The organism is Actinoplanes sp. NPDC049802 (genome assembly GCF_040656595.1).
In the GTDB taxonomy this organism is placed as follows: domain Bacteria; phylum Actinomycetota; class Actinomycetes; order Mycobacteriales; family Micromonosporaceae; genus Actinoplanes.
This window is the reverse complement of record NZ_JBFAMR010000013.1, coordinates 57,672-115,342: the sequence shown is the minus strand read 5'-3', so window position 1 is coordinate 115,342 and position 57,671 is coordinate 57,672. Positions and strand designations below refer to the sequence as shown.

The following is a 57,671-nucleotide window of genomic DNA, read 5'->3' as shown; positions in this document are numbered from 1 at the left end:
GATGCGTGCCTCCGGGTCGAGTCCGGCCGTCGGCTCGTCGAGGAACATGACCGGCGGCTTCCCGATGAGACTCATCGCGATGTCCAGGCGGCGGCGCATGCCCCCGGAGTACGTCGCCACCCGCCGAGCGCCGGCCTCGGCCAGCGCGAAACGCTTCAGCAGGTCGTCCGCGATCGCACCCGGATTCTCGAGGTGCCTCAGCCGGGCGACCAGGATCAGGTTCTCGCGCCCGGTGAGGATCTCGTCGACGGCCGCGAACTGGCCGGTCAGGCTGATGGACTCACGAACGTCGGTGGCCTGGGCCACGACATCGAAGCCGTTCACCGTCGCGGTTCCCGCGTCCGCCTTGAGCAGTGTGGAAAGGATCCGCACCACCGTTGTCTTGCCCGCCCCGTTCGAGCCGAGCAGGGCGAAGATGCAGCCCCACGCCACCTCGAAGTCCACGCCGCGCAGCACACGCAGCTCCTTGTACGACTTCTCCAGGCCCCGCACATGGATCGCGGGCTCCGAAGCCTGCCGGATTGCCGCCGGGATTCTCATGCGGACAGTGTCGAAGGTTGACCCTGCGTCAGGGTCAAGCCCGCCGGACAGCTCGTCTCGCCACGAGGCTGTCCGTGCCGCCCCGTGTCTGAGCGGTGAACCAGGTCAGGGCGTCCGCCGGCGTACGGCTGGAAGGGTCCCGATTAGGCCGTGAGCTGCGGGTATACCGCGTCCCCGACGCCCTGTATCGCTGTCGGGGTGGTGACCTGAGGGCGAGGACCGGGCCCGCGGGCTCGCCTGGCTGCAGGAGAATGCTGCGGACTACCTCGACTTCGAAGCCCTGGACGAGTACGAACGCTCGGGTCGGTGACCGACTACCCGGCCGACACCTCGGCAGTCTGGCGGCTTCTGCGCGGGCAGATCGGCGGCCCGTGGCCCCGGCTGGTCGCGCAGGGCGTTGTCGCGATCTGCCCGCCGGTCGAGTCCGAACTCATGGTCGGTGTTCGGGCGGGCCGCGACCTTGAACCCTTCACTGCGGTGCTGCGCCGCACGTTCGCCTGGGTCCCGGCGCTCGACGATCCTTGGCGGCAGGTGCTTGCGGTTCAGCGGGATCTGATCAAGACCGGCCATCACCGCGGGCCGTCGCCGATGGACCTCATCATTGCACTGACCGCGGAGGCGCACGGCCTGACCCTCGCGTACGTAGACGCCGACTTCGATGCCATCGCCAAGGTGCGCCCCGGCATCGCGATGGTCCGGATCGACCAGCCGAGTGCCTCTTGAGCGGCACGGACGACCAGCGGTGACGGCGGCCTCCTGAGCGGCATTGTCACGGCCGCCGACCTCACTCAGCGCTTCGGCGTGACGGCGAGCCCGTTCATCCTCATGGAGGAGGCGGAGCTCAGGCTGCGTCGCCGGGTCGACGACACCATCGACATTTGCTCCGATTGGTCAACGCCGCTCAGGAAGCCGGCTGATCAGAGGCATCTAGGCCGGGGTTTCACTTGTCCTGGACAGCGAAGGACTCGCCAAGCTCTCCTCCGGAGACGATCGAGCCCGGCAGGTCTCGGCGATCCGGCGGACCAGGGCCTGCACGGTCCGCTCGATCGTCTGGCCCTCCCGGGCCGCGGCCGCGATCATCTCGGAGAAGTTGTCGACCCCGGACAGCCGCTTGTCGGCCTCCCGAACCAGGCCGCGGATCTGGGCGAACAGTTTGACGGCGTCGGCCCGGTCATCGATGCGGCTGCACTCGACCCGGCCGTTGAACGTCAGGGCGTCCATCTCCCGCAGCAGTCCCTCCAGACGGCTGAGTGGCACCCGTAGGTCCGGCATCAGGTCCCGCAGTTCGGCGAGGCGCCGGCCGGTGGTCTGGACGTCGTCCGAGATCCCCTCGGCGAGGAGCCCCAGATCGTCGATGAGTATCGGGTCGGACGGCTTGTCCCGGATCAGCTCGGTGACGAAGACCCGCAGCGCGTCGACCTCGAGTTTCGACGCGGCGACGGAGTATGCCAGCGCCCCGAGAGTGGCGCGGATCTTGTCGATGACCTCGGTGAGGGGGTCGGCGGCGGCGAGGATGCCGCCGACGCCGTCCTTGACGAGTTCGGCGACCGCGGAGACGCCGGCGGCCCGCTCACCGAGCTGGTGGCCGAGCAGCGCCGTCTGCAACGAGAAGAGATAGATCTTGCGGGCCAGTTCCCGGACGTACGCGGACTGGTCGGCGAGCTGCGTGCTGTATGACTCGAACATGTCGATCCGGTGCACGAGCGCCAGCAACGCGTCCGAGACCTCGGCGTACTCGCGGCCCAGCTCGGCGGACCGGAGCGCGGCGCCGCGGCGGTCGGGCCGGCCGGACGCACGGAACTGCTCCTCGGCGGCCTGCATCACCTCGGTCCGGGCGGCGACCTCGGCCGGGAGGAGCTGGCCCATGAACACCTCGTAATCGGCGAAACCGGCCTCGGCGAGCAGTTCCCCGAGCCGGGCCGTGCCCGCCGCGATGATCTCCGAGGTCGACGCGCCGGCCGCCTCGGCCGCCTGCTCGGTGGCGAGGACGTCGGCGTAGATCGCCTGGACGGTGGCGAACAGTTCGGGATGGCACGGCTTCTGCCGGATGGACAGGTATCCGCCGGTGACCGGCCGCATCGAGGTGAGCACCCAGTAGTGGGAGCCGTCGGCGGCGAGGTTCACCGTGTATGCGCTGATCTGGAGCCCGGCAAGGAGACGGTCCCACACCAGTGCGAACACCGACCGGGGCATCGCCGGGTGCCGGACGATGTTGTGCGGCGCCCCGAGCAGCTCCTCACGGGGGTAGCCGGAGACCCGCGCGAACACGTCGTTGCCGGACAGGATCCGGCCCTTGGTGTCGGTACGGGAGAAGAACAGGTCACTGACCCGGAACGTGCTCTCCTGGCCGGTGGCGGCGGGGCGGGCGCGGCGCACGAGTCCTCCAGCGTGGTGGTGTGCCGACGGGGCTACACCATGTCGGGTCCGGCATGCGGTCGGCGGTGCGGGAACCCCTGGCGGCCGCCGTCCGCGGCGGCCTGTTCCCGTCCTGTTGGTAATCGGCCTGCGGGGCGGCGAGTGGAGGAATCTGGCCGTGGTGGGTGAGCCGTGTCCTCCTCCGGGCCGTGGGGTTTCGGCGGATCGCCTGGAGATCACGCGATGCCGGTGACCGCACCTGACGCGCGTTCCCGTCCCGGAACGCCGGTATGAGATCCGGCAAGCGCCTCTGTCGCCGGCGTCTCCGCGGGTTCGGATGATCGCCATGCCGGCTCGTAATGTCGCAGGCAACCCTTGCCCGCCCGCTTCGCGGCATACAGGGCGATGTCGGCGTGGCGCATGAGTTCGCCGGTGTCCGAGGAGGGCCGATGAAGCTCCGCGATACCGACGCTTCCGCCAACCGTGACGGATCGGTGGACGATCTCGATCGGCACCGTCAGCGCCCGGATGATGCGCGCGGCAGAATCCTCGGCCCGGTTGCGGCCGGCCCCGACCAGGATGATCGCGAATTCGTCACCGCCGAGCCGAGCGGTGATCTCGGTCGCCGTCGGCGGGACCGCGAGCAGCAGTCGCTGCGCCACCTCCCGAAGCAGAAGGTCACCCGCGGCATGGCCGAGGGTGTCGTTCACTTCCTTGAACCCGTCAAGATCAAGCATGAGGAACATCGTGCCGGGCACCGGCGCGGCGTCGAGCCGGGCGAGCCGGTCGGCGACCATGGCCCGGTTGGGCAGAGCCGTCAGGCGGTCATGAAAGGCCTCATGCGCCAGGCGGCTGCGTTCCCGCTCCAGGCTCTCGCTCAAATGCCTGGTCAAGCGCAGCGAGAGCAACTGCCTTGCGAGTACCGCGCCGACCATCAGGGTCGCCGACCACACCGCGATGACGTCGACGGTGATGGTTCGGTGAGCGGTCACCAGGGCGGCGAGCAACAGCGCGAGTATCGGCAGGTAGGGCAATGCCTGCCCGATCGCCGTCGAGGGCTCCCACGCGCGTTTGTCGCCAGCGGGCAACGGCACCGAGGGCGCCAGCGCGATCAATCCGGCGGCCAGCAGCAGCCCCCCGCTCAGCAGCGGCCGGATGTTCCAGCCGGCGGCGGTGCCGAACACCTCGTACAGCAGAGAGACGCACGCCACCGTGACGCCGCCGGCAAGGTAGGTCAAGGCCGAGGATCCCGGTTTCCCCCCGCCGGCCAGCAGCAGCAGCGCGACCGCCAGCACCGCGACCGCGGCCACCGGATAGATCACGTCGAAGACGTAATCCAGGCCGGTCAGGCCCTGAGCGCGGAGCCGGGTCAACGCGAAGGACCAGGTGAACGTGAACAGCCCGGTCGCCGCCACCGCACCGTCGAGCACCATCCGCCAGCGCGCCGCACCGGTGGCCGGCGCCGTCGGCACCGACAGCATCGCGCCGATGGCGAGTGCGAACGCGGCGATGTTCACCACATGCCCGAAGACGGTACGCCCGACGGCATGGCCGCTGCCGAAAAGTTGCGCCGCGCTGGTCGCCTCCCCGATCAGCCAGCAGACCATGGCAGCCGTGGTGTGCATCCAGACCCCACGCCCGGAGGCCCGGCCCGCCGGGAGGCGCCGCGCTGCCCGGGCATGGCTGGCCACGCCCAGAGCCGTCATCATGATCATGACGATGGTGGCGACCGTCGCGCCGTGATCCTCCGACAGCATGCGGATGACGGTGACCGCGACCGCAGCGACCGCTACCGCTGACTGGCAGATCTGTCGCTGGCGCATGCCGACCACTCCCTCATCACCCGTGCCAGGACCTTGTCGGCAGCAACCGCCGCGAGGTGAGCGTGCCGGGCCGACGCGATCAGCCGATGCCGCCGGGCACGGGGCGGCCAGGTGCTGGTCTAAACGTCGGCGCGGGGAGGCGGGGCATTGTTGTCTGTCGTGCGCGGATGCCCCACGCCCACCAGACGTTTTCAGGGCTCCCGGGCACACGAACGGCGGATGAGGACGAATGCCGGAACTGGAGGGCGATCATCCCGGCTCCGGAGTGCCCTGTGAGGCGTTTCCGGCGGCCGGCCGCGGCCCGTTCAGCGCGCCGCCGAGCCCCGTTTCCCGCCGGCCGACGGGACGGTCCCGATGGGGCTGGACGGTGTCCGGCGTACCGGAAGGGGACGTGCGCGAGGCGCGGTGGCTAGGCCGGGGGGACGAGGGAGTCGGTGAAGACGGCCAGGATCCGGCCGCCGTGGTCGTAGGCGACCAGCCGGCCCGCCGCGATGTTGGCCAGGCGGAAGGAGAAGGTGCGCCGGCCGGGGAACATCTCGACGATGGGGATCTCCCGGGGTGGGCCGCCCGGGGCGCTGGTGAACTCGAGGCGGGCGACCCGGTCGTCGACCACGCCGTTGACCCGGACCTTGGTGGGCTCGCGCAGCGTGCCGAAGCTCACCGGGGCGCCGGTGGTCCGGTCGGCGCAGGTCTCGGCGGTTCGGCAGTAGAAGAAGTACCGCGGATTCGCGGTGTCGGCCAGGCTGTACGCCTTGAAGGTGGGATCCGCGCCGGCCGGCAGGGGGAGCACCGCGAAACCGGCGACGGCCGCGGCGACGGTGACCGCCGCCCGCGGCCAGACACGATGCGGCACCGTCCGGCGGGCCTGGTGGACCGCTGCCACGCCGAGACCGGTCAGGCAGACGGCCACGGTCGCCAGCGAGCGGGCGTTCTCGAACAGGAACTGCAGGCCGGGGCGCAGCGACACCGTGCCGAGGAGGCTGCCCAGCGACAGCGTCATGATCACCAGCAGGGCGGCGCCCGCGACCCGGCGCAGGCGGCCGTGCGCCGCGATCATCAGCATCGCGGCGAGGACCGGCCACAGTTGGTGGTGGGTCCACGAGACCGGGGAGGCCGCGACGGTGGCGCAGCCGACGAGGACCGCCGCGCGGCCCGGTTCGCCGGCCAGGGCGATGCGCCGGGCGTGCCACAGGGCGACGGCGCAGACGAGCGCCACCAGGGCCGCCCACAGCAGCGGGAGGGTCTGCGGCGCCATGCCGGCGCGCATCAGCATGCCGTGGAGCGACTGGTTGCCGAGGGACGCCAGGTTGCCGATCCGGGACGTCTGCAGCATGGTCCCGGTCCAGTACGCCCAACTGTCGGACGGCAGGAGCAGCGCGCCGATCAGGGCGCAGGAGGCGAAGGCGCCGATCGCGCGGGCCGCGTCGCGGGGCCGGCGGGCGACCAGGAAGAAGACGACGAACAGCAGTGGGGTCAGTTTGATCGCCGCGGCCACGCCGACCAGCACGCCACGGTAGCGGGCGGGTGTCAGGCCGGTCGCGTCGATCAGTGCCAGCAGCACGATGAACACGCTGACCTGGCCGAAGCGCAGATTGCTCTGTGCCGGGGCGGACAGCAGCAACGCGCACGCGGCCACCGCGACCAGCAGCGGCCGCCGGTCGGCCGATGTGGTGAGGGCCCGGCCGGCGGTCACCGCGATCGCCGCGATCGCCGCGACCACCAGGACCAGCCAGATCAGCCGTGCCACCGGTTCGGGAACCAGCGTCAACGGTTGCAGCAGCAGGGCCGCGAACGGGGGGTACGTGAACGGGCCGCCGTTCTCGGCGACGTAGCCGTACAGTGGCTGGCCGTCCTGCACGGTCCGCACCGCGCCGTAGTAGATGTGCAGATCCGAGAGGCGATCGCCGGGCGGGCGCCGCAGCACCAGGGCGGAGGAGATCAGCGCGAGGGCGCCGAACAGCGCCCAGACGGCCCGGGTGCGGCGATCGATCATCGGGCCAGGCTATCGGGGCGCTGCCGGCCGGGATACGGGCGCCCAGCCGCCGGCGGGAGGGGCGGGGGTTTGCCGTGCCCAACGGGTGAACAGGGAGACCTGTTGCACAGAAGTGGATGTTTTCCCAGGCCAGCGCTTTGCGTGAGGGTACCCTAAGTCCGCTTTGCCGACTTTGTCGAGTGAGGTCGCATTGATCTCAACCTAGGTTGAGGTTTTAAAGTCGCTTCGGCCTGCCGTCGATCTTGGCTGACGGAATCGAAGCGCGAGTTAGGAAGCGACCATGAACCGCCCCCTGCGAGTTGCCGTCATCGGAGCCGGCCCGGCCGGTATCTACGCCGCCGACCATCTGATCAAGGCATCGGAGACGGTCACCGTCGACATCTTCGACAAGCTGCCGACCCCCTACGGTCTCATCCGGTACGGCGTGGCACCGGACCACCCCCGGATCAAGGAGATCGTCAACGCGCTCTTCCGGATCCTCGACAACCCCCGGATCCGGTTCATCGGCAACGTCTCGTACGGCGTCGACGTCAAGCCCGAGGAGCTGAACCGCTTCTACGACGCCACGGTGATCTCCACCGGCGCCGAGAAGGACCGGTCCCTCGACATCCCGGGCATCGATCTGCAGGGCAGCTTCGGCGGCGCCGACTTCGCCTCCTGGTTCAACGGCCACCCGGACGTGCCGCGTGACTGGCCGCTGGACGCCAAGGAGGTCGCCGTCATCGGCGCCGGGAACGTGGCCATCGACGTGGCCCGGATCCTCTCCAAGACCGCCGACGAGCTGCTCGTCACCGAGATCCCGGACAACGTCTACCAGGCGCTGAGGAACAGCCCGGTCACCGACGTGCACATGTTCTCCCGCCGCGGCCCGGGGCAGGTCAAGTTCACCCCGCAGGAGCTGCGCGAGCTGGACCACTCGCCGAACGTCGAGGTGATCGTCCACCCCGAGGGCATCGAGTTCGACGAGGCCAGCCTGGAGGCGATGCGCCAGACCCGGCACGTCAAGATGTGCGTCGACATCCTGCAGAACTGGGCCGTCCGCGACCCACGGGACCGCCCGCGCCGCCTGCACCTGTACTTCCTGCAGGCTCCGGTCGAGGTGCTCGGCTCCGACGGCAAGGTCGTCGGCCTGCGCACCGAGACGCAGGAGCTCACCGGCGACGGCTGGGTACGCGGCACCGGCGAGTTCACCGACTGGCCCGTCCAGGCGGTCTACCGGGCGGTCGGCTACCTCAGCAGCGCGCTGCCGGACCTGCCGTTCGACACCAGGACCGGCACCATCCCGCACGCCGCCGGACGGGTTCTCGACCTGGACGGCGAGCACATCCCCGGCGTGTACGTGGCCGGCTGGATCAAGCGCGGCCCGGTCGGCCTGATCGGCCACACCAAGGGCTGCTCCGGTGAGACCGTCGCCAGCCTGCTGGAGGACCTGGAGCAGGACCGGCTGCCGGCCGCCACCGAGACCGACCCGGCCGCCGTGGTCGCCTACCTGGAGCAGCGCGGCCTGCCGATCACCACCTGGGCCGGCTGGCAGTTGCTGGACGCCCACGAGATCGCGCTCGGCGAGCCGCACGGCCGCAAGCGGATCAAGGTCGTCGACCGCGACGAGATGACCGCCATCTCGCGCGGCTGACACGTCACGAACGAAGGGCCGGGGTGGCGGACACCCCGGCCCTTCGTGTGCCGGTCAGACCTGGAAACCCCGGTGACGGCGGAACAGTTTGCGCGCCATGAACACGGTCTGGGCCACGGTGGCGATGTAGAGGATCGGCCAGCCGAGCGACAGGATCGCCGACTGGATCTCGATGCTCTGCTGGCTCCAGGCGTAGGTCGCGGCGATGACGATGGCCACCAGCACCACGAGCGGCATGACGTACGCCGAGCCCTTGCCCTTCTCCGCGTTGGCCTGGGCCGCCCAGTTGTCCTTGTCGGTCTGGGCGAAGAACTGCGTCCAGGCCGAGACGAAGTGCCCCATCCTGATCCACATGTACATCTCCGCCGGGAAGGCGAGGGCGGCGTACAGGAGGTCGGACGCGCTCTTGTCCTTCATCGCCAGCGCGAGCCGCAGATTCAGCAGCGCCGCGACCGCCGGCGGGATGAGCCAGATCGGGTTGAACACGAACGCGTTGATCGACAACGACGCCACCAGCAGCAGCAGGAAGCCCAGCCGGGAACCGATGTTGAAGATCATCGAGATGTTCTCGTACCAGCGAAGCCGCAGGTTGGGGTGCATCGGCTGGCCCTTGTTGTCGCCCCGCTGGCCCGGCCAGAACAGGTCGATCGCGCCGAAGTTCCACTTCACCTGCTGGCCGTGCAGCGCACGCAGATTCGTCATCGGGCCGACGTAGGCGCGGGCCGTGGCGCTGATCTTCGTACTGAAGCCGGCGTCCTTGATCTGCAGCGAGAGCTTGCTGTCCTCCACCTCGCTGTCGCGCACCCAGGGCGCCTGCTGATGGTGGCGGACCATCACCATCTCCAGCGCCCGCACGTTGAAGAGGCTGCACTGGCCGCCGAGCACCGCCATGTTGCGCCCGCGCAGCAGATTGTCCATGTTGAACGCGCCGAACTGGGCGCGCTGACCGGCCACCAGGAAGCGTGCCGTCAGGCCCCGGTAGCGGCTCTTGTCGATGCTGTAGATGGCGCTCAGCCCGCCGATCCGCGGGTCGTCGGTCATCTCCAGTTCGAGCCGTTCCACGACGTCACGGGCGAGGGTGGTGTCGCCGTCCACGCCCAGGATGTAGTCGTGACCGCGGGACAGGAAGTAGCCGTAGTTCAGGGCCCCGACCTTCTTGTCGGGGTTGACGCCCATGTCATGGACGTGGACCTCGGTGACGAACTTCTGGCCCTTCACCGTACGGGTGTGCTCGCCCGCGAAAGTGCGGGCGATCTCGGGGGTGTCGTCGTCGGTGTTGTTGATGATGACGTGGATGACGTCCGGCAGCCGCGTCTGAGCGAGGAGGCTCCGCAGGACGTCGCCGATCGTCTCCTGCTCGTTGTAACAGGGAATGATGCAGCTGATCGTGGCGTGCCGGGGTCCGCCCGCCATCACCGCCGCGGCGATCTCGTCAGCGGCGTCCTCGACCGCCTCCAGCTCCGCCAGCCTCGGGGCCGGTGGCAGTGCCAGCGGCCCGGCTTTGGCGCTGCGCGGGATCAGGATCTGCCGGTCGGTGGCCCGGCGCAGGCCGGGAACGGTCTCGCTCGTCATCAGGCGGCACCGTTCCTCAGCAGCGGCAGGGTGAGCGTGTCGAGAGCGGTCGAGCGGTAGTAGCTGTTCGACTCCGGGGCGGTCTCCACCAGGAGGTCCATTCGTATGGTCAACGTGAGTCTCGTGGCTCCCGTCGTGGCCGCCGGCAGCGTCACCACGGTGTTGTAGGGATAGGGCGGGGTGACGTCGAACTTCCCCTTGTCGGTGTACGCCTCGGTACGTGCCGAGCCGTCGTCCTGCGTCACCTGGAAGGTGCTGACCGTGACGCGATGCTCGCTGTCGGCGTCCTCGATGTGGGCCGCGACGTTGATGGTCTTGACCGAGGCGGCGGTGTACAGCTTCGCGTCGTCCGAGGTCCAGTAGGTGAGCGTGACAGTGAAGTCGCCCTGTTTCACGCGACGGACGACGGATCCGGTGTCCAGCGGGCCGCTCTCGCGGGCCGGTGTCGTGGCAGGGGCACCGCTCGCGGACGCCGACACGGCCGGTTCGGCGGGGGAGGCGCCGGCCGGGGTCTTGCCGAGCAGGGGTCTGCTGCTGCTGGTCAGCTCCTGGATGCTGCCGCATCCGGCCAGGCTGCAACTCAGCACGGCGGCCGTCATGCCGACGACCGCACTACGGGGGAGGCGCACGGGGAGCCCTTCGCTTCAGAATTCGGGCAGGCTGGTACCGATGGGGACGCCTGCCTGTCAACGGCCGGGGTCGGGGCATCATGTCGGCGGCCGGACAGTGACTCTGAGGGATCCGCCGGGGGAGGTTCCCCCGGCGGCGGGCCGGTGACCGGCTGATCAGTCCGGTGGTGGCGGGATCCGGCGGCGGACGTCCTCGACCGTCGCCGGGCCGGGCTCCCACGCCGCCACCCACGGCTTGTCCGGCGGCGGGCTGATCACACCCTCCTCCAGGAACGCGTACCGCCCGCGCAGCACCCGCTCGGCGGCCTTCGCGTCCAGGGCGTCGGTGTTGTCCCACAGCGCGGACAGATGTGCCTCGGCCCGCAGCCGGGCCTGCCGGCAGAACAGGTCGGCCAGCTCCCGGCCGGCGGGACGGCCGTCGCGTTCGGCGTGCGCCCGCGAGCACACCGCCGCCATCGCGAACAGCTCCGCGCCGATGTCCACGATCCGGCCCAGGAACGCCTGCTTGCGCTCCATCCGGCCCTGCCAGCGGGACATCGCGTAGAAGGTGGACCGGGCCAGCCGCCGCGAGGTGCGTTCCACGTATCGCAGATGGTGCCCCAGGGGGCCGAATTCCCCGTACGCCGAAGGGTTCTGACCCTGACCGACCGTGAGGGTGGGCAGCCAGCGCGCGTAGAACGCCCCGGCTCGCGCCCCGGCGCGGGCCTTGCGGCCGAGATCGGCCTCCGGGTCGATGATGTCGCCCGCCACCGACAGGTGGGCGTCGACCGCCTCGCGCGCGATGAGCAGGTGCATGATCTCGGTCGAGCCCTCGAAGATCCGGTTGATCCGCAGGTCGCGCAGGATCTGCTCGGCCTCGGCGGCGCGCTCGCCGCGGGCGTCCAGCGACTCGGCCGTCTCGTAGCCGCGGCCGCCGCGGATCTGGATCAGCTCGTCGGCCACCAGCCACGCCATCTCGCTGGCGAACAGCTTGACCAGGGCGGCCTCGATCCGGATGTCGTTGCGGTGGTCGTCGGCGATCCGGCAGCAGAGGTCCAGCATGGACTCCATGGCGTAGGTGGTCGCCGCGATGAACGCGATCTTCTTGGCCACCGCCTCGTGGTCGCCGACCGGGCGGCCCCACTGGACGCGGTCGGCCGACCACTCGCGGGCGATCGCCAGTGCCCGCTTGCCCGCGCCCACACACATCGCGGGCAGGGACAGCCGGCCGGTGTTGAGGGTGGTCAGCGCGATCCGCAGGCCCTTGCCGAGACCGCCGATCACGTTCTCCGCCGGGACGAACACGTCGTGGAAGCGGGTCACGCTGTTCTCCAGGCCGCGCAGGCCGAGGAACGCGTTGCGCCGTTCGACGGTGATGCCGGGCGCGTCGCCCTCCACCACGAACGCGGTGATCCCCTTCCCGGGGACCCGGGCCATCACCACGAGCAGGGTGGCGACCGTGCCGTTGGTGGCCCACAGCTTCACCCCGTTGAGCCGGAAGCCGCCCTCGACCGGCTCCGCCACGGTGCCCAGGCGGGCCGGGTCGGAGCCGACGTCCGGTTCGGTGAGCAGGAAGGCGGACACCTCACCGGCCGCCAGCCGGGGCAGGAACGCCCGTTTCTGCGCCTCCGTGCCGAACTGCTTGAGCGGCTGCGGCACCCCGATCGACTGGTGCGCGGAGAGCAGCGCGCCCACCGACGCGCTGACCGAGCCGGTCATCGTCAGCGCCTTGCAGTAGTGCAGATTGGACAGGCCGAGGCCGCCGAACTCCTCGTCGATCTTCATGCCGAAGGCGCCCAGCCGGGCGAGCCCGTGGAAGACCTCGTCCGGGATCCGCGCCTCCCGCTCGATGCGGGCGCCGTCCACCTCGGACCGCAGGAACTCCTCCAGCCGGTCCAGGAACTCGGGCCGCGGCTGCGCCGCGGGTGGCGGATCGATCAGATCCAGCCGGAATCGGCCGAGAAACAGCTCCTTGCCGAAGCTGGGCCGGGTCCACTCGGACTCGCGGGCGGCCTCCGCGGTCTGGCGGGCCTGCTTCTCGGAAACGTCGGTGGTTTTGCGCTGAGTCGTGCTCATGGCATTCCCCCTCGCCGGAACACGCTACCCGCGAGTACCCGGGTAGGGAACTCCCCGCCTAAGTCCGCTTCGTAAGCTTATGGGTGATCTTGCGTTCCGGAAACCGTGAGCAGTCTCTTGGCGAATTCCTAGGAATCGCTTCTAGGGTCGAGAAATGCTGAGTGTGGCGGTCGTGCCGTGATGACGGTGCTCCGCCCGGAGGGCGCCGAGGCGCCGGAGCCCCCTCCGGAGGAGCGGAAGAGCCGATGGAACGCCGCTGACCTGCGCCGTAGGGCGCTCGTGGGCGCGATCGTGGTGTGGGCCGTGGCGATCACGGCGCTGGTGGCCGTCCGCGGTGGGGGCGACGACGGCGTGCCCGCCGGGGCCGCCCCGTCGGCCGCGCCCTCCGCCTCCGACGGGCCCCTCACCGTGGCGCAGATCTACCAGACCCTCACCCCTTCGGTGGTGCTCGTCGAGACCACCGGGCACGACTCCGGCAACCGGGCCGAGGCCGGCACCGGCACCGGCGTGATCGCCAACGCCGACGGCACCGTGCTCACCGCCCTGCACGTGGTCGACGGCGCCGAGTCGATCCGGCTCACCTACGCCGACGGCACCAAGGCCGAGGCCCAGCTGCGCAGCGAGGACCCGGCGCGCGACATCGCCACGCTCACCCCGCGGGCACTGCCGCAGACCCTGGTCCCGGCGGTGCTCGGCGGCGCCGCCCGGGTCGGCGACGACGTGGTGGCGATCGGCAACCCGCTCGGCCTCACCTTCAGCACCACCAGCGGCGTCGTCTCGGGCCTCGCGCGCGAGATGAAGGGCGACGACGGCGAGCCGGACATCGAGGGCCTCATCCAGTTCGACGCGGCGGTCAACCCGGGCAACTCGGGCGGTCCGCTGATCAACGACCGCGGGCAGGTGATCGGCATCGTGATCGCGCTGGCCAACCCGAGCGGCGCGGGCACCTTCATCGGCATCGGGTTCGCCGTGCCGATCGGCGCCGCCCTCGGCGGCTCCGGTGAGGGCGACGGCCAGTCACCACCCCTCTGACTACGAAAGCGATGGACGCATGAGCTGGACCGACGCCCCGCCCGCCACCGCCGGCCCGATCGAGAAGGTGCTGTACGAGGTCAAGAAGACCATCGTCGGCCAGGACAACCTGCTGGAACGGCTGATCGTGGCGCTGCTGGCCCGCGGGCACATCCTGGTCGAGGGCGTGCCCGGACTGGCCAAGACGCTCGCCGTGAAGTCCCTGGCCGAGGCGATCGGCGGTGACTTCCACCGGGTGCAGTTCACCCCCGACCTGGTGCCCGCGGACATCGTCGGCACCCGGATCTACAACCAGCAGACCGGCGAGTTCCAGGTCCAGCTCGGGCCGGTCTTCACCAACCTGCTGCTGGCCGACGAGATCAACCGGGCGCCCGCCAAGGTGCAGAGCGCGCTGCTGGAGACCATGCAGGAACGGCAGGTCACCATCGGCCGGGAGACCCACAGACTGCCCAGCCCGTTCCTCGTCATGGCCACCCAGAACCCGATCGAGAACGAGGGCGTCTATCCGCTGCCCGAGGCCCAGGTCGACCGGTTCATGATGAAGGTGGTCGTCGGCTACCCGAGCGTGACCGAGGAGTTCGTGGTGGTGGAGCGTGCGCTCGGCCGGGCCGCCGCGATCCAGAGGATCATCGACCCGGCGATCCTGACCGGGCTCCAGGACGAGGTCGACAAGGTCTACGTCGATCCGTCCCTGATCGAGTACGCGGTCAACCTGGCCCACGCCACCCGCGACCCGGCCCGGGTGGGGCTCACCGACCTGGCACGGTACGTCACCTTCGGCGCCAGCCCCCGCTCCTCGATCAGCCTGGTGCTCGCCGCCCGGGCCCTCGCCTACATCCGCGGCCGCGAGTACGTGGTGCCCGAGGACCTCGGCGACCTGGCCCTGGACGTGCTCCGGCACCGGCTCGTGCTGTCCTACGAGGCGCTCTCCGACGAGGTCACCGCCGACCTGATCATCTCCAAGATCGTGGCGAACCTGTCGTTCCCGGAGCCGGCGGGCCGGACTCGATGACATCGGCCCCCGAGCGGCTGCTGCGGCGCCTCGAGTGGAAGCTCGGGCGGCGTCTGGACGGGCGCCTGCAGGGTTCCTACCGGACCGTGTGGCACGGCGCCGGGCTGGATTTCACCGACCTGCGCGCCTACACGGCCGAGGACGACGTCCGGCACATCGACTGGAACGTGACGGCGCGCGTGGACGAGCCGTTCGTCCGGTTGTACACCGAGGATCGCGAGATGACCGCCTGGCTGGTGATCGACCGGTCGGCGTCGATGCGCTTCGGTGCCGGCGCGGGTAAGGAGTCGACAGCTTCCGACCTGGCGATCAGTATCGGGCGGTTGATCTCGCAAGGGGGCAACCGGGTCGGGGCGATCCTCTTCGACAACGGGTCACACCGGGTGATTCCGCCGCGTACGGGGCGGGATCAGGTCTTGCGGATAGCGCGCGACCTGACCACAGATCTCCCGAAAAAATCGGATCAGACGACGGATCTGACGGCGATGCTCACGCTGGCGGCGGCGACGACCGCACAGCGGCGCGGCCTCGTCTTCGTGATGTCCGACTTCATCGGCGACCCCGGCTGGGACCGCCCGCTCGCCCGGCTCACCCACCGCCACGAGGTCGTCGTCATCCGCGTCGTCGACCCGGCCGAACTCGAACTGCCCGACCTCGGCCTCATCCTCGTCGAGGACGCCGAGACCGGCGAACAGTTGCTCGTCGACACCAGCGACCCGCTGCTGCGGGCCCGGCTCACCGAACAGGTCGGCGCCCGGGAGGACGAACTCGCCGAGGGCATGCGCAGAGCCGGCGTCGACGCCCACCGGATCACCACCGACCAGGACATGCTCGCCACCCTGGTGGACATGGTCCGCCGATCCGGACGGAGGCGCCGATGACCTTCCTCCACCCGGCCGTGACCGTCGTCGCCGTGCTGCTGACGGCGGCCGCGATCACCGGCTACGTGGCGCTGCAACGGCGGCGCGACCAGGCCCTCGCGGCGGCCGGATTCAGCGCCGTGAAGAAGAGCGGTGTACGACGGCATCTGCCGTACGCGCTGCTCCTGGCCGCCCTCCCGGTCATGCTGACCGGCCTGGCCCGCCCACAGGCCGAGATCGCCGTCCCCCGGGTCGCCGGCACCGTCCTGCTCGCCTTCGACATCTCCAACAGCATGTCGGCCGGTGACGTCGCCCCGAACCGGCTGGCCGCCGCCCAGCAAGCCGCCAAGGGCTTCGTCGAGGACCAGCCGGACACCGTCGACGTGGGCGTGCTCGTCTTCGGCAGCGAGGCCCTGCTCACCCAGGCGCCCACCGACGACCACGCGGCCGCGATCGCCGCGATCGAACGGGTGTCGCCCAGCGGCGGCACCTCCCTCGGCAAGGCCATCCTGGTCGCGCTCGGCACCATCACCGGCAAACCGGTCAACCTTCCGGCCGAAGGTGCCGCACCCACCACACAGGACCTCGGCTACTGGCCGTCGGCGACGATCGTCGTCTTCTCCGACGGCGAGGAGACCGGTGGACCCGACGTACAGGCCGCCGCCGAACTGGCCGCCGCGGCCGGAGTGCGGATCCAGACGGTCGGCGTCGGCACCGCCGAGGGCGGCACCGTCGAGGTGGACGGCTTCCAACTGGCCACCGCCCTCGACGAGACGCTGCTGACGACGGTCGCCCAGGTCACCGGCGGGACGTACCACCCGGCCGGGGACGCGGCCGCGCTCGCCGCCAGCACCGGCTCGATCGATCTGCGGCTCACCACCGAGAAGGAGCCGATCGAGCTGACCGCGCCGTTCGCCGCCGCGGCCCTGCTGCTGCTCACCCTCGGCGGGCTGCTGGGTGTCCGCTGGAACGGAAGGATCGTCTGATGTCGCTGAGCTGGCCGTGGGCGTTGCTGGCGGTCCTGGCCGTACCGCTCCTGCTGACCGCCCGCTGGTGGCTGAACCGGCGCCGCAAGCGGGCCGCCGTCACGGTGTCGAGCATCGCGCTGATCCGGGCCGCCCTGCCCGGCCGCACCGCCTGGCGCCGCAAGATCCCCGTCTACCTGTTCCTGGCCGGGCTGCTCGCCCTGGCCGGTGGCGTGGCGCGGCCGCAGGCGTCGGTCTCGGTACCGTCCAACGACACCACGATCCTGCTGGCCATCGACGTGTCCGGCTCGATGTGCAACACCGACATCGCCCCGAACCGGCTCGCCGTCGCCGTCGACGCGGCCCGCGAGTTCGTCGAGGCGCAGGAGGGCGGCACCCGCATCGGGCTGGTCGCCTTCTCCGGCATCGCCGGCCTGCTGGTGGCGCCGACCACCGACAAGGCACCGCTTCTGAAGGCGATCGACGACCTCAAGACCGGCCGCGGCACCGCCATCGGCCAGGCCATCCTCACCTCGATCGACGCGATCGCCGAGATCAACCCGGAGGTGGCCGGCACCGGCGCCGAACTCGGCGAGACCACCACCCCCGGCGGCACCCCGGCCGACTACCAGCCGGACACCATCGTGGTCCTCACCGACGGCTCCAACACCACCGGCGTCGACCCGGTCACCGCCGCCGAACAGGCCGCGGCCCGCCGGCTGCGCGTCTACACGATCGGATTCGGCACCACCGAACCACAGCAGATGATCTGCACCGCCGACCAGATCGGCGGCGACTCGGCCTTCGGCGGCGGCAACTTCGGCGGCGGTCTAGGCGGCGGCCGGGGCGGCGGCAACCGCGAGATCGACGAGGAGGCCCTCACCCAGGTGGCCGACCTGAGCGGCGGCCGCTACTTCAAGGCCGAGGACGCCGAACAGCTCACCGACGTCCTCGCCGACCTGCCCCGCGAATTCGGCCTCACCAGACGAGACGTCGAGATCAGCGCCTGGTTCCTCCTGCTCGGCACACTCCTGGTCACCGCGGGCGTCACCCTCTCGCTCTGGTGGAACCGCGGCCCCGCGATCCGTCGCCCCCAACCCGTTCAACCCATCTCCGGTACGGGAGGGAAAGCCCCCGAAAGCAGATGACCCCGGACCGCCGAGCCGAGCGACCACCTGCCGGGTCAAGCCTTTGCCGCCCCCGCCGGGCTGAGCTCGGTGGGGGCGGCTGGTCGTGGGGGGTTGTTTCAGGGTTTGGAGGCAGCGTTCTGGGCCGGCTGGTTGTGGGGATTGTCTCCGGAGGTCTGCGGCAGCACTGAGGGCCACCTGGACCCGGTGGCCCGTGCGGCGCCAGCCGCCCGATCAGGCTCAGCCCGGCGGACGCGGCAAAGGCTTGACCCGGCAGATGATCGCGTGGCTCGGCGGGACTGTCCCCGTCTTGCGGGGCGGGGACACGCGTACCGGAAAGGGGTGTTCGGCTTTTTCAGGCCGTGCTGAGGCGGCGGTGGCGTTGGGCGGCCATGCGGACCGGGGCGTTGGATTCGCCGAAGCGGTCGTAGCCGTGGCGGCGTTCGACGATCTCGAAGAAGACGCGGCCGCCGAGGACCGGCGTGTAGAGGTGGAGGAGTTCGCCGCCGGACGGGTCGCGGTCGTAGAGGATGCCGTGCCGGCTCAGGGTGGCCACGTAGTCGGCGGGGAGGTTGAAGCGGGCGGCCAGGTCGTCGTAGTAGTTCGCCGGGACCGGCAGGGACGGCAGGGTCAGCGCCCCGGCGGTGGCGATCAGGTCGGCGGTCGTGAAAGCCACGTGCTGCGGGTCGGCCACGCCGGGCGCCCAGTCGCCGCGACGGAGCAGGGCCACGGTGAGGGCAAGGCGGACGTTGCGATCAGGATCGGCCACGGCGCGTGAGCGCATCAGCCCGTACGGGGCGGCGAACTCCTCGGTGGCGAGATGATCGAGGCCGAGCACCGAGTGGTAGAAGAGGCCGGCCTCGTCGAAGTGGTCGAACGGCTGGGCCAGGCCGAGATGGTCGACGGTGAGCAGGCCGGCGCCGGGGCCCGGAGCCGTGCCGGTGGGCAGGAAGTCGGAGCGCCAGTCGTCACCGGGATGGGTGACGAAGACGTTGGTGCCGTCGGGGGCGGTGATCGCGGCGAGTTCGGCCTCGCCGGGTTCGCGCACGTTGGGGTGGGCCGGGGCGGACAGCGCCTCCGCCCGGGCCAGGGAGAGTGGCGGATTCTCGGAGGTGACCGCGAACGCGCTGATGGCGGCGGGGCCCGGTTGGGTGACGGCGCTGTTCAGCACGATTCGGCAGGCGCCCTGCTCCCACAACTCGACCGGTTTGGTGCGGTGCTGGCCGGTGTGGGCGAAACCGAGTCCGCGCAGGGCGGATCGCAGCTCGGGCCGGGACCGCCCGTCGACGGCGAATTCGGTGAAGGCGTGCCCGGTCAGCCTCGGCGCGGAGGGAAGACGGCGAGCGCCGGACCGGTCGGTGGGGGTGACCGAGGTGGCGGACCGGTCGGTGGGGGCAGCGGTGGTGCTGGGGGCGAGGGCGGCGAGGCGGTCTTCGAGGAGGGTGAGGGAGCGGATCGCGTCGACCGCGGTGCGCGCCGGGTCGGACTGGCGGAAGACGTCGTTGAAGACTTCCAGCGACAGCGGTCCGCCGTAGCCGGCGGCGAGCGCCAGGGAGACGAAGCGGGGCAGGTCGAAGGCGCCCTGACCGGGGAAGAGCCGATGGTGGCGGCTCCATTGGAGCACGTCCATCCGCAGGTGCGGCGCGTCCGCCAACTGCAGGAAGAAGATCTTGCCGGGGGTGATGCCGGCGATGCCGTCCGGTGGAACCTCGCGGGACAGCACGTGGAACGAGTCGAGGCACAGCCCGAGCGCCGGGTGATCGGCTTGTTCGACGATGCGCCACGAGTGGTCCCACGTGGACACGTGACGGCCCCAGGCGAGGGCCTCGTACGCGACCCGCATGCCGTGCCCGGCCGCCCGGTCGGCCAGCAGCGCGAGTTGTGCGGCCGCCAGGTCGTCGTCGTCGACGGCGGCAGGCGACACCGACGAGCACACCAGCACGGTGTCCACACCGAGCTCGGCCATCACGCCGAACTTCCGCTCGGCCCGCTCCAGGTTGGCCTTGAGCAGCTCGCCGGGCACCGCCTCGAAGTCGCGGAACGGCTGGTACAGGTCGATGCTCAGGCCGAGGTCGGCGCACCGGCGCCGGATCTCCGCCGGTGACCTGGGTGACACCACCAGGTCGTTCTCGAACATCTCGATGCCGTCGAAACCGGCCGCGGCCGCCGCCGTCAACTTGTCGTCAAGGGTGCCGGAAACACAAACCGTAGCGATCGACCGGCGCATCGGACCTCACCTTCGTAGGTAGCCGGTCACCAGGTCGCCGAGCATGGTGCGGTAGTGCTCGCGGCGGGACTCGTCGAGCAGGTCCCGGTCGAAGAGCGCGCCCCAGGTGTGGCGGTTGGCGACGCGGAAGAAGCAGAACGAGCTGATCATCATGTGGACGTCGAGGGCGTCGACGTCGTCGCGGAACGTGCCCTCCTCGCGGCCCCGGTCGAGGACGCGGCTGAGCAGGTCGACGGCCGAGCTGTTCAGGTCGACGAGCCGGGCCACGTGGGTCATGTGCTTGGCGTGCTGCGCGTTCTCGACGCTGACGAGTTTGATGAAGGCCGGGTGTGCCTCGTGGTGGTCGAAGGTGATCTCGGCGAGGCGGCGGACGGCGGCGACCGGGTCGAGGTGGTCGACGTCGACGGCGCGTTCGGCGGCCCGGATCTCCGCGTACGCCCGCTCGAGAACGGCCAGGTAGAGCTGCTCCTTGCCGCCGAAGTAGTAGTAGATCATCCGTTTCGTGGTGCGGGTCCGGGCGGCGATCTCGTCGACCCGGGCGCCGCTGTAGCCGCTCTCGGCGAACTCCTCGGTGGCCACGTCGACGATCTCGGTGCGGGTGCGCTCAGCGTCGCGCCGCCGTTCTCCCACCCGTGCCGTCACCGTTTTCTCCTGCGTCATGTGGCAAGTCTGCCGTGGGGGTTGACAGTGTCCGCCGTCACACCCGATAACTAACGTACCAGTTCGTACATTAAAGATGGAGATCGGAATATGGTGGCTCGCCGGTGTGGGTTGATCGGAGCCGGAATCGGCACGTCGCTGTCACCGGCGCTGCACGAGACCGAGGGGCGCCACCACCACATCGGACTCACCTACACGCTGTTCGACACCGGGAACCCCGCCGATCTCGAACGGCTCCTCGACGAGGCCGAACGCGCCGGCTTCGCGGGGCTCAACATCACCCACCCCTTCAAGCAGCAGGTGATCAAACACCTCGACGCTCTGTCCCCGCAGGCCCGCGACATCGGCGCGGTCAACACCGTGGTCTTCCGGGACGGGCGGCGGCAGGGGCACAACACCGACGCGTACGGGTTCGCCGAGTCCTTCCGGGCCGGCATGCCGGGCGCGGCCGTCCGCCACGTCGTGCAACTGGGTGCGGGCGGCGCCGGGGCCGCCTGCGGTCACGCACTGCGGGAGCTGGGCACGCAACGTCTCACCATCGTCGATCCGGACGCCGACCGTGGCGGGGAGCTGGCCGACCGTCTCGGCGCGGTCCACGCCACCGAGGCCGTGCCGGAGCTGCTCGCCGACGCCGACGGGCTGGTCAACGCCAGCCCGGTCGGCATGCGCCACCACCCGGGGACGCCGCTTCCCGCAGAGTCGCTCCACCGTGGCCTGTGGGTCGCCGACATCGTCTACATGCCGCTGGAGACGGAGCTGCTGCGTGCCGCCCGCGCCCTCGGCCTGTGGACGATCGGCGGCACAGCGATGTGTGCCTACCAGGCCGCCGCGGCGTTCGAGCTGTTCACCGGGCGTACCCCCGATATCGCGCGGATGTTGCTTCATCTCTCCCAGATCCTGGAGCGGCAATGTTGACCGAGACCACCACTCGTGAACTGCCCGAACCCCTCTCGCTGCGCCGGATGGTCGGGCCCGGCGTCGTCGCCGTCGGCATCGGCATGGCGGCCGGCGAGATCATCCTCTGGCCGTATCTGACCGCCCTCGGTGGACTGGGCCTGCTCTGGCTGGCGTTCACCACGCTGGCCGTGCAGTTCGTCATCAACATGGAGATCGAGCGCTACACCCTGGCCACCGGGCAGACCGTCGTCGCCGGCTTCTCCCGCTGGTGGAAGGGCTGGGGCGTCATCATCTGCCTGGCCGGCGCCTTCCAGTACGTCTGGCCCGGTTGGGCGACCAGCGGTTCGACCGTCTTCACCTATCTGATCGGGGGCGGCGACCCGGTCTGGATCACGGTGGCCACCCTGGCGATCATCGGCGTGCTGCTGTCGCTGTCCAAGGTGGTCTACAAGACCGTCGAGCGGGTCGAGGTCGCCAAGGTCGCGCTGACCCTGTTCTTCCTGCTGGTAGTGGTCATCTTCGTGATCTCGCTGAGCACCTGGGGCGAGGGCGCGAAGGCCATCGTCACCGAGTTCGGCCGGATCCCGGACGGCATCACCTTCACCATGCTGCTCAGCGCGATCGGCGCGGCCGGCGCCGGTGGTGTGCACAATCTGGTGCTGAGCAACTGGATCCGTGACAAGCGGTACGGCATGGGCGCGCACGTCCCCCGGCTGATCTCCCCGATCACCGGCCGGGTCGAGGCCTCCGGCGGCGCCGACCGGTACGGGTTCCCGATGGACGACACCTCGCTGAGCCGCTGGAACGTGTGGTGGAAGCGGGCCAACATCGAGCACCTGATCACGTTCGTGGCGGTCTGCTTCGTGACGATCGGTGTGATGAGCCTGCTCGCCTACGAGACGCTGTTCGGCCGCGGCGACCTCACGTCGGACCCGTCGTTCCTGCGGATCCAGGGCGACATCTTCGCCGACGAGGTCGGCGTCTGGCTCAAGCTGCTGTTCCTGGCGGTGGCCGCGGTGTCGCTGTGGGCCGCCGCGATGGGCCTGCTCGACGTCATCGGCCGGGTCGCGTCGGACTTCCTGCGCCGCAACTACCTCGCCGGCTCGGCGCGCTGGACCGAGCCCCGCCTCTACCTGACCGTGGTGTGGGCGGAGATCGTGCTCGGCTCGATCATCCTGCTGGCCGGTTTCACCCAGCCGCTGGGCCTGCTGATCGTCTCCACCTGCGCGGCCTCGGTGGTGACGCTGCTCTACTCGATCCTGCTGGTGAGACTCAACATCCGGGATCTGCCGGCGCCGGTGCGGATGCGGGGCTGGCGGCTCGGCGGCATGCTCGTGGCGATCGGCTTCTACGGCTTCTTCGCCGTCGCGATGGTCGTCACCCAGCTCGACAAGCTGTGACGTTTCGAGGGGGCCGCACGGCCCCCTCGACAACGGTCAGGCCCGGCGCCTGCGGGTCCAGGAGAACCCGATCAGGCCGGTGATCGCGGCGATCACGCCACCGGTCACCGTCCACACCCACCGGGACGAGAAGTCCGGCAGCCAGTCCGCGGAGATGTAGAACTGGCTGTCCTCGCTCTCCTCGACCTGTTCCACGGCGGGCGTGGCGGTCAGCACCTCGCCCGGCTGGTTGTCCGGCACCAGCGGAGCGGCCAGCTCGCCCTGGTCGGCGCCGGTGTCACCGGTCGGCGCGGTCAGGCTCAGCTTCACGTCGATCGGCAGGCCCAGGTCCTTCTCCGGCAGGTCGGTGCTGGACAGGCGTACGTAGTAGGTGCCCGGCAGCGGGTCGCCGTCCCACGGCTCGGCCCACGACCGGACCTGCCGCAGCCGGCAGCCCAGGGTGAGCTCGGTGTCGGAGACGGCGGCGACCGGGCTCTGCTCGCCGCCCACGCACGCCTGCCGCCGTCGCAGCCCGTCGAACACCTCGACGGTCCACGACTGGGCGCCGGTGCGGTCGCCGGACTTCGGCAGATCCACGCTGACCGCCAGTTCGGGGCGCTGCCCGGCCTCGGCCGGGAACGACCAGTACAGGTAGTCGCCGGTGACCGCGGCGACGTTGACCGGCTGACCGGCGGCGATGGTCACCGCGGTCAGGAAGGAGGTGCCCGCCGTGTGGATTCCGGCGGCCGGTTTCGGGTCCTCCGAGGGGTCGGCGAACGCGGGGGTGGGCAGCATGATGAAGCCGAGGGCGGCCAGGGCCGGCAGTGCTCGCATGATCAGTTCACTCCCCATTTGGCGACCCACCAGCGGGTCAGCCAGCCGGCCAGCACTCCGGCCACCAGGCCGGCGATCGCCAGCACGAACAGCAGCAGCCAGCCGCGGCCCAGACCGGGCGCGTCCGGCGCGTCGGAGGCCGGGGCCAGGCCGACGGTGAGTTCCACCGGCATGCCGGGGGCGCCCGCCGCGGTGGCCGAGGCGAACGAGTTGCTGACCTCCAGGCAGATGTCGGAGGTCGCCGACAGGTCCGGTTCCTCGTCGCCGGACCAGCGCAGGCCCGCCGAGATCACGTCGGCGCGGCCGCTGCTCGCGTCCACGCCGCGGACCAGCTCCCGGCCGTCCATCGTGGCCGCCTTGATCAGTACGCCGTAGTCCCGGTTCAGCGGGCGGTCCAGCGCGACGCTGACCGAGGCGCGCAGCTCGTCACCGGATTCGACGGCGACCCGGTAGTAGCGGTGCTCGCCGATCAGTTCCCGGTCGGAGTAGACACCGGCGGCCAGCAGCGGCGCCTTGGCGCAGTCCTTCGCGCCGGTGACCGCGGCCGGGGTGACCGGCGGCGGCAGCGCGGCCCGGTCGACGAGCTGCTTGATCCGGTCGGTCAGCTCCTCCTCGCTCTGCGCGGAGGCGTACGTCCCACCGGTCGCCTGCGAGATGCAGACCAGCTGCTTGCGGGTCTTCTCGTCGGGCGCCAGACCGAGCGTGTCGATGACCAGCTCGGTGCCCTGCGCGGCCAGTTCGCGGGCGACGTCGCACGGGTCCGGTGGCGTGCAGGTGTCCTCACCATCGGTGATCAGCACGATGCGGCGTACCGAGCCGGTGCCGGCCAGATCCGCGGCCGCCTCGCGCAGCGCCAGGCCGATCGGGGTGAAGCCGGTCGGTTTCAGGGTGGCGATGGCGTTCTTGGCGGCGACCCGGTTGACCGTGCCGATCGGGACGATCTGCTGGGTGTCCTTGCAGCCGAGCCGCTTGTTCTTGCCGGCGTAGGTGGCGCCCAGCACCCGGATGCCCAGCTGGGTGGTCTCCGGCAGCGAATCGACGACCTCGTTGAAGGCCTGCTTGGCGACGGTCATCCGGGTCTCGCCGGCGTCGACGTCGGCGGCCTTCATCGACCCGCTGACGTCGAGAACCAGTTCGACGACGGGCGGTTCGGTCTCGGGTTCGTCGGCGAGCGCGGGGGTGGCGCCGAGGCACGCGGAGGCCGCGATCAATCCTATTGCTGTCACTAAGGACAGTTTTCTATGGATCACGCGGCAAGATCATAAACAGCCTTCCACGGTACGGTGCACGCCGCCCCCGGCTGGGCGTCAGCGGCGTCTTGCAGTACGCGAGGCAGCGCTGACGCTGATGGCCGATTGTTCTCCGTGCCTTCCCGCGGCCGGTAGGTGCCGGCCGGCGCGCACGTAAGGCTCTGCGTGGTCGTTCACGGGTGTCACAGCGGCGGTCCGGGCACGCGATCGGTGCGCTGTGCGCGCCCACCTGACCGGCGCGGGCGGGGCGAGGGCGAGCGATTCTGCCAGCAGGCCAGGGCTGCCTCAACGCACGTGAGGCAGCCCTGACCCTGCTGGCTTATCAGTAAAGGCTCGCTACCAGCGCATATCCGGTCCGGCCCCGCTTTGCCAGGCCGCACGACGTGGGTGCCGGGTAGCGGAAACCGGACCTGGATCAGGGATTCGGCGACGGCGGTCGGCGACGGCGGTCGGCGGTCCAAGACCGGTGAAGATCCGTCCGTTGCGGTGGTTGCGCATGTGGACGGCATTGTTTGAGCGGTGTGCTCGTCGTTGGGCAAGGCCGGCGAAGCGACCCGGCCGGTCGCGGTGGCTCCTCGGCGATCGCTGTTGACGCTGCCCCGTGAACTCCGCCGTGTGGCCCCGGCCGGCCGTCGCACGGAATCACCATCACGTTCACCGGCTGGCAGCGGACGCGGAGACGAATTCCCGTCCGGGGAGACGGGACACGGATTTCGGCCATCTGTGTTCTGCAGACGTGACACCCGCAACGGGTGTCGTCACACCCACTACGGGTGTCGTGTTCTCCGAGCACACATCGCTCTGCACGCCGGCCCTCCGCCCACCGGGCGCCAGGACGTCAGGACGCCAGTGCGACGAGGCAACGGGGCGCCGGGACGTCAGGACCCCGGGGTGCCAGGGTGCCAGGACGCCAGTGCGACGAGGCAACGGGGCGCCAGGACGTCAGGACCCCGGGGTGCCAGGGTGCCAGGACGCCAGTGCGACAGGACGCCAAGACGCCAGGGGTGCGCCAAGACGCCTGGACACCAGGACGCCAGGGCGGCGGGGCGACAGGACGCCTGGACGCCAGGGCGGCAGGGCGCGCCGTCGGTGTGCTGGGTGCGCCTGCCCGGCGGGCCGGACGGGGCCGAGCGAATCGGCACGCACGCAGGGCCCTGCGCGGTCGCTCACGAGTGTCACAGCGGTGCTCGGGGGCACACCGTCGGTGCGCTGTGCGCCCCCGCCCGGCGGGCGGGCGATTTAGCCAGCAGCGTCAGCGCTGACGCCCAGCCGGACCACCGATCTCAGCCCGGGGGCCGCGGCACCGGCGTGACCCGGCGGCGAGATCGCGCGGGCGCCGCGGAGCAGGCGGAATGCGGTTGTGGACGGGGCACGCCGTACCGGAGAAAGGGCTTTATCGGTAGGCGGAGTGGCCGGTGAGCGTTTGGCCGATCACCAGCGTGTGGATCTCCGAGGTGCCCTCGTAGGTGACGACCGACTCGAGATTGTTGGCGTGCCGCAAGGGGGAGTACTCCAGGGTGATGCCGCTGCCGCCCAGGATGCTGCGGCACTCGCGGGCGATCGCCAGCGCCGTGCGCACGTTGTTGAGCTTGCCCACGCTGATCTGGTGCGGCCTGATCCGCCCGGCGTCCTTGAGCCGGCCCAGGTGCAGGGCGAGCAGGGCGGAGGTGCTCAGGTCGACCGCCATGTTCGCGAGCTTGCCCTGGGTGAGCTGGAAAGCGGCGATCGGCTTGCCGAACTGGACGCGCGTGTTCGCGTAGTCGATCGTGGTGCGCAGCGAGTCCAGGGCGGCGCCGACCGAGCCGAAGACGATGCCGAACCGGGCCTCGCTCAGGCAGCTCAGCGGGGCGCCCAGGCCGGCCGCCCCGGGCAGCATGGCCGAAGCGGGCAGACGGACCTCGTCGAGAGACAGCTCGCCGGTGATCGACGCGCGCAGCGACAGCTTCTGCTTGATCGTCTGGGTGGTGAAGCCGGGCGTGCCCCTCGGCACCAGGAAGCCGCGGATGCCGTCCTCGGTCTGCGCCCAGACGGTCGCCACGTCGGCGATGCTGCCGTTGGTGATCCACATCTTGGAGCCGGTCAGAACCCAGTCGTCGCCGTCGCGGACCGCCCGGGTGCGCATGTTCGCCGGGTCGCTGCCGAAGTCCGGCTCGGTCAGGCCGAAACAGCCGATCGCCTCGCCGGCCGCCATCCGGGGCAGCCACTCCTGCCGCTGCTCCTCGGACCCGTACTTCCAGATCGAGAACATCGCTAGCGAGCCCTGCACCGAGACGAAACTGCGCAGCCCGGAGTCGCCGCCCTCCAGTTCCAGGCAGGCCAGGCCGTACGCCACCGCGCTCGTCCCGGCGCAGCCGTAACCCTCCAGGTGCATGCCGAGGACCCCGAGTTTGCCCAGCTCCGGCGCCAGCTCGCGGGGGAAGGTGCCGTTCTCGAACCAGCCCGCGACGTTCGGCCGGACGTGCTCGGCCACGAAACGGGCCACCGTCTCGCGGATCTGCCGCTCCTCGTCGCTGAGCAGGCTGTCGATGTCGATCAGGTCGAGCGGATCGGTGACGGTCATATGCTGATTCTGCACCGCGGACCTGATCAGCGGGCTCCCAGTCGGTTGATCTAGCCTCTTGATCATGGCGGCCGCGATACCGGGACTCAGTGACCTCGTCGATCCGTCCGTCCGGGACGGCGTCTCGGACTTCCTGACGGAGGTGGAGACCGGGCTGTACGCCGCGGTGGCCAGCAACGACCCGCTGATCGACGAGGTCGCGGCGCACCTGGTGCGAGCCGGCGGCAAACGGTTCCGCCCGATGATGGTGGCGCTGTGCGCCCAGTTCGGCGATCCGGGACGGCCCGAACTGCTGCCGTCGGCGGTGCTCATGGAGCTGACCCACCTGGCCACCCTGTACCACGACGACGTGATGGACGAGGCGTCGCTGCGGCGCGGCACGGCCAGCGCCAACTCGCGGTGGAGCAACCGGCTGGCCGTCTACGTCGGCGACTTCCTGCTCGCCCGGGCCGCGTCGTTGGCCGCCGGCCTGGGCGACGAGGCCGTACGGCTGCAGGCCGCCACCCTGTCCCAGCTGGTCCGCGGCCAGCTCGCCGAGACGGTCGGCCCGCGCGGCGGCGACCCGATCCGGCACCATCTGCGCGCCATCGAGGACAAGACGGCCTCGCTGATCGCCACCTCGGCCCGGTTCGGCGGCCTCTTCGGCGGCCTGCCCGCCGGGCACGTGACGACGCTCGCCGAGTTCGGCACCGCGATCGGGATCGCCTTCCAGCTCTCCGACGACGTACTGGACATCGCCTCCGAATCGGCCCAGTCCGGCAAGACTCCCGGCACCGACCTGCGCGAGGGCGTACCCACCCTGCCGATGCTCTACGCCCTGTCCGATCCGTCCGCGGCCGGCCCCCGCCTGCGGGAACTGCTCAGCAAAGGCCCCCTCACCGACGATGAGGAGCACGCCGAGGCGCTCGCCCTGCTCCGCGAGTCGGCGGCCCTCAAACAGGCCCGGGAGACCGTGCACGGATACGCCGAGGCGGCCCGCCACAGCGTCGCCACCCTGCCCGCCTGCGCCGCCCGGCAGACGCTGGAGCAGCTCTGCCACTACATCGCGGATCGCACCGGCTGACCCGTACGGGATCGGCGGGCTACTTCTCGGCCAGCTCGATCAGCGGCGTGGGCTGGTTGATGTTCGCCGGCGCGTTCCACTTCTGCAGGTCCGACGTGTCGCACACGGCGACCTTGACCTTGCTGGTGCCGTCACCGTGGAAGTCTTCCGGGTCCTTGCTGTCCTGGCTGGTGGGCTGCAGGCAGTTGCCCTTGTAGTCCATGATCCGGTAGCTGGTGCCGTAGTCGCCGGTGTCGTGATAGACGGTCCAGGTCACGGTGGGCTGCGTCTTGGACGCCGCGTTCGGGCAGTTGGTCACCGTCACCCAGGAGGTCGCGGTGGCGGTGCCCGGCGACGTCAGGCAGTAGTCCTTGCTGCTGATGTCGATGATTTTGCCGGCGCTGTCGTAGACCACGCTGTTGCTGTTGCTGTTGGCGCTGTAGTTGTTGACGACGATCGGCCCCGACTTCAAGATTGCCGGCAGCACCGGCACCGGGTGGACCCACTGCTGGTTGAAGTCGACCAGCGCGCCGGGATCCTGCTTGCAGAACCAGGCAATCATGTATTTCGAGTCGGTCTTCTTGCTCGTGACGTCGAGACAGCGGCTGAACTGCTTGTAGTTGACGAGCTGGTTGGTGGCGTCGCCGGCCATGCCGGCGCCCACGCCCGGAGCGGCGTACCACACGGTCTTGTCGTCGGTGACGCCACAGCCGTCGAGGACCACCGCCCGGTCGACGGCCGAGGTGGGGGACTTGACGTTCATGCAGAAACTCGAGTCCGATTTGATGTCCGCGTTGGTGGCGTGGAAGAGACTGTTGCCGTCCAGAGCCCACTGGTACAGCCGGTTCCGGACGGTGGGGCACGGCCGGAAGATGATCGGAGTGCCGTTCGTGCGGGAGGCCTGTGCGAAGAGGCACATTCCGGACGGCGCGGAGGACGTCTCCGAGTGGATCAGTTTGAGGTACAGGTCGGGGGTGTAGCCGAACTGCTGCTGGCTGCTGCCGTTGCACTTGCGTGCGGTGACCACGGTGCCGGACGCCGGGCTCTTGGCGGAACCGGCGTCGAGGCACTGATCGCCCAGGCCGGCGGGCGCGCTCTTGATCTTGATGCGGCCGCCGGGGATGTTCGTGTTGCTGGTGGTGAAGACGTAGGTGGCGGTGAGGGTTCGCGTCACCGGCCCGTTGGTGCCGACGGCGGTGACGACCGCGGTGGCGGGCACGTCGTTGACCGTGCAGTTGGTGGTCTCCTTACCGTCCTGGTCCCGGTAGAGCACCGACACGGTGTACGACATCTGCTCGCCGGCGGCATTGAGGCCCGCGGTCCCGGACATCTTGCACGGCGGCAGGTTCTCCAGGTAACCGTTCTGTTCGTCGTCCGCGGCCGCACGGACCCGGGCCATCATCACATCCAGGCCGGCCTGGGCGGCGTCGAGCGCGACGTTCCGCTCGTCATAGACCTGGGTGGACTCGATCTGCCGCATGACGATCGGCGCCAGGGTGGCCGAGAGGGCGAGGACGACCGTGACGACCAGCATCGTCAGTGGCATCGACCCGCGGTCGTCGAGCCGGAGCGAACGTTTCATCAGGTCGGCCTTCCCTTGCTGCAGTCGCTGAGAGTCGACGTGTTGCGGTTGGTGTTGCGGGCGGTGAAGAGCACGTCCAGCGGAAGGCTGGTGGTGCCGATCCGGCCGGTGAACCGGAGCCGCACCTGGGCGTGCTCCAGCTCGTAGTTGGCGCCGACGCCGCTGCTGTTCGGGGTGGCCGAGGCGTACGGCCGGTCGCCCGGCTGGTAGAGGGTGAACGGCGCGGTGCTTCCCGTCGGGACCAGATCGGTGGCGATGGTGGTCGGCGATCCCGGCACGGCGCCGGCCACCATCTTCCAGGTCTTCTGAATCAGCACCCGGTCCTTGAAGACGAGCTGGCGGCAGTCGTCGGACGAGGTGGCCCACTCCAGGTACCAGCCGCCGTTCACCTGGCCCGGCGTCGACACCCAGCTCGCGTAGCGCAGTTCCTTGTCGAGCCGCCGGAAACTGTTGCCGATCTGCTCGCGGGCGAAGGTGATGCCCTCGGTCCGGTTGACGTTGGAGTAGATCTCCAGGACCGCGCCGGTGGCCATCACCATGATCACCGACATGATCGAGGTGGCGACGAGGACGTCGATCAGGGAGAAGCCGTGGTCGTCCTGCCTGTCGTCGCTCATGCTGTGACCGTCCAGGTGAAGTTGAGGATGCTGGTGGCCGGCGGCGTCTGGCTGGTCGCGGTGGCGGTGACGTGATAGATACCGGCCGCGCTGGGTGTCCCGGAGATGACCCGGGTCGAGGCGTTGAACGTGAGACCCGGCGGCAGGCCGGTGACCGTCATCGTGACCGTGGGCACCGGAATCAGCTGACTTGCGTTCGTGACCAGGCTCAAGCTCGCCGCGTTCAGCAACTTCGTGCTCTGGTCGGGCGCGGTGAGACTGGGCGCGGTGAACTTCAGCGTGCCGCTGCCGTCCACGATGATCACGAACTGCCGGCTGGCCGTGGCGCCCGTTCCGTCGGTGACGGTGATCGTGGGCTGGAACCGGCCGGTCGCGGTGGACCGGCCCGATACGACGCCGTCCCGCACCCTGATCGCCGGCCCCGGGGGCAGACCGACGGCGCTGAAGGTGTAGACGCCGTCGCCGCCGGAGGCCGTCGCGGTGACGTCGAGCTGTGAGGTCAGCGTGAGGTTCTGGTCGGCCAGGGCGCCCAGAACGAGAGACGGCAGGACGACATGGGTGTAGGTGCCGGTACCCGTCCGATTGTTGGCGTCGGTCACCGTGACCGTCACCAGGTAGGTCCCCGGGGTGGCCGGGGCGCCGCCGATCGCACCGGTCGCCGTGTCGAACGTCAGGCCGAGCGGCAGGTTCTCCACCTCGTAGGACTTGTACGCCGGCACGCCGTTCGCGGCGGTCGCCTTCAGCGCCACCGTCTTGCCGACCTGGCTGGTGGTGTTCGCCGGCATGCTCACGGTCGGTGGCCTGACCACGGTGAACTTGACCGCCGCGCTGTTGTTGCGGTTGTACTTGTCGGTGACCGTGGCCGTCGCGTTCAGCACCACGGCGGTGGTGGGGATCCCACTGATCAGGCCTGCGCTGTTCATGGTGAGACCGGGCGGGAGAGAGCTGACCGTCCACGTGTTCGGAAGCTGGCCACCGCGAGCCGCCATCTGATAAGAGACGTCGGTGTCGCCCACGTACCAGGTCGGGTTGTTCTCCAGCACCTGCGGCGAGGGACGGTTGAAGTCGAAGGTCGGCTCGGAGGCGCGGGACACCAGTGTGGTGGAGATGTAGGCGCACCGGCCGTCGGTGGTCCGGCAGGAGGCGTGCGGCCACGTCACCAGTACGACCACGCGGAAGAATTGCAGGACCTTGGTGGTGTCGATGGTGGCGGCCTTCGGGTACACGCACTCGGTGCTGGTCCCGGTGAGGTAGACCTCGCAGTTGCCGACGTAGATGTTCTGGGTGAAGGTGATGCCGTCGACCGTGACCTTCTGGGCCGCCGTCGAGATCGGCGCGGTCGCACCCACCGTCGAGGTGGGGTCCTGGATCACCGGGTCGCCGGCGACCTTCATCTGGGTCAGATAGGGCTTGACCGAGGCGGGCGCGGCGTCGAACTGTGCCTGGGTGGCCTTGAGACTGCGACCGGTGAGCAGCGAGCTGCCCCTGAGCCCTCGTACGTGTTCCATGGCGGTGTTGGCGAGCTGGATCGCGGCCTGCATGTTGCGTTGCTTGTTGACGATCGTCAGGCTCTGCACGAAGAAGGGCGCGCCGGCCAGCATCGTGATGGACAGCACGACCAGAGCGACCAGCATCTCGACGACGCTGAAGCCGTTGTCATCCTTCTCCCGCTGTTGTTCGCTGCCCAACGCCCGCTCCCGAAAGCTTCCGTGCCGCATGGCGGGGACACCAAGGAAGCGTCCCGGTTTCGTTCGAGCGCCAGATCGGCAGCGGGAGCGGCCGGTTGAGGAGTTCGGCGCGACCGAAAGAGGCTAGTCGGTGGGGTAGAAGTTGCCGTAGACGTTCAGGGACTCGGTCGCGGCGGTGGTCGCGATCGCCTCGTAGGTGTCGCCGCCGGCGTCGCGGCCTCCGGACGGGTAGCCGTACTTCGCCGTGAAGGTGTACGTGCCGGGGGTCAGCGTGTCCGCCGAGGAGAGGGTGAAGCGGTAGAGGATCGCGTCCGCCTCCTCGATCACCGTGGTCGTCACCGAGGCGCCCGGCGTCGACTTGGTGCCGCCCCGGGAGATCAGCCCGCCGGTGCGGGCCACCCGGATCACCACTTCGAAGGCGGCCAGGTCCTCAGCGGTCTTCACGGTGACGATCGACGCGCCCGAGGTGTCGCCGCTGTCCGGGTCGACGGAGCCGTCCGACCAGAGCGGGCCCTGCCGCACCCGGGTGTTGCCGGGCCCGCCCTTGACCGGGGACGGCGACGGGGCCGCGGACGACGGCTTGCGGGTGGGCGCCGTCCGGGTGGGCGCGGGTTTCGAGGTGGCCCGGGTCGTCGGGGTGACGCTCGCGGGGGTGGTGGCGTCCGGGGTGGCGGTGGTCGTGGCGGGGGCTGCCGTGGGGGCCGGGTCCGGCTCGTCGCGGTCGATCGAGTTGGCCAGCGCCCACGTGCCGACGCCACCGCCGCCGAAGATGACGACCACGGCGGCCACCACGCCCGCCATCCGTACGCGCGGGCCACGGCGGGCGGCGCGGCGGTGGCCGGCGCCGGTGTCCCGCATGGCGGCCGTGGTGATGCGGTCCAGCATCGCCTCGCGGTCGGGCCGGTGCGCCGCCGCCTCGGCACGCAGGGCGGCACGCAACCGGTCGTCGGAGAGCCTCATCGCGCCGCCTCCCAGCCCTCGATGCGAACGTGGTCACCCAATAGTTCGGCAAGTTGCTTCGCGCCGCGAGAGGTCGAGCTCTTCACCGCGCCGACGGAGATGCCGAGGATCGCGGCGACCTCGCGTTCCGGCAGGTCGAAGGCGTATCGCAGAACCACGCAGGCGCGTCGCCGGTGCGGCAGGCGGCGTAGCGCCCCGCGTACGTCGAGGACGGCCGGCACGTCGGCGTCACGGCCGCGCCGCAGCGACTCGAACGACAACAGGCGTTCCCGCCCGCGCCGGCGCACCCACTGGCGGGACAGGTTCATCACGATGCCGTGACCGTACGCCACCGGGTCGTCGGCCGCGTCGACCCGGTCCCAGTGCCGCCACACCTCGGTCAGCGCGTCTGCGGCCAGATCGTCGGCGACCTGCGACTCGCCGGTCATCAGGTACGCCAGACGTGACAGCGAGGCGTGATGCCGCTCGAAATACGCGCGGAACGCGTCGTCGCGCACTGGCGGGCACCTCCTGCTTCGGACCGGACCGGACGACGTTAGAGATCTTGGCAGACTCCCGGCAAGAACCGTTCGGCCGGTGAGACGCGGATATCATCCGTTTTCCGTCCGCCGCCGGCATTCCGCGGAGGCGGTCACGTGCGACGGGGGCGGATCCCGTGGTGAGATCCGCCCCCGTACCCCTCTGGTCTTTCAGTCCTCCCGGGGGACCGGCACGGGCTCGACCCGCCAGATCCGGGCCGCGTAGTCGGCGATCGTGCGGTCCGAGCTGAAGAAGCCGCTGTGCGCCGTGTTGAGGATCGACATGCGCGACCACCGGTTCTGGTCGCGCCAGGTCCGGTCCACCTCGTCCTGAGTCTCCATGTAGGAGCGGAAGTCGGCGAGCGTGAGGTACTCGTCACGGTCCAGAAGCGACCCGGCGACCCGCTGTCCCACCTCGCCGAATGTGCCGTCGCGCAGCGCGTCGAGGGCGGCCCGCAGCTCCCCGTCGGCCTCGTAGTACGCCCACGGGCTGTAACCCTGCCGGTGGGCGTTGGCGGCCTGGTACGCGTCCATGCCGAAGAGGAAGAAGTTCTCCGCCCCGACCCGGGCCCGGATCTCGATGTTGGCGCCGTCCAGCGTGCCGATGGTGATCGCGCCGTTGAGGGCCAGCTTCATGTTGCCGGTGCCGGACGCCTCCTTGCCGGCCAGCGAGATCTGCTCGCTGAGGTCGGCCGCCGGGATGATGCGCTCGGCCAGGGTGACGTTGTAGTTCTCCGGGAAGACCACTTTGAGGTACGGGGAGACGACCGAATCCTCGGCGATCCGGGCCCCGACCGTGGCGATCAGCCGGATGATGTCCTTCGCCGCGTGGTACGCCGGCGCCGCCTTCCCGGCGAACAGCACGGTGCGCGGCACCCAGTCGCCGCTCGGATCGGCGCGGATCCGGTGGTACATGGCGAGCACGTGGAGGATCTTGAGCTGCTGCCGCTTGTACTCGTGGAACCGCTTGATCATCACGTCGGTGAGCGAGTCCGGGTCGCCGACCGCCAGTCTCACCTTGTTGTCCCGCTTGATCGCCCGCCAGCGCTCCACGAACGACGCGTCGTCGGCGAGCGACTCCAGGCCGGCGAGCTGTTCCAGGTCGTTGAGCCAGCCGTCGCCGCCCAGCCCCTCGGTGATCAGGTCGGACAGGCGCGGGTTGGCGAGCCGGACGAACCGGCGGGGCGAGATCCCGTTCGTCACGTTCTGGAACTTGGCCGGCCACAGATCGGCGAAGTCGTTCAGCACGGTCTCGCGCAGCAGCTTGGAATGCAGTTCGGCCACGCCGTTGACGGCCTCCGTGCCGACCACCGCGAGATGCGCCATCCGGACCCGGCGCTCCGGCCCCTCCCCGATGATCGACATGCGGCGCAGACGGTCGGGGTCCCCCGGGAACCGGGCCTCGACCTCGCGCAGGAACAGCATGTTGATCAGATAGATGATCTCCAGGTGCCGGGGGAGCAGGCGCTCGAACATGTGCACCGGCCACGTCTCCAGCGCCTCCGGCAGCAGGGTGTGGCAGGTGTACGCGAACGTCCGCCGGGTGATCGACCAGGCCTCCTCCCACTCCACCTCGTACTCGTCGACGAGCAGCCGCATCAACTCGGCGATGGCGATCGTCGGATGGGTGTCGTTGAGCTGAATGACCGTCTTGTCGGCGAACTGCGCCCAGCCCTCGTTACGCAGCCGGAACCGGCGGATGATGTCCCGCAACGAGCAGGACACCAGGAAGTACTGCTGCTTCAGCCGCAGCTCGCGGCCCAGCTCGGTGCTGTCGTCGGGGTAGAGGACCTTGCTGATGTTCTCGGCGCGCACCGCCTCCTGCACGGCCTCGGCGTACTGCCCGGCGGAGAACCGGCTCAGGTCGAAGGACGCCTCGCTGCCCCGGGCCCGCCACAGCCGGACGATGTTGACCGTCTCGGTGCCGTAGCCGGGAACCAGCATGTGGCTGGGCTCGCCGAGCACGATCTCCCCCGGCACCCAGCGCTTGCGGGTCTGCGAGCCGGGGACCGGCTCGGTGTGCCCGTAGAAGCCGACCGTCTGCCGGTCGTCGGGAGCCGGGAACTCCCACGGATTGCCCTGGAAGGCCCAGTCGTCGGGGCGCTCGGTCTGCCCCTCCTCGGTGATGATCTGGCGGAAGATGCCGAAGTCGTAGCGGATGCCGTAACCGACCGCCGGGATGTCCCGGGTGGCCAACGAGTCGACCAGGCAGGCCGCGAGCCGGCCCAGGCCGCCGTTGCCGAGGCCCGGCTCGATGTCGAGCTCCTCGAGGTCCTCCAAGGTGAAGCCGAGCGCCTTGACCGCGTCGGCGGCCAGCTCGCCGGTCCCGGAGTAGAGCAGGTTCTGTTCGAGCTGCGCGCCGAGCAGGTACTCCGCGGAGAGGTAGTAGACCCATCTGGGGTTGGTCGCGAAGTGTGCGGCCGCGGTGCGGGACCGCCGCTCGGCGAGCCTGTCGCGCACCGTCAGAGACAGCGTCTCGTACGCATCCCGCGCGCTGGCCGACTCCACTGTCGTGCCGCGCCGATAGAAGAGGTTGCTCAACAGGTCCTGCTGGAAATCATCGGCGGTCTTGCCCAGTTTGCGGAGACCGATGCCCTGTCGAAGATCCATGCCGCCATTGTGCCCGCCTGACGTTTCCGATGACCGCTCTTCTGGAACGTCATTGTCCGAGCGCGTCGGCGAGTTCGGTTCGGGACCTGATCGCGAGCTTCCGGTAGGTGTGCGCCAGATGGGTCTCCACGGTTCGCCGGCTGAGCGTCAACCGGTCGGAGATCTGCCGGTTCGTGAGCCCGTGCGCGGCGAGACCGGCGACCCGGCGTTCCGCGTCGGTGAGCGCCGCCACGCCGTGCAACGCGGCCCTTCGGGGACGCGCCCCGGCCGCACGCAGCTCGGCACGGGCCAGCCCGGCCAGCCGATCCGCCCCGCCCGCGTCGGCGATCTCCAGAGCGGCGGCCAGCGGGGCCCGGGCCGCGGTCCGCTGGTTGATTCGGCGTAGCGCGCAACCCAGGTCGTACAGGGCACGGGTGTGCTGAAGCCGGGCCGTCGTGCCGGCGGTGACCCGGACGGCCCGCTCGAGCAGGTCGATCCGGCGGCGGCCGGAGACCACCAGCGCGTACGCCCGGAGCGCCCCGCCGAGCGCATCCGGGACACCGGTCCGCTCGGCCGACTCCAGATAGGTGGCCGCGGTGCGGCGCGCGTCCCCGGCCCGGCCGGTCGCGAGATACGCCCGGACCGCGTCGGCCGGCCAGGACGCCAGCACCGGATGGGCGACCGGGAACGCGGCCCACCGGTCGGCGGCCTCGAGCAGGTCGGCGAGCGCCTCGGCGGGGCGGTCCCGGCCGAGCCGCAACCGGGCCCGGACCTGGAGGAACATCGGCGCGGTCAGAGCGTACGGAGGGGGCTCCCCGATCCCGGCGGCGTCGATCGCGGCCTCCGCCTCGGCCGGGCGGCCCGCTTCGGTGAGCGACTCCACCAGCGGGACCAGCGCCCACAGCAGCGCCGCCGCCGGGGTGGTGCCGGTGGTCAGCTTGAAGTCCAGGGCGGCGCGGGACTCCACGGCGGCGTCCCGGACCGCGGCGGCCGGCAACAGCGTGAGAGCCCGCAGGAACCGGCCGTGCGCCACGGCACTCATCCAGCCCCGCTCCAGCGCTCCGGCGATCATGGTGTCGCTGATGCTCCGCGCCCGGTCCAGTTCCCCGGAGGCGATCAACATGATCGCGGCGACCGTGGGCAGCAGCGAGTCGGTCTCGGCGGCCAGCGTGCCGTCGTCCAGCACCGGCGCCAGCAGAGCCAGGCACTCGGCGGGCGGCCGGCCGGCGAACGTCGCCTCGGCCACCGCGTGCACCCGCCACAACTGTGGCCCACCGCCGGCCCGCGCCGCCGCCCCGGTCTCTGGCCGAGGTGTTTGCGGGGACGGTACGTCTCCTCCCGCGGACGGTGTCCGGGTTCTTCGGTTTCGGCTGTCCGGGACGGAGACGGCGGCCTGTTCGGCCTCCAGCCGGGCCAGCGTCTCCACCGGGACGCCGGCGGGCCGGTCCAGGACGAGCCGGTAGAGGCCGTCGGCGGCGGACAGGTCGCCGGCCAGCGCCAGCGCCCGGCCGCATCGCAGCGCGGCGTCGGCGCGGTCGGCGGCGTCGGTGATGCCGGCGACCACCTCGCGGGCCAGACCGGGTACGCCCGACTGGCGTCCGGCGGCCAGCGCCAGTGACAGTTCGAGCCGGATCGCGGGATCGCCGGACGGCTCGTCCAGGGCACGGCGCAGGAAGGTGGCGGCGGCCTCCGGCGCACCCCGCGCGGTGGCGTGCCGGGCCGCGGCGCGCAGCACCGCGACGGCGAAGGCGTCACCGGCCGGTTCGGCGTGCAGCAGGTGCAGTGCGGCCCGTTCCGGGTCACCGGGTTCGCGGGCGGCCTGTTCTGGAGTGGCGGGTTCGCGGGTGGTCCGTTCTGGAGCGGCGGGTCCGCGGGTGGTCCGGTTTGAAGCGGCGGGTTCGCGGACGGTCTGTTTCGGGGCGCCGGTTCCGGTGGCGAGCAGGCGGGCGGCCCGGGCGTGCCACAGTGCGCGTATGCCCGGGCCCATGCCGTCGTGGAGGGCGGCCGCGACGATCGGATGAGCCAGGCACGGGGCGCCGTCCGGTTGGAGCAGGCCGGCCGCCCGCATGGCGTCGCTCAGCACGGCGGCCTGCTCCGGGGTGATCCCGGCCAGGTTCGCCGCGTGCCGCTGGGTGGCGCCCGGCCCCAGCAGGGCCAGGGCGTGGGCGAGGCCGGTGGCGCCGGACGGCAGCCGGCGCAGGCGCTGTTCCACCCAGCGGGCGATTCCCGCCGTACCGGTGGAAGGGGTTGTCCGGTCGTCCTCGGCCAGCATCCGGATCAGGAACGGGTTGCCGCCCGCGGCGGCGTGGCAGTCCCGGATGAGTTCGCCGGTGGCGGACGGCAGGATCTCCCGGATCAGCTCCGCGGTGGCGATCCGGTCGAGCGGTCCGGGCCGGATCGGTGCCGTCGTGGCGGCGGACAGCAACTCGCCGAGCAGCATCGGGTCGGCGGCCGGTTCGCCGGAGCGGATCGCCAGGACGGTCACCGCCGGAAACGCGTCGATCCGCCGGGACAGCGCCACCAGCCAGCGCAGTGAGGGCGGGTCGGCCCAGTGCGCGTCGTCCACACACAGCACCACCGGGGCGCGTGCCGCGAGGTGAGCCGTGAGCCAGAACAGCGCGTGGGTGGCCGCGTGCATCGCCTCGACGGTGTGCCCGACACCCGCCGGGCCGGTGCCGAGTGTGGGGGCGTCAGACGGGTCGGCTCCGAGTACGCGGGCGGCGTGCCCGGCCGGGCCCCGGCAGGCGTCCGCCCAGTCCGGGCCGCCGAGCAGTGGGGCGAAGGCCTGCCGGGCCACGCCGTACGGGAAGTCCTGCTCGATGGGGTTGCCCCGGGCCCGCAGCACGATCCGGCCCGGCGAACCGGTGGCGACCGCGTCGAGCAGGGCTGTCTTACCGATCCCGGCCGGCCCTTCGACGGCGATCAGGCCACCCGGACCGGCGGTGGCCGTGGCGATGCCGCCGGTCAGCGCCGACAGTTCCGCCTCGCGCCCCCACAGCCTCCGGGTCATCGCTCGCTCCGTGGAAAACCTCAGTAGTCGTTCCACGATGAGCCGGTCCGGCGGGACGCGCCAGCCTGGGGTCATCACACCGACATCCGGGAGGACATCATGACCACCACCGACTACCTGCTGGGGCGTTCGGCGGCCGAGTACGAGCGGTTGCGAGCCCAGGCCCGGGTCTGGGAACGGGCGAGCGCGGACCTGCTGGACCGTGCCGGGGTTCGGCCCGGCGGCCGTTGCCTGGACGTGGGGTGCGGGCCGGGCGAGACGATGCGGCTGATGGCCGAGCGGGTCGGCCCGGACGGCCGGGTCACCGGGATCGACCGGGACACGGGGGTCGGCGCCGCGGCAGTCGGCATGCTGCGCGGGGCGGGCCACTCGCAGTGCTCGTTCCTGGCCGGCGACGTCGAGGACGGCGACCTCACGCCGGGCCGGTACGACCTGGTCTTCGCGCGGCTCCTGCTGCTGCACATGACCGATCCGGTGGCCGTCCTGCGCCGGTTGTGGGAGTGGACGGCGCCGGGCGGCCACCTGGTCGTGCAGGACTACGACCTGACCGCGGTCGCGGTGGAGCCGGAGCTGGCCGTGGTGGAGGAGTGGCGGCGGGTCTTCCTCGGCACGTTCACCGCGACCGGCAAGGACGTACGGCTCGGCCGCCGGCTGCCCGGCCTGTTCGCGGCGGCGGGCGTGGGCGAGCCGGACGGGATCGAGGTGGCCGGCCGGATGGAGCCGATGCGCGCGGCCGGCGGGATGCTGGCCGCGACCTACCGCAGTGTCGCGCCCGCCGCGGTCTCGCTGGGTCTCGTCACCGAGCCGGAACGGGACGTCTGGCTCGGCGAACTGGAACGTTCCATGACCGAGAACGGTGGCCACACGGCGGTGTGGCCGTTGATGATCGGTGTCCACAGACAGCGGACGGATCGTTGACGCCGTCTCCCGTCCCACCCCCGCCGGAGCCGCCCGGTGGGGGTGGGACACTCCGGTACGTGCTGGACATCCTTTTGCCCCTGCCGGTGGTCACCGCCGAGGCGTACGCCGACCGGGAGGACGAACCGTGCTTCGCGGGCGAGGAGGACATGATCGCCAAAGCGGTCGCCGGCCGCCGCCGGGAGTTCGTCACCACCCGCCGCTGCGCCCGCGAGGCGCTGGCCGGGCTCGGCGTCCGGCCCGCGCCGATCCGCAGCGGCCCCCGCCGTGAGCCGCTCTGGCCGGACGGCGTGGTCGGCAGCCTCACGCACTGCGCCGGGTTCCGTGGTGCGGCCGTGGCCCGGGCCGCCGACCTGGCGGCCGTCGGCATCGACGCCGAGCCGCACGCACCGTTGCCGCCCCGGGTGATCGACTCGGTCACCGCCCCCGGTGATGTCGAGCACCTCGCCGAGCTGTCCGGGAAGGATCCGTCGGTGCACTGGGACCGGTTGCTGTTCAGCGCCAAGGAGTCGGTGTACAAGGCGTGGTTCCCGATCACCGGGCGCTGGCTCGGCTTCGAGGAGGCGGCGCTGACCGTCGACCCGGCCGCGGGCGCCTTCACGGCCCGGCTGCTGGTGGACGCGCCGTTCCCGGCCCTGCACGGTCGCTACCTGATCGGGAACGGGCTGGTGGTGACCGCGGTGTCGTACCCCGCGACGTCCGGTCGCTGACCGGCTCGCGCGGTACGCGCCGGGGTTCGCGGGACCACTGATCTTCGCCCGGCGGGCGCGGCACCGGCCGGAGTGTCGCCGGGCTCGCGCGGCCCGGACGGAACGGCCCCGATCGGACGGGGCGGGGTCACGCGTACCGGAAACGTTCTGCGGGGTTGGGAAGGGGTTTGTCAGTTCTCTTCCCAGTGCGCGCCGAGCAGGCAGGAACCGCAGCCCCGGCAGGCGCCGTCCCCCTCCACGGTGCCGTCGGCCCGCACCAGGTACGGGCACGGCTCCCCGGTCGGGGTCGAATAGCGCGGCTCCGGCGTCTTCTCAACGGGCGTGGTGGTCATACCTCCATTGGGCCACGCCGGAGCGGCCCGGGTCACAGGCCGAAGGTCCTGCCCGTGCGGGCGGGGTTGCCCGCCGGCCCGACGGTGCCATCGGCCGAGACGGGGGCGCGCGGGTCTCCCGTTCCGCGCCGGTCCACATCGGCGCGTGACGTGATCCCCCCTCCTCGCTCCCGGGCTTCGATGCTAGGTTAGCCTTACCTAACCCCAAAGGAGCGGTGTCACCATGCCCGTGGACTCCGGAAACCCGCGCCGCGACGTCGCCGAGGAGCCCGGCATCAGCGACCGGGCCGAGCCCGCCGGATCGGCCGTGCCTTCCGGAGCGCCGCGATGAAAGGCCTCGCCGGGAAGACCGCGCTGGTCACCGGCGCGGGACAGGGCATCGGCCGGGCCGTCGCGGTCGCGCTGGCCGGTGAAGGCGTCCGGGTCGCCGCCGCCGACCGCCGCGAGGACGGCGTCGCGCTCCTCGCCGACGAGCACCCGGGCATCCTCCCGCGGGTCGCCGACGTCACCTCGGCCGAGCAGGTGGACGGCCTCGTGGACGCCGCCGAGCGGTCCCTCGGCCCGCTCGACCTGCTGGTCAACGTCGCCGGTGTGCTGCACATGGGCGACGTCGTCGACCTCACCGACGACGCCTGGGCACAGACCTTCGCGGTCAACACGACCGGTGTCTTCCAGGTCAGCCGGGCCGTCGCCCGGCGGATGATCCCGCGCCGCTCCGGCGCCATCGTCACGGTCTCCTCGAACGCGGCGGGCGTGCCCCGCTCCGGCATGTCCGCCTACGCCGCGTCGAAGGCCGCCAGCACCATGTTCACCAAGTGTCTCGGCCTGGAACTGGCGCCGTACGGGATCCGCTGCAACGTGGTCGCCCCCGGCTCCACCGACACGCCGATGCAACGGCAACTCTGGACCGACGGCGTACCGGCCCCGGTCCTCGACGGCGACCCGGCCACCTTCCGGGTCGGCATCCCGCTCGGGCGCATCGCCACCCCGGAGGACATCGCCGACGCCGTGCTGTTCCTCGCCTCCGACCAGGCGCGGCACATCACCATGCACGACCTGTACGTCGACGGCGGCGCCACCCTCCGAGCCTGATCACCGACCGGCCACCCCAGCCGGTGAAGGGAGAATCATCCGTGTCCGTCGCAGTCTCCACCCTCGACGGAGCCGACCTGCTCGACGCCTACCAGGCCGGGCAGTCGTCGGTGTTCGTGTCGCCCCGCGGCACCCTCCTCGCCGAGGGCGTGCACACCGAGGTGAACACGTCCGGCCTCACCGACCTGACGGAACAGGTCGCGGCCGTCCTCGGCACGTCCCGGCACCCGGTCCGCACCGTCGTCGGGGCCGTCCCGTTCGCACCCGACGCCCCGGCCCGTCTCGTCGTGCCACGACGCCTGCGGCGCGCGCCCGTCCTCGGAGCCGCGCCCACCGTCCCGGCCGCTTCGGCGGCCCGGGAGAGCCTGCCGGCGATCCCCGACCCGGGCTACGTCGCCGCGGTGGCCCGCGCGGTCGAGGAGATCCAGGCCGGCGAGTACACCAAGGTCGTGCTGGCCCGTGCGCTGCGGCTGGCCGCCCCCGGCTTCGACCCGGCCCCGGTGGTGCGCGCGCTCGCGTACGGCGGTGCCGGCACGTACACCTTCGGCATCGATCTCGGCGCCGGGCGCACCCTGCTCGGCGCCAGCCCCGAACTGCTGGTGTCCCGGCACGGCCGGACCGTCTCGGCGAACCCGCTCGCCGGATCCATCCCGCGCAGCACCGACCCGGCCGAGGACGCCCGGCGTGCCGCCGGCCTGCTGGAGTCCACGAAGGACCTGCACGAACACACCTTCGCCAGCGAGGCGGTCGCCGAGGGCCTGCGGCCGTTCTGCCGGAACCTGCGGGTGCCGTCCGAACCGACGCTCACCGCCACCCCGACGATGTGGCACCTGGGCTCCCGGATCACCGGCGAGATCATCGACCCGGACGTCTCCTCGATGGCCCTGGCCACCGCCCTGCACCCGACCCCCGCCGTCTGCGGCACCCCACCGGCCGCGGCCCGCCGGGCGATCGCCGAACTGGAGCCGTTCGACCGGGGCTTCTTCGCCGGCATGGTCGGCTGGGCGGACGCCGACGGCGACGGCGAGTGGGCGGTCACCATCCGGTGCGCCACCGCCGGCCCGGAAGGCCTCGACGTGTACGCCGGCGCCGGCATCGTGGCCGCCTCCGACCCGCACGCCGAACTCGCCGAGACCACCGCCAAGCTCGGCACCATGCTGACCGCCCTGGGAGTGTTCGATGTGGCCCGATGACGTCGCCGAGCGTTACCGCAAACTCGGCCACTGGACCGGCCAAACCCTGTTCGGCCTGCTCAGTGAGGCCGCCGACCGGTTCGGTGACCGGGACGCGGTCGTCGACGGCGACGCCCGGGTCAGTTACCGCTCGCTCCACGACCGCGCCTCGCGCCTCGCGGCGGGCCTGCACACCTTCGGGGTACGCAAGGGCGACCGGGTCGTGGTGCAACTGCCGAACACCGCCGCCTACTTCGACGTGATCTTCGCGCTGTTCCGGCTCGGGGCGCTGCCGGTCTTCGCCCTGCCCGCCCACCGCAGCGCCGAGATCGGCTACTTCTGCTCGCACACCGACGCCGTCGCCCTCATCACCACCGACGTGTACGACGGCTTCGACCACCGGACCCTGGCCTCCGTGGCCGGCGGGGCCCGCGTCATCGTGGCCGGCGACCCGGGCGAGCACACCGCCCTCGGTTCGCTCTACTCCGAGGGCACGGCGCCCGACGGCCCGTCCCCCTCCGACCTGGCGTTCCTCCAGCTCTCCGGCGGCAGCACCGGCCTGCCGAAGCTGATCCCGCGAACCCACGACGACTACCTCTACAGCGTGCGGGCCAGCGCCGAGATCTGCGAAATCACCCCGGACACCTCGTACCTGGTGGTCCTGCCGGTGGCGCACAACTTCCCGATGTCGTCGCCCGGCGTCCTCGGCGTCTTCCACGCCGGCGGCAAGGTGGTGCTCTCCACCACACCCGACCCGGCCACGGTGTTCCCGCTCATCGAACGCGAGCGGGTCACCATCACCGCGCTGGTTCCGCCACTCGCCCTGATCTGGCTCGACGCCGCGGCCGGCTCCCGGCCGGAACTGTCCAGCCTGGAGGTTCTCCAGGTGGGCGGGGCGAAACTGCTCGACTCGGTCGCCGCCCGCGTCCGGCCGGTGCTCGGCTGCAAACTCCAGCAGGTCTTCGGCATGGCCGAGGGCCTGGTCAACTACACCCGCCTCGACGACGGAGACGACATCGTCCTGCACACCCAGGGCCGGCCGATCTCCCCGGACGACGAGGTGCTGGTGGTCGACGACGACGACATCCCGGTTCCGGACGGAACGGTGGGGCATCTGCTGACCCGCGGGCCGTACACGATCCGCGGCTACTGGCGGGCCGACGAGCACAACCGGACCGCGTTCACCGACGACGGCTTCTACCGCACCGGCGACCTGGTCCGCCGGCTCGACGGCGGATACCTGGTCGTCGAGGGCCGGGCCAAGGACCAGATCAACCGTGGCGGCGAGAAGATCGCCGCCGAGGAGGTCGAGGATCACCTGCTCACCCACCCGGCCGTGCACGACGCCGCGGTCGTCTCCGTGCCGGACACCTACCTCGGTGAGCGCAGCTGCGCCTTCGTCGTGGTCAAGGACGGCATGCCCGCCCCGAAGCTGCGCGACGTCCGCGTCCACCTGCGGGAGCGCGGACTGGCCACCTACAAGATCCCCGACCGGCTCCGGGTGGTGCAGAGCTTCCCGGTCACCGGCGTCGGCAAGACCAGCCGCCGCGAACTCCGCGCCCTCCTCCGCGATCTCGCCGCCTCGAAAGGAACAGCCTGATGCTCCCCCGCATCACCCCCTATCACGTGCCGAGCGGCTTCAGCCGGGACAGCGGCAAGGTCGGCTGGCGGGTCGACCCGTCCCGGGCCGCCCTGCTCGTGCACGACATGCAGAACTACTTCCTGGCCCCGTTCGGCACTGCCGACAACGCCCTGCTGTCCAAGGTGGTCGGCAACATCGCCGAACTGCGCGGGCACGCCGCCCGTACCGGCATCCCGGTGTTCTTCTCCGCTCAGCCCGGCGGGCAGTCCCGGGAGGAACGCGGCCTGCTCCAGGACTTCTGGGGCGACGGCCCGCCCGCCGACCCGCACGCCCTCGCCATCACCGAAGCCCTGCGCCCGGCCCCCGGCGACGTGGTCCTCACGAAACGCCGCTACAGCGCCTTCGTCGGCACCGACCTGGGCGACCTGCTCGGCGCCCGCGACCAGCTGATCGTCACCGGCGTCTACGCCCACATCGGAGTCCTGGCCACCGCCCTCGACGCCTTCATGCGCGGCATCGAGCCGTTCGTGGTCACCGACGCGATCGCCGACTTCAGCCCGGCCCACCACGCCGACGCCCTCCGCCACATCCAGACCCGTTGCGGGGTGGTCGCCCCCACCGCGGAACTCACCGCCGACCTGCTCACCCCCACCGCCTGACCTACGCCGGGCCACACGATCAGGCCCGGTGCGCCGGCACCTCCTCGGTCTCGGCACACCGGGCCGTCCCCATCAGCCCTCAATCGCCTTCAGGAAGCGGTGCATTCCGGACGAAGGATTGTCGTTCGGGAACAGCTTTCCCGCGCTCAGATGCCGTTTCTCCAGCAGCGCGGCTCGCCGTGCGGCCTCCTTACGGAGCGGCATGTAGACGCCGACGTCGATGCCCTTGCCCCTGCGCCCGTCGAGCGCTCGGCTCGCTCTCTCCACCACATCGGTGTTCTCGAAGCGGGTGTGATCCTGGTGATGCAGGATGAGCCAGATCTCGAAGCAGGGGTTGGAGATGGCCAGCCTGATGTCGTGCGCCTTGGCCAGGGTGATGGCCGCACGCAGGCTCGGGTGGTTCTGCGGCCACTCGACGTCGAAGAGGCACCAGCATTCGTCCACCTCAGGGTCCTTCTTGCGCTCGACCGCCATCCTCACGAGCGTGATCGGCGCGCCCTGATCAGGGTGGATCTCCAGGTTGAGTGCCGTGTTCGCCGCGACATGGGGTAACCGTTTGATGCCGTTGACGTAGTCCGGCTCGGACTTCGTTCCTTCGCAGAAGACCACGACGGTACGAAGCTCCGGTCGCTTTCCGGTCACCCGTTTGAGCGGTTTGCCGCCCTTTCGGCGCTGGCCGGCACCGTCCTGTCTCATCCGATCAGGCCCAGAGCGCGGAGGAGAGCAGTCTGATCGACTTGCGGGAGCGCCCCGAAACGGCCGTGCAGGTAGGCGTTCTCCAGGTTTTGAGAGCGGCGGACGCGCTCGCCGGCGAACTCGGCCAACGCACCGAGCCGGGTCCTTCCGTCTTCGCCCTTCTCGGTGAGCCAGACCTCGTCTCGGTTCAAATGATTGAGGAGGCTGGTGTCGTGAGACGTGAAGATCAGCTGAGCGCCGTGGGGGTTGAGTACCGGACTGTGGAAGATCCGCAGCAACTCGGCGGAGAGTGTGGGATGCAGGCTGGCGTCCAGTTCGTCGAAGACCATCGTGGTGCCCTGACGGAGAGTGTTCAGTAACGGTCCGATCAACCGGAACCAGGTCCGTGTTCCTTCCGACTCCTCGGAGAACTCGAGTGGCGCGGTCCTGTTCCCGGTTCTGTGTGTCAGCCGCAGGCGGCGACGGAACTGCGGTTCCTCAGGAGAATCGAGGAACGTGATCACCTCTTTCTCGATCATGACGTCGACGATCCCGAGGTCAGCCAATTGCAGAAGGGCGAGAGCCTGTCGCCTGTCCTCCGAGCGCGAGGAGCCCTCGAAGAGCGTCGGCTGCTCCTCCTGCTCGAACCAGCGCATGGTCGTGTTCAAATTCAAGATCGACCGTGGGTCCCTGAGGCCACGGGAAGCCTTCCGTGAATCACGTGGCAGACCGAACACCGCCATGCTCGTCAGTTCTTTGCTGAAACCTGTCACGAGCGGGTCGTCGAAGCGGCGTGCGGCGGCAAGGGCGAGTGTTGTCGGAGTGAGCAACTCGCGGGTTCCGGAGAGGCCGCCGAGGCCTCGCTGCAACTTGAGGTCGAGACCCTCACGTTCGAAAACCCGTCGGCGCTTTCGCTCCGGGTAGTGGAAGAGGCCCTCGTAATGGACGCTCTCCCGGTCGAGACCGAGCAAGTACTCGAACCGGATGCCGTCGACCAGAGCCTCCAACACGAACTCGGTCTTCTGGGACGGTCCGTCGCCGAAGGCGAACGGCTCGATCGGGATCTCGTCGTCCCAGTAGCGAAGCGAGTGCACCACCGCATCCCGCAGCCAGGCCAGAGCCGCGACGACATTCGACTTCCCGGAGGCGTTCGGCCCGTAGACGGCCGCCACGGTGAGAAGGCTCTCGCCAAGATGCGGGGCTTCTCGTGCCCCGTCACGGTCCCGGTCGACCGCCACCATCGACAGTTCCGCGTTCTCCGCGAGGGAGCGGAAGTTGGAGGCCTCGAATCGGATCAACACCAGGCAACTTTACCTACATCCAACCTCCCGTCAAGCAGCCATTTTCGTCAGATCTCAACGAAAATGCCCTTGTGTCAGCGCTCAGATGGCAGCGGCGCCGCCCGGGCCCATGGTGGTGGCCCGGCCCGCGACACCGGCCGGAAGGGCCTCCATAGCACCTTCCTCGGCACCGACCCGGCCGACCAGTTCAGGGGTGGGCTGGGTGTTCAGCTCGTGAGAGAGTTACCAACCGAAGTCGAAGATTGGGCAAGAGGTCCGAGATGCCGTCAAACGTGCCGACCACGTCGGTGCCGCCTGAGGTGCCGCGGGTGTGGCCTCCGGTCATCGTCGAGAGCCCTCGAATCGAGGCCCTGCGGGCGGCCGGCCCGACCGCGCTCGACCGGTTCTGGGCCGAGATCGAACGTGACGGATCGCCCCTCGTCGAGAAGGACGGCGACGCGACGCTGATCACCTTCCTGTGGCGGGAGCGGGAGCCGGTGCGGGACGTTCTCGCCCTCGTCAACAAGCTGGTGGACCGCTCGGATTTGGCCCGGTCCCGGATGCGGCACATGCCCGGCACCGACCTGTGGCACCTCACCTACCGGGTCCGCGACGACTGGCAGGCCACCTATCACCTCGCCCCCGACGACGGATCCGGTGACCTGCGGCGGGCGGCGGCGAACGGGGTGCCCGATCCGCTCAACCCGGTGACGTTCCCGCAAGAGCGACCGCCGCACAAGTCGGTCGCCGCGGCTCCCGCCGCCACCCCGGAACCACGCTGGTGGCGGCCCGACCCCGCGGGACCGGCCGGAATCGTGGACGAGACCACCGCCGGCGGCCGCCGGGTGTGGCGCTACCGGCCGCCCGGCCACACCGCGGACGCCGGACCGTACCCCCTGCTGGTCCTGCTCGACGGCGACCTGTGGGCCCCGTTGCTGCCGGTTGCCCCGATCCTGGACAACCTGATCGCGGCGGGCCGCATCCCGCCCGTGGTCGCCCTGCTCCCGGACGGCGCCGACCACGCCACCCGCTCCACCGAATACGCCTGCCACCCCGGGCACGCCGAATTCCTCGCCACCCTTCCCGGAACAGCCGGCCGTGACCTGGCGCCGACCACCGACCCGTCCCGTACCGTCATCGCTGGCCAGAGTCTGGGCGGTCTGATGGCGGCGTTCACCGCGATGACCCACCCGAACCGCTTCGGCAACGTGCTGAGCCAGTCCGGCGCGTTCTGGTGGAAGAGCCACACCCCCGGCGACGAGGAGGCCGAGTGGCTGGCCCACCACATCGCGGTCACCGATCGCCGCCCGATCCGCTGGCACGTCGAGGTAGGCCTGGACGAGTGGGTCACCCTCCGTCCCAACCGTCACCTCCGTGACGTCCTGCTGGCTCGCGGCTACCCCGTCACCTACGCCGAGTTCGCCGGCGGTCACGACCGCCTCTGCTGGCGGGAACGCCTCGGCGACGCCCTCACCAACCTATTCACCGAAGAATCCTTCCGGTACGCGTGACATCGCCCCGCCACATTCGGGCCGTTCCGCCCGTGCCTGATCGGGCGGCTGGCGCCGCACGATCCGACCCGGGCGGCTGGCGCCGCACGGGTCACCGGGTCCGGCTTTTCGCGGTGCGGTTGCCGGGTTGCGGCCGTAGCGCGCCGCCGGGTGAGAGATCGTCTTCGGTTGGCTCCCAGAGTTGGCCCTGCTGGCAAGATCGCTCGCCCTGCCCTGCCCTGCCCTCGCCCTGCCCTGCCCTGCCCTCGCCTCGCCCTGCCCTGCCCTCGCCTCGCCCTGCCCTGCCCTGCCCTCGCCTCGCCCTGCCCTGCCCTGCCCTCGCCTCGCCCTGCCCTGCCCTGCCCTCGCCTCGCCCTGCCCTGCCCTCGCCTCGCCCTGCCCTCGCCTCGCCCTGCCCTGCCCCCGCGCTCGCCCTGCCCTGCCCTCGCCTCGCCCTGCCCTGCCCTCGCCTCGCCCTGCCCTGCCCTCGCCTCGCCCTGCCCTCGCCCTGCCCTCGCCCTGCCCTCGCCCTGCCCTCGCCCCGCGCTCGCCCCGCGCTCGCCCCGCGCTCGCCCCGCGCTCGCCCCGCGCTCGCCCCGCGCTCGCCCCGCGCTCGCCCCGCGCTCGCCCCGCGCTCGCCGGTCAGGTGGGCGTGCACAGCGCACCGATCGTGTGCCCGGACCGCCGCTGTGGCACCCGTGAACGACCACGCAGAGCCTTACGTGCGTGCTGGCCGGTGCCTGCCGGCCGCGGGTAGGCAGGGAGAACAATTGGCCATCAGCGTCAGTGCTGATCCTGCTGGTTTGTTAGTAGGGGTTCGCTCTCAGCGTGTATCCGGTTCGGTCCCGGGCCGTCAGGCCTTACGACGCGGGTGCGGGGTAGCGGACACCGGACGTGGATCAGGGGTTCGATGACCGGCGACGGCGATCGGTGGTTGGTGGTCGGTGGTCGAAGACCGGTGAAGATCGTCCGTTGTGGTGGTTGCGCATGTGGACGGCATTGCGTGGACGGTGTGCTCGTCGCTGGGCAAGGCCGGCGAAGCGACCCGGCCGGCCGGTGATGGCTCCTCGGCGATCGCTGCTGACGCTGCCCCGTGAACTCCAGCGTGTGGCACCGGCCGGCCGTCGCACGGAATCACCATCACGTTCACCGGCTGGCAGCGGACGCGGAGACGAGTCCCCGTCCGGGGGAGACGGGACACGGATCTCGGCTATCTGTGTTCCGCAGACGTGACACCCGCAACGGGTGTCGTCACACCCACTACGGGTGTCGTGTTCTCCGAGCACACATCGCCCTGCACGCCGGCCCTCCGCCCGCCGGACGCCAGGACGCCCGTGCGCCAGGACGCCCGTGTGCCAGGACGCCCGTGTGCCAGGACGCCAGGGCGCCAGGACGCCAGGGCGAGGGGTGCGTTCATTTCTGAGGGAGATCGGCGAGAGGGCCCCGGCCAGCAGTAATGACATCCGGCGACCACCGACGACCCCTGGCATCACCCATGACCACCACGTGCGGCACCGACCAGCCGAGACGCGGGACCACCGCGACGATCATGAGTTCGCAGCTCACTCAGAAACGAATGCACCCAGGCACCCGGGCGACGGGGCGACGGGGCGACGGGGCGACGGGGCGACGGGGCGACGGGGCGACGGGGCGACGGGGCGACGGGGCGACGGGGTGACGGGGTGACGGGGCGACGGGGCGAACCGTCGGTGCGCTGTGTGTGCCCGCCCGGCGGGCGGACGGGGCCGAGGGATTCGGCACGCACGCGGGGCCCTGCGCGGTCGCTCACGAGTGTCACGGCGGTGCTCGGGGCGCACCGGCGGTGCGCTGTGGGCGCTCGCCCGGCACCCGCCCGGCACCCGCCCGGCGGGCGTGCAGGCGGGCGGGGCGGGGCGGGTGATTTGGCCAGCAGGGTCAGCCCTGACAGTTGGCCGTAGGTGGACGGTCCGGAGCGGCGGCAGGCGGGTGGGTGGCGGTCGGCGGGCCGGCGGGACCACTGATCTCGGCCCGGCGGGCGCGGCACGGGCCGGAGCGGGCAGTGAGATCGCGCCGCACGGACGGGACGGTCCGATCGGGGCGGGACGGGGGCACGCGTACCGGAGATTCTCAGATCTGGCGGTCTCGGCCGGCGGCGTAGCCGGCGATGAGCTGGGGGACCATCAGGATGATCATCAGGGCGAGGGGGACCCGCCAGCCGTGGGTGACCTCGTGCAGGAGCCCGACCACGATCGGGCCCGGAATGGCGAGGAGATAGCCGGCGCTCTGGGCGAAGGCCGACAGGCGGACCACCGTGGCCGGGGTGCGGCCGCGTAGCGCGATCATCGTGAGGGCCAGGGGGAAGGTGGCGTTCACCACGCCGAGCAGCGCCGCCCACAACCAGGGGGCGGCGGCGGGGGACGCCCACAGGCCGGCCCAGCCGGCGATGCCGAACAGGCCCAGCGCGACCGCGATGCCGCTCTGCGAGCGCAGTCGGCCGGCGTATGCCGACAGCAGGAACGACAACGGCACGCCGAGCAGGGACGTCACCGCGAACAGCAGGCCGGCCAGGGAGGCGGACAGGCCCGCGTCGCGGTAGATCTGCGGCAGCCAGCCGATGATCACGTACGCCGAGGTGGACTGCAGCCCGAAGTACACGGCCAGGGCCCAGGCCACCGGGTGCCGGCTCACGCGTACCGGATTCGGGGTTTGATCTTGAGGTGGGGTGGTGGAACCGGTGCGCGCCAGGAGCAGCCACGGCGGGAGGGCGACCACCGCGGCGAGCGACCAGCAGGCCAGGCCGAGCCGCCAGTCGCCGCCGAAGGCGCCGGTGAGCGGCACGGTTGCGGCGGCGGCCGTGGTGGCGCCCACGTTGAGCGCCACGGTGTAGAGGCCGGTGACGGTGCCGACCTGGTCCGGGAAGCGATCCTTGACGATCGACGGCAGCAGCACGTTGACCAGCGCGATGCCGGCCAGCGCCACGGCGCTGAACAGCAGGAACAGGGCGGGCGCGCCGGTGTGGGGCCGCACTGCCAGGCCCACGGTGAGCAGGAGCAGACCGCCGAGAACCACCCGCGGGGCGCCGAGACGCCGGGCCAGGCGGGGCGCGGCCAGGCCGATCGAGGCGAAACAGATGACCGGTACGGAGGTGAGCAACCCGGCGACCGTGGCGCTCATGTCCAGACCGGCCCGGATCTCGGTGAGAACCGGGCCGATGCTGGTGACCGCGAGCCGTAGATTCACCGCCGCCAGCACGAGCGCGGTCAGCGCCGACAGTCCGCCGGCACGGGTCTTCCCGGTGATCACCACGGACCCCATGGTATCGAGCGCCTGGGGTCACGCTCCTTACACAGCGGCGGTCGTGGTCTCCTGCTCGCGCTCGATCTGTGCGTTCCACTCGCTCTTGCTGGACTGCCAGCCGTCCTCGTTCATGCCGCGGCGCCAGTATCCGGAGACGGAGAGCCGGCTCGTCGGCAGCCCGAGCTCGACTCGCAGGAGCTTGCGCAGGTCACGCACGAAGGTGGCCTCGCCGTGCACGAACGCCTGCACCAGCCCGGGCGGGAACTCCAGGCCGCGCACCGCCCCGACCAGGGCCTCGCCGACCGGCCGCCGGCCACGGTGCAGCCAGGTGATCTCGGCGTCGCCGGGGCAGTCGAGTTTCTGCTCCTCGTCGGGCTCGCCGATCTCGATGAACGCCAGGACCCGCGCGCCTTCCGGCATGTGCTCGAGGGCGGCGCCGATGGCCGGCAGGGCGCTCTCGTCGCCGGCGAGCAGGTGCCAGTCCGCGGCTGGGTCCGGCGCGTAGCCGCCGCCCGGCCCCATGAACCGGAACGCGTCGCCCGGACGAGCGCGCGTGGCCCACGGCCCGGCGATGCCCTCGTCCCCGTGCACCACGAAATCGACCCACATCTCGCCGGCCTCGGGCAACCACTTGCGGACCGTGTAGGTGCGCACCGCGGGCCACGTCTCGCGGGGCATCGTCTCGCGGATCACACCCATGTCGAACGGCGCCGGATAGTCGACGCCCGCCTGCGGGAAGAGCACCTTGATGTAGTGGTCGGTGAACCGCCCGGCCTCGATCCGAGTCAGAGCGTCGCCGCCGACCACCACCCGCACCATGTGCGGGGTCAGCTGCTCCACGCGGGTGACCACGGCCTCGTGGCACGGTCGCGCGGGTCTGTTCGCCATGACTGCACCTCACTGCCGGTGGGACTGATCTCGGCAGGTAAGGCTACCCTTATTCCCCGCGATCTACCGCCCGGCCTTCGGCTTTCTCGAAGTTTCGCACCGGGGAGCGAACTCGGACACCCCTTTCGGCGAATACCCAACGTATTGGGCCTCGGGGGGACGCCGCCCGTCGCCGCCGGTCAGCGGCATCGATGGCGATCATGAAAGGCCTCGCTGCCGACCGCGTACGGTGACACTTGTCACTTGGACGGCAGAGCGGTGGAGGGCAGGACCCGAGCGGGTCCTGCCCTCCGGCTGCCTGCTACGTCAGTTCCAGGTTCGAGGCCGGGTCCGGAGGAAGGCCGCGATGACCAGGCCGACCAGGACCAGGACGGCGCCGCCGCCGATCCACGCCAGGTTGTTGCTGACCAGGGCGATCGGCCCGCTCTGCTGGGCCGGGGGTTCGGCCAGCGTGTCGGTGGTGCTCTCCGGCTCGTCGGGCGCGCCGTCACCGGGGTCGGCGGCGAGCGCCGGGCCGTCGGTCTCGGTGGGCTCCGGCTCCGGGTCGATCTCCGACGGGGTGGCCTTCTTGGTCGGCGTCGTCTTCGGCGTGTCGTTGCCGGAGCCGTCGCCGCCCGAGTTCTCGGTGCCGCCGCCGGTCGTCTTCTCGTCCTTCTCGTCCGTCGGCTCCGAGGTCGCGGTGCCGCGGTCGTCGCCGGAGGCGCCGGCGGTCGCGTCGTCGTCGGCCGTGGTGGTGGCGCGCGGCGTCGCGTTCGCCGTGGTGGTGTTCGTCCGTGGGGTGGTCGGCTTCGTCGTGGACGGCCGGGTCGGCTTGGTGGTCGCCGGTGCGCTGGTCGGAGGCGTGGTCGGGGTGGCGCCGCCGTTCTGGCCGTCGTCGTCGCCGCCGTTGTTTCCGCCGCCGTTCTGGCCGTCGCCGCCGTTCTGGCCGTTGCCGTTGCCGTTGCCGTCGCCGCCGTTCTGGCCGCCGTCGTTGTCGTCCGCGGCCCGGACGGTGATCCGGACGGAGTCGAGGGCCGGCGTCTGGTTGGCGCGCTCCATCATCGGGATCCGGTGTGAGCCGTCCCCGGCCCACGACGAGCACTGGGCGGTGCCCTCCTGCGGCAGGCCGGGCACCTGGATGGTGACGGTGTCCGGGTCGGCGCCGCCGCGGCGGTCCTCGGTGGCGACGAAGAACGCCGGCACCGGTGCGGACTCGGGCGCCTCGTCGGTGCTCGTGAGCATCCGGCAGGCGGTGTGGAAGTGACCGCGGACCAGGCCGTTCGCCAGGACGCTGCTCTCCACGTAGTACCCGCCCTGCCCGGCCGCGAGGAACCGGTCACGGATCAGGTTGCGGGTGCTGACCTGAAGGGTGAACGGGGTTCCCACGGTGACGTCGTCGGGTGCCCGGGTGATGAGCAGGGTGGGGTTGTCGGCGGCCGCGCCGACCTCGCCGAACTCGGTGGACACGCATCGTTCGCCGCGCTGGAAGCCGTCGTGTGCCGGCAAGTCGCTGTCCACACAGGTGTCGGTGAGGATGGTCAGGTTGTTGCCGACCACCTTCCCCGCCCCACTCTCGCCGGCCTTGGTGGCGTTGTCCTCGGCCGAGGCGAGCTGGGTGAATCCGATGACGCCGCCGATCGCGGTGAGTACTGCGCCGGCAGCCAACAGCCGGGTGCGTCGTTGACCCGAGCTTCGCATGACGAGACCTTCTTTTCCCCGAATTCCCGGACGCCGCAGACGTTAGGGACGCGTCTCACGGAAAGCAATTCCGCGGTGGGATTTGAGGAATTCTTATGGCGAACTTAAAGAAAAGATATGGGATTCGTCTTGAACCCCCGGCATCATCCGAACGGATGATGCCCCCGGTTCACGCGATCTTGCAGGAACGACGTTGAACTGGGAGGTTAGCTGAACGGCCGGTGAGCGGCCAGTGCCTTAACGGGGCCAGAAACCGCGCGCCGCATAGACGTCGCGAAGTACTTCGATGCGGTCCGTCATGATGCCGTCGACACCCATGTCGAGGAGGCGATTCATTTCTCGCGGATCGTCGATCGTCCACACGTGCACCGGCCGTCCGAGCCGGTGCAGGTAGCCGATGAAGCGCGGGGTGAGCACGGTGACCCGGCCGTGACGCACCGGGACCTGGGCGGCGACCACCGACTCCGGCAGCCGTAGGCGTACCCCGGTGGTCGACGCGATCCGGAGCCGGGCCACGCCCCGCATGCCGAGCGAGGTGGCGATCTTCGGCCCGCCCAGCGCGCGGACCCGGGCCAGCCGGGCGTCGCTGAACGAGGCGACCAGCACCCGGTCCTCGGCGCCGGCCGTGCGGACCGCGGCGACGGCCGGCTCGACCACCGGGTCGGACTTCACGTCGACGTTGAACCGGATTCGCGGCCAGGCGTGCAGCACCTCGTCCAGGCGAGGCACCGCGGCGGCGCCGCCCACCCGTACCGTGGCGAGGTCGGCCCAGGTTAGATCGGCGACCCGGACGGCCTCGCCGGCGACCCGGTCGAGGCCCGCGTCGTGGATGACGACCGGGATGCCGTCGGCGGTGGCGTGCACGTCCGTCTCCACGTACCGGTAGCCCATGGCGACGGCGCGCTCGAAGGCTTCGGCGGTGTTCTCGTCGCCCGCCGCGGCCCCGCCGCGATGGGCGAAGGCGATCGGTCCGGGGCCGTCGAGGAACGGATGAGGCACGCGGGCAGTATGCCGGGCTTGTTGCACTGGTTCGACTTCACCCCCAGCTGAAGGGATCCCGTTGGTGAACGACCGAACCGGCTGCTGGACGGAATGCATGGACGTCAACGTCCGGCCCGGGGCGGCGGCTTGGCCGGCGCAGCCCCGCTGTCTGATTGGTGAGTTGCCCGGCGGAGTTCTGAAGGGCCGGGCTTCCACGGCGGTATTCGTTAAAAGACGGCTCGGCCCATTGACCGCGACCCCGGACGTGATGATCCTTGTCCCCAGCGTGGCCGCTACCTCGTATCGGGGAGGAGAACGGTGACTTCGACGGTGGCGCTCAACCGGCCGGTACGGCCCCGAGCCCTCAAGATCCGCCTGGTGACCCGCCGGTTCGGAGCCCGGCGTCACGCCCGGTTGCGATTGATACCCCGTCACCCTCAACTGCGCTGGACGGCGCCGCTGAGCGCGGCGGGCTGAGCGGTGCCCGGCCCGGCGGTGGTGATCATCGGCGCGGGCATCGTCGGGTGCGCGATGGCCGACGAGTTGACCGCCCGGGGCTGGACCGATGTCACCGTGCTGGAGCAGGGGCCACTCTTCGAGGCCGGCGGGTCGAGTTCGCACACGCCCGGGCTGATCTCGCAGATCGCGCCGTCGCGGACCATGACCAGGCTCGCCCGTTACACCGTGGAGAAGTATTCCCGGCTGGGCTGCTACACGCCGGTCGGTGGGCTCGAACTGGCCACCACGGCGGAACGGCTGGCCGATCTGCACCGGCGGCACGGATTCGGTGAGGCGTGGGGGGTTCCGTCCGCGGTCGTCGACCCGGCCGGCTGTCTCGCCGTCTTCCCGCTGCTGGAGAAGTCGCTGGTGCTGGGTGGCCTGCACGTCCCGTCGGACGGTCTGGTGGCGGCGGTCCGGGCCGCGGAGGTCCAGGCGGCGAACGCCACGGCCCGCGGCGCGCGGTTTATCGGGAATAGGCGCGTCGCCAATCTGATAACCGACAAAGGGCGGGTCACCGGGGTGAACACCGTCGAGGACGAGGTCTTCCCGGCCGGTCTGGTGGTGAGCTGCACCGGGTTCTGGGGCGCGACGGCCCGCCCGGTCGTCCCGATGATCCAGCAGTACGTGCGGACCACCGCGGCCGGCGCCGACGACACCCTGCCGATCGTCCGGCATCCCGACCGAGGCCTCTACCTGCGGGCTCACGGCGAGCGGCTGGGCGTCGGCTCGGTCCGGCCCGACCCGAGTCCGGTACGCCTCGGCGACCTGCCCGGCGACGCGCACCCGGCGATGCTGCCGTTCACACCGGACACCTTCAAACAGTCCTGGGCGGCGGCCACCGACCTGATTCCGGCGCTTCGCGGCACCGCCCTCGACGAGGCGTACAACGGGGTTCTGGGGGTGACCGCGGACGGGTTTCCGCTGCTCGGCGAGGTCTTGGAGCCGCGTGGCCTGTGGGTGGCCGAGGCTGTGGAGGTGGCGCACTCGGCCGGCGCCGCGAAGGCCCTCACCGAATGGATCGTGGACGGC

The 57,671-nt window shown here is 70.9% G+C and carries 43 protein-coding genes and 1 pseudogene (2 of these 44 cut by a window edge); 18 read left to right on the top strand and 26 right to left on the bottom strand.

Annotation, left to right across the window (positions count from 1 at the left end):
* A protein-coding gene (locus AB0I88_RS12425) for an ATP-binding cassette domain-containing protein (protein WP_361021890.1) crosses the window boundary here: on the bottom strand, nt 1–540 show its 5' portion. The gene continues 258 nt to the left of window position 1, outside the view; the window shows 540 of its 798 coding nt (coding positions 1–540); it begins with the start codon at nt 538–540; its stop codon lies beyond the left edge, outside the window.
* A gap of 306 nt (nt 541–846) precedes the next feature.
* Between AB0I88_RS12425 and AB0I88_RS12420 the strand changes: the two genes are divergently transcribed.
* The gene (locus AB0I88_RS12420; protein ID WP_361021887.1) at nt 847–1,263 is read left to right on the top strand and encodes a PIN domain-containing protein; all 417 of its coding nucleotides are present in this window, start codon (nt 847–849) and stop codon (nt 1,261–1,263) included.
* Between the two features lie 204 nt (nt 1,264–1,467).
* Here AB0I88_RS12420 and AB0I88_RS12415 read toward each other — a convergent pair whose 3' ends face one another.
* The 3 genes from AB0I88_RS12415 to AB0I88_RS12405 all read right to left on the bottom strand — a co-directional run bounded on the left by AB0I88_RS12415 (nt 1,468) and on the right by AB0I88_RS12405 (nt 6,711).
* A complete protein-coding gene (locus AB0I88_RS12415; protein WP_361021884.1) occupies nt 1,468–2,916 on the bottom strand; it encodes a PAS domain-containing protein in 1,449 nt (482 codons plus the stop codon).
* A gap of 215 nt (nt 2,917–3,131) precedes the next feature.
* Nucleotides 3,132–4,718: a GGDEF domain-containing protein gene (locus tag AB0I88_RS12410; RefSeq protein ID WP_361021953.1), complete on the bottom strand. Its 1,587-nt coding sequence runs from the start codon at nt 4,716–4,718 to the stop codon at nt 3,132–3,134.
* 409 nt (nt 4,719–5,127) lie between these two features.
* Nucleotides 5,128–6,711, bottom strand: a complete 1,584-nt coding sequence (locus tag AB0I88_RS12405) for a glycosyltransferase 87 family protein (RefSeq protein WP_361021881.1) — start codon at nt 6,709–6,711, stop codon at nt 5,128–5,130.
* Nucleotides 6,712–6,991: 280 nt separating this feature from the next.
* Between AB0I88_RS12405 and AB0I88_RS12400 the strand changes: the two genes are divergently transcribed.
* Nucleotides 6,992–8,344, top strand: coding sequence for an FAD-dependent oxidoreductase (locus tag AB0I88_RS12400; protein WP_361021878.1), 1,353 nt, complete (start codon nt 6,992–6,994; stop codon nt 8,342–8,344).
* 54 nt (nt 8,345–8,398) lie between these two features.
* On the opposite strand, the gene AB0I88_RS12395 is transcribed toward AB0I88_RS12400, so the two are convergent.
* From AB0I88_RS12395 to AB0I88_RS12385, 3 genes are all read right to left on the bottom strand, one after another.
* Nucleotides 8,399–9,916 carry a glycosyltransferase family 2 protein gene (locus tag AB0I88_RS12395; RefSeq protein ID WP_361021875.1) on the bottom strand — a complete coding sequence of 506 codons (1,518 nt, stop codon included), beginning with the start codon at nt 9,914–9,916 and terminating at the stop codon, nt 8,399–8,401.
* Nucleotides 9,916–10,515 (bottom strand): hypothetical protein, encoded by a 600-nt coding sequence (locus tag AB0I88_RS12390; protein WP_361021872.1) that lies wholly within the window; start codon nt 10,513–10,515, stop codon nt 9,916–9,918. Before AB0I88_RS12390 ends, AB0I88_RS12395 begins: the two co-directional genes overlap by 1 nt.
* Nucleotides 10,516–10,701: 186 nt before the next feature.
* Nucleotides 10,702–12,600 (bottom strand): acyl-CoA dehydrogenase family protein, encoded by a 1,899-nt coding sequence (locus AB0I88_RS12385; protein ID WP_361021869.1) that lies wholly within the window; start codon nt 12,598–12,600, stop codon nt 10,702–10,704.
* 180 nt (nt 12,601–12,780) lie between these two features.
* On the opposite strand from AB0I88_RS12385, the gene AB0I88_RS12380 reads away from it, so the two are divergent.
* From AB0I88_RS12380 to AB0I88_RS12360, 5 genes are read left to right on the top strand one after another with little or no spacing between them, the layout of a single operon-like run.
* On the top strand, nt 12,781–13,632 hold the full coding sequence (locus AB0I88_RS12380) for a trypsin-like peptidase domain-containing protein (protein ID WP_361021866.1): 852 nt from the start codon (nt 12,781–12,783) through the stop codon (nt 13,630–13,632).
* A 19-nt stretch (nt 13,633–13,651) separates the two neighbouring features.
* On the top strand, nt 13,652–14,644 hold the full coding sequence (locus AB0I88_RS12375; protein ID WP_361021863.1) for a MoxR family ATPase: 993 nt from the start codon (nt 13,652–13,654) through the stop codon (nt 14,642–14,644).
* Nucleotides 14,641–15,525 (top strand): DUF58 domain-containing protein, encoded by an 885-nt coding sequence (locus tag AB0I88_RS12370; protein WP_361021860.1) that lies wholly within the window; start codon nt 14,641–14,643, stop codon nt 15,523–15,525. Before AB0I88_RS12375 ends, AB0I88_RS12370 begins: the two co-directional genes overlap by 4 nt.
* Entirely contained in the window at nt 15,522–16,490 is a 969-nt protein-coding gene (locus AB0I88_RS12365; protein ID WP_361021857.1) for a VWA domain-containing protein, read from the top strand. The genes AB0I88_RS12370 and AB0I88_RS12365 overlap by 4 nt, the downstream gene beginning before the upstream one ends.
* Nucleotides 16,490–17,617 carry a VWA domain-containing protein gene (locus AB0I88_RS12360; RefSeq protein ID WP_361021854.1) on the top strand — a complete coding sequence of 376 codons (1,128 nt, stop codon included), beginning with the start codon at nt 16,490–16,492 and terminating at the stop codon, nt 17,615–17,617. The genes AB0I88_RS12365 and AB0I88_RS12360 overlap by 1 nt, the downstream gene beginning before the upstream one ends.
* Before the next feature lie 334 nt (nt 17,618–17,951).
* On the opposite strand, the gene AB0I88_RS12355 is transcribed toward AB0I88_RS12360, so the two are convergent.
* Nucleotides 17,952–19,823, bottom strand: coding sequence for a TIM barrel protein (locus AB0I88_RS12355; RefSeq protein ID WP_361021851.1), 1,872 nt, complete (start codon nt 19,821–19,823; stop codon nt 17,952–17,954).
* A 6-nt stretch (nt 19,824–19,829) separates the two neighbouring features.
* The gene (locus AB0I88_RS12350; RefSeq protein ID WP_361021848.1) at nt 19,830–20,483 is read right to left on the bottom strand and encodes a TetR/AcrR family transcriptional regulator; all 654 of its coding nucleotides are present in this window, start codon (nt 20,481–20,483) and stop codon (nt 19,830–19,832) included.
* A 90-nt stretch (nt 20,484–20,573) separates the two neighbouring features.
* Between AB0I88_RS12350 and AB0I88_RS12345 the strand changes: the two genes are divergently transcribed.
* Both AB0I88_RS12345 and AB0I88_RS12340 read left to right on the top strand, forming a co-directional pair.
* Entirely contained in the window at nt 20,574–21,398 is an 825-nt protein-coding gene (locus tag AB0I88_RS12345; RefSeq protein WP_361021845.1) for a shikimate dehydrogenase, read from the top strand.
* Nucleotides 21,392–22,780 (top strand): Nramp family divalent metal transporter, encoded by a 1,389-nt coding sequence (locus AB0I88_RS12340; RefSeq protein ID WP_361021842.1) that lies wholly within the window; start codon nt 21,392–21,394, stop codon nt 22,778–22,780. Before AB0I88_RS12345 ends, AB0I88_RS12340 begins: the two co-directional genes overlap by 7 nt.
* Nucleotides 22,781–22,816: 36 nt before the next feature.
* On the opposite strand, the gene AB0I88_RS12335 is transcribed toward AB0I88_RS12340, so the two are convergent.
* From AB0I88_RS12335 to AB0I88_RS12325, 3 genes are all read right to left on the bottom strand, one after another.
* On the bottom strand, nt 22,817–23,593 hold the full coding sequence (locus tag AB0I88_RS12335) for a peptidase (protein WP_361021839.1): 777 nt from the start codon (nt 23,591–23,593) through the stop codon (nt 22,817–22,819).
* A gap of 2 nt (nt 23,594–23,595) precedes the next feature.
* Nucleotides 23,596–24,843: a VWA domain-containing protein gene (locus AB0I88_RS12330; protein WP_361021836.1), complete on the bottom strand. Its 1,248-nt coding sequence runs from the start codon at nt 24,841–24,843 to the stop codon at nt 23,596–23,598.
* 1,393 nt (nt 24,844–26,236) lie between these two features.
* Nucleotides 26,237–27,403, bottom strand: coding sequence for an acyl-CoA dehydrogenase family protein (locus AB0I88_RS12325; protein WP_361021833.1), 1,167 nt, complete (start codon nt 27,401–27,403; stop codon nt 26,237–26,239).
* 64 nt (nt 27,404–27,467) lie between these two features.
* Here AB0I88_RS12325 and AB0I88_RS12320 point away from each other — a divergent pair, with 64 nt between their 5' ends.
* Nucleotides 27,468–28,466 (top strand): polyprenyl synthetase family protein, encoded by a 999-nt coding sequence (locus AB0I88_RS12320; protein WP_361021830.1) that lies wholly within the window; start codon nt 27,468–27,470, stop codon nt 28,464–28,466.
* 19 nt (nt 28,467–28,485) lie between these two features.
* Here the strand turns inward: AB0I88_RS12320 and AB0I88_RS12315 are convergent, their stop codons facing one another.
* From AB0I88_RS12315 to AB0I88_RS12285, 7 genes are all read right to left on the bottom strand, one after another.
* Entirely contained in the window at nt 28,486–30,027 is a 1,542-nt protein-coding gene (locus tag AB0I88_RS12315) for a ricin-type beta-trefoil lectin domain protein (RefSeq protein WP_361021827.1), read from the bottom strand.
* Nucleotides 30,027–30,644 carry a type II secretion system protein gene (locus AB0I88_RS12310; RefSeq protein ID WP_361021824.1) on the bottom strand — a complete coding sequence of 206 codons (618 nt, stop codon included), beginning with the start codon at nt 30,642–30,644 and terminating at the stop codon, nt 30,027–30,029. Before AB0I88_RS12310 ends, AB0I88_RS12315 begins: the two co-directional genes overlap by 1 nt.
* Nucleotides 30,641–32,332, bottom strand: coding sequence for a putative Ig domain-containing protein (locus tag AB0I88_RS12305; protein ID WP_361021821.1), 1,692 nt, complete (start codon nt 32,330–32,332; stop codon nt 30,641–30,643). The genes AB0I88_RS12310 and AB0I88_RS12305 overlap by 4 nt, the downstream gene beginning before the upstream one ends.
* 123 nt (nt 32,333–32,455) lie before the next feature.
* Entirely contained in the window at nt 32,456–33,292 is an 837-nt protein-coding gene (locus tag AB0I88_RS12300) for a hypothetical protein (RefSeq protein ID WP_361021818.1), read from the bottom strand.
* A complete protein-coding gene (locus AB0I88_RS12295; protein WP_361021815.1) occupies nt 33,289–33,789 on the bottom strand; it encodes a SigE family RNA polymerase sigma factor in 501 nt (166 codons plus the stop codon). The genes AB0I88_RS12300 and AB0I88_RS12295 overlap by 4 nt, the downstream gene beginning before the upstream one ends.
* A 192-nt stretch (nt 33,790–33,981) precedes the next feature.
* Complete coding sequence (locus tag AB0I88_RS12290) at nt 33,982–36,420, bottom strand: glycogen/starch/alpha-glucan phosphorylase (protein ID WP_361021812.1); 2,439 nt, start codon at nt 36,418–36,420, stop codon at nt 33,982–33,984.
* Nucleotides 36,421–36,469: 49 nt separating this feature from the next.
* On the bottom strand, nt 36,470–39,409 hold the full coding sequence (locus AB0I88_RS12285; protein WP_361021809.1) for an AAA family ATPase: 2,940 nt from the start codon (nt 39,407–39,409) through the stop codon (nt 36,470–36,472).
* Nucleotides 39,410–39,508: 99 nt separating this feature from the next.
* Here AB0I88_RS12285 and AB0I88_RS12280 point away from each other — a divergent pair, with 99 nt between their 5' ends.
* Nucleotides 39,509–40,327, top strand: coding sequence for a methyltransferase domain-containing protein (locus tag AB0I88_RS12280; RefSeq protein ID WP_361021806.1), 819 nt, complete (start codon nt 39,509–39,511; stop codon nt 40,325–40,327).
* A 59-nt stretch (nt 40,328–40,386) separates the two neighbouring features.
* The gene (locus AB0I88_RS12275) at nt 40,387–41,037 is read left to right on the top strand and encodes a 4'-phosphopantetheinyl transferase superfamily protein (protein ID WP_361021803.1); all 651 of its coding nucleotides are present in this window, start codon (nt 40,387–40,389) and stop codon (nt 41,035–41,037) included.
* A 170-nt stretch (nt 41,038–41,207) separates the two neighbouring features.
* Here the strand turns inward: AB0I88_RS12275 and AB0I88_RS12270 are convergent, their stop codons facing one another.
* Nucleotides 41,208–41,369: a hypothetical protein gene (locus AB0I88_RS12270; protein ID WP_361021800.1), complete on the bottom strand. Its 162-nt coding sequence runs from the start codon at nt 41,367–41,369 to the stop codon at nt 41,208–41,210.
* Between the two features lie 327 nt (nt 41,370–41,696).
* Here AB0I88_RS12270 and AB0I88_RS12265 point away from each other — a divergent pair, with 327 nt between their 5' ends.
* From AB0I88_RS12265 to AB0I88_RS12250, 4 genes are read left to right on the top strand one after another with little or no spacing between them, the layout of a single operon-like run.
* Complete coding sequence (locus AB0I88_RS12265) at nt 41,697–42,461, top strand: 2,3-dihydro-2,3-dihydroxybenzoate dehydrogenase (RefSeq protein ID WP_361021797.1); 765 nt, start codon at nt 41,697–41,699, stop codon at nt 42,459–42,461.
* Between the two features lie 41 nt (nt 42,462–42,502).
* Nucleotides 42,503–43,654, top strand: coding sequence for an isochorismate synthase (locus tag AB0I88_RS12260; protein WP_361021794.1), 1,152 nt, complete (start codon nt 42,503–42,505; stop codon nt 43,652–43,654).
* Nucleotides 43,641–45,233 (top strand): (2,3-dihydroxybenzoyl)adenylate synthase, encoded by a 1,593-nt coding sequence (locus AB0I88_RS12255; RefSeq protein ID WP_361021791.1) that lies wholly within the window; start codon nt 43,641–43,643, stop codon nt 45,231–45,233. Before AB0I88_RS12260 ends, AB0I88_RS12255 begins: the two co-directional genes overlap by 14 nt.
* On the top strand, nt 45,233–45,874 hold the full coding sequence (locus AB0I88_RS12250; RefSeq protein ID WP_361021788.1) for an isochorismatase family protein: 642 nt from the start codon (nt 45,233–45,235) through the stop codon (nt 45,872–45,874). The genes AB0I88_RS12255 and AB0I88_RS12250 overlap by 1 nt, the downstream gene beginning before the upstream one ends.
* Nucleotides 45,875–45,946: 72 nt before the next feature.
* On the opposite strand, the gene AB0I88_RS12245 is transcribed toward AB0I88_RS12250, so the two are convergent.
* Together AB0I88_RS12245 and AB0I88_RS12240 are read right to left on the bottom strand one after the other, a co-directional pair.
* Complete coding sequence (locus AB0I88_RS12245; RefSeq protein WP_361021785.1) at nt 45,947–46,570, bottom strand: RloB family protein; 624 nt, start codon at nt 46,568–46,570, stop codon at nt 45,947–45,949.
* On the bottom strand, nt 46,567–47,790 hold the full coding sequence (locus AB0I88_RS12240; RefSeq protein ID WP_361021782.1) for an ATP-binding protein: 1,224 nt from the start codon (nt 47,788–47,790) through the stop codon (nt 46,567–46,569). Before AB0I88_RS12240 ends, AB0I88_RS12245 begins: the two co-directional genes overlap by 4 nt.
* Nucleotides 47,791–48,158: 368 nt before the next feature.
* Here AB0I88_RS12240 and fes point away from each other — a divergent pair, with 368 nt between their 5' ends.
* Complete coding sequence (fes, locus tag AB0I88_RS12235) at nt 48,159–49,340, top strand: enterochelin esterase (protein ID WP_361021778.1); 1,182 nt, start codon at nt 48,159–48,161, stop codon at nt 49,338–49,340.
* 2,085 nt (nt 49,341–51,425) lie between these two features.
* On the opposite strand, the gene AB0I88_RS12230 is transcribed toward fes, so the two are convergent.
* The 4 genes and pseudogenes from AB0I88_RS12230 to AB0I88_RS12215 form a co-directional block, all read right to left on the bottom strand.
* The gene (locus AB0I88_RS12230) at nt 51,426–52,604 is read right to left on the bottom strand and encodes an MFS transporter (protein ID WP_361021775.1); all 1,179 of its coding nucleotides are present in this window, start codon (nt 52,602–52,604) and stop codon (nt 51,426–51,428) included.
* Between the two features lie 36 nt (nt 52,605–52,640).
* Nucleotides 52,641–53,483, bottom strand: coding sequence for a siderophore-interacting protein (locus AB0I88_RS12225; RefSeq protein ID WP_361021772.1), 843 nt, complete (start codon nt 53,481–53,483; stop codon nt 52,641–52,643).
* 987 nt (nt 53,484–54,470) lie between these two features.
* Nucleotides 54,471–55,004, bottom strand: a pseudogene (locus AB0I88_RS12220) (Pecanex-like protein 1); the annotation flags it as partial.
* A 393-nt stretch (nt 55,005–55,397) separates the two neighbouring features.
* Nucleotides 55,398–56,159, bottom strand: coding sequence for a glycerophosphodiester phosphodiesterase (locus tag AB0I88_RS12215; RefSeq protein WP_361021769.1), 762 nt, complete (start codon nt 56,157–56,159; stop codon nt 55,398–55,400).
* Nucleotides 56,160–56,621: 462 nt separating this feature from the next.
* Between AB0I88_RS12215 and AB0I88_RS12210 the strand changes: the two genes are divergently transcribed.
* Nucleotides 56,622–57,671 carry the 5' end (the start) of an FAD-dependent oxidoreductase gene (locus tag AB0I88_RS12210; RefSeq protein WP_361021765.1) on the top strand. It continues 1,161 nt past the right edge of the window, so the window shows 1,050 of its 2,211 coding nt (coding positions 1–1,050); the start codon lies at nt 56,622–56,624; its stop codon lies off the right edge, out of view.

Bases quoted from the DNA above. Each gene is read 5' to 3' on its own strand.
- AB0I88_RS12410 (WP_361021953.1), bottom strand. From the start codon at position 4,718: ATGCGCCAGCGACAGATCTGCCAGTCAGCGGTAGCGGTCGCTGCGGTC.
- AB0I88_RS12405 (WP_361021881.1), bottom strand. From the start codon at position 6,711: ATGATCGATCGCCGCACCCGGGCCGTCTGGGCGCTGTTCGGCGCCCTC.
- AB0I88_RS12400 (WP_361021878.1), top strand. From the start codon at position 6,992: ATGAACCGCCCCCTGCGAGTTGCCGTCATCGGAGCCGGCCCGGCCGGT.
- AB0I88_RS12395 (WP_361021875.1), bottom strand. From the start codon at position 9,916: ATGACGAGCGAGACCGTTCCCGGCCTGCGCCGGGCCACCGACCGGCAG.
- AB0I88_RS12390 (WP_361021872.1), bottom strand. From the start codon at position 10,515: ATGACGGCCGCCGTGCTGAGTTGCAGCCTGGCCGGATGCGGCAGCATC.
- AB0I88_RS12385 (WP_361021869.1), bottom strand. From the start codon at position 12,600: ATGAGCACGACTCAGCGCAAAACCACCGACGTTTCCGAGAAGCAGGCC.
- AB0I88_RS12380 (WP_361021866.1), top strand. From the start codon at position 12,781: ATGACGGTGCTCCGCCCGGAGGGCGCCGAGGCGCCGGAGCCCCCTCCG.
- AB0I88_RS12375 (WP_361021863.1), top strand. From the start codon at position 13,652: ATGAGCTGGACCGACGCCCCGCCCGCCACCGCCGGCCCGATCGAGAAG.
- AB0I88_RS12370 (WP_361021860.1), top strand. From the start codon at position 14,641: ATGACATCGGCCCCCGAGCGGCTGCTGCGGCGCCTCGAGTGGAAGCTC.
- AB0I88_RS12365 (WP_361021857.1), top strand. From the start codon at position 15,522: ATGACCTTCCTCCACCCGGCCGTGACCGTCGTCGCCGTGCTGCTGACG.
- AB0I88_RS12360 (WP_361021854.1), top strand. From the start codon at position 16,490: ATGTCGCTGAGCTGGCCGTGGGCGTTGCTGGCGGTCCTGGCCGTACCG.
- AB0I88_RS12355 (WP_361021851.1), bottom strand. From the start codon at position 19,823: ATGCGCCGGTCGATCGCTACGGTTTGTGTTTCCGGCACCCTTGACGAC.
- AB0I88_RS12350 (WP_361021848.1), bottom strand. From the start codon at position 20,483: ATGACGCAGGAGAAAACGGTGACGGCACGGGTGGGAGAACGGCGGCGC.
- AB0I88_RS12345 (WP_361021845.1), top strand. From the start codon at position 20,574: ATGGTGGCTCGCCGGTGTGGGTTGATCGGAGCCGGAATCGGCACGTCG.
- AB0I88_RS12340 (WP_361021842.1), top strand. From the start codon at position 21,392: ATGTTGACCGAGACCACCACTCGTGAACTGCCCGAACCCCTCTCGCTG.
- AB0I88_RS12335 (WP_361021839.1), bottom strand. From the start codon at position 23,593: ATGCGAGCACTGCCGGCCCTGGCCGCCCTCGGCTTCATCATGCTGCCC.
- AB0I88_RS12325 (WP_361021833.1), bottom strand. From the start codon at position 27,403: ATGACCGTCACCGATCCGCTCGACCTGATCGACATCGACAGCCTGCTC.
- AB0I88_RS12320 (WP_361021830.1), top strand. From the start codon at position 27,468: ATGGCGGCCGCGATACCGGGACTCAGTGACCTCGTCGATCCGTCCGTC.
- AB0I88_RS12315 (WP_361021827.1), bottom strand. From the start codon at position 30,027: ATGAAACGTTCGCTCCGGCTCGACGACCGCGGGTCGATGCCACTGACG.
- AB0I88_RS12310 (WP_361021824.1), bottom strand. From the start codon at position 30,644: ATGAGCGACGACAGGCAGGACGACCACGGCTTCTCCCTGATCGACGTC.
- AB0I88_RS12300 (WP_361021818.1), bottom strand. From the start codon at position 33,292: ATGAGGCTCTCCGACGACCGGTTGCGTGCCGCCCTGCGTGCCGAGGCG.
- AB0I88_RS12290 (WP_361021812.1), bottom strand. From the start codon at position 36,420: ATGGATCTTCGACAGGGCATCGGTCTCCGCAAACTGGGCAAGACCGCC.
- AB0I88_RS12285 (WP_361021809.1), bottom strand. From the start codon at position 39,409: ATGACCCGGAGGCTGTGGGGGCGCGAGGCGGAACTGTCGGCGCTGACC.
- AB0I88_RS12280 (WP_361021806.1), top strand. From the start codon at position 39,509: ATGACCACCACCGACTACCTGCTGGGGCGTTCGGCGGCCGAGTACGAG.
- AB0I88_RS12270 (WP_361021800.1), bottom strand. From the start codon at position 41,369: ATGACCACCACGCCCGTTGAGAAGACGCCGGAGCCGCGCTATTCGACC.
- AB0I88_RS12265 (WP_361021797.1), top strand. From the start codon at position 41,697: ATGAAAGGCCTCGCCGGGAAGACCGCGCTGGTCACCGGCGCGGGACAG.
- AB0I88_RS12255 (WP_361021791.1), top strand. From the start codon at position 43,641: ATGTGGCCCGATGACGTCGCCGAGCGTTACCGCAAACTCGGCCACTGG.
- AB0I88_RS12250 (WP_361021788.1), top strand. From the start codon at position 45,233: ATGCTCCCCCGCATCACCCCCTATCACGTGCCGAGCGGCTTCAGCCGG.
- AB0I88_RS12245 (WP_361021785.1), bottom strand. From the start codon at position 46,570: ATGAGACAGGACGGTGCCGGCCAGCGCCGAAAGGGCGGCAAACCGCTC.
- AB0I88_RS12240 (WP_361021782.1), bottom strand. From the start codon at position 47,790: ATGGTGGCGGTCGACCGGGACCGTGACGGGGCACGAGAAGCCCCGCAT.
- AB0I88_RS12225 (WP_361021772.1), bottom strand. From the start codon at position 53,483: ATGGCGAACAGACCCGCGCGACCGTGCCACGAGGCCGTGGTCACCCGC.